The organism is Arthrobacter sp. S41, assembly GCF_004320535.1.
Taxonomy (GTDB): Bacteria; Actinomycetota; Actinomycetes; order Actinomycetales; family Micrococcaceae; genus Glutamicibacter.
The window spans coordinates 1,151,101-1,206,121 of sequence record NZ_SIHY01000001.1 but is presented as its reverse complement, the minus strand read 5'-3'; the positions used below and the strand labels follow the sequence as shown (position 1 = coordinate 1,206,121).

Annotated in this window: 62 protein-coding genes, 1 pseudogene and 1 riboswitch (1 of these 64 cut by a window edge); of the genes and pseudogenes, 41 read left to right on the top strand and 22 right to left on the bottom strand. The window is 54.9% G+C overall.

All coding sequences use genetic code 11. The features are described 5' to 3' along the window. Positions 1 to 136 precede the first annotated feature (136 nt). A complete protein-coding gene (locus EYR88_RS05575) occupies positions 137 to 997 on the top strand; it encodes a hypothetical protein (RefSeq protein ID WP_131088701.1) in 861 nt (286 codons plus the stop codon). Positions 998 to 1,085: 88 nt separating this feature from the next. Here EYR88_RS05575 and EYR88_RS05570 read toward each other — a convergent pair whose 3' ends face one another. Further along, entirely contained in the window at positions 1,086 to 1,592 is a 507-nt protein-coding gene (locus EYR88_RS05570) for an Lrp/AsnC family transcriptional regulator (protein WP_131088700.1), read from the bottom strand. A 112-nt stretch (positions 1,593 to 1,704) separates the two neighbouring features. Here EYR88_RS05570 and EYR88_RS05565 point away from each other — a divergent pair, with 112 nt between their 5' ends. The 4 genes from EYR88_RS05565 (at position 1,705) to EYR88_RS05550 (ending at position 5,459) form a co-directional block, all read left to right on the top strand. Beyond that, on the top strand, positions 1,705 to 2,175 hold the full coding sequence (locus EYR88_RS05565; RefSeq protein WP_131088699.1) for an NUDIX hydrolase: 471 nt from the start codon (positions 1,705 to 1,707) through the stop codon (positions 2,173 to 2,175). Between the two features lie 40 nt (positions 2,176 to 2,215). Then, the gene (locus tag EYR88_RS05560) at positions 2,216 to 3,121 is read left to right on the top strand and encodes a glycine betaine ABC transporter substrate-binding protein (RefSeq protein ID WP_131088698.1); all 906 of its coding nucleotides are present in this window, start codon (positions 2,216 to 2,218) and stop codon (positions 3,119 to 3,121) included. Between the two features lie 107 nt (positions 3,122 to 3,228). Beyond that, on the top strand, positions 3,229 to 4,449 hold the full coding sequence (locus EYR88_RS05555) for a pyridoxal phosphate-dependent aminotransferase (RefSeq protein ID WP_131088697.1): 1,221 nt from the start codon (positions 3,229 to 3,231) through the stop codon (positions 4,447 to 4,449). Between the two features lie 146 nt (positions 4,450 to 4,595). Next, positions 4,596 to 5,459 carry a PPK2 family polyphosphate kinase gene (locus tag EYR88_RS05550; protein ID WP_131088696.1) on the top strand — a complete coding sequence of 288 codons (864 nt, stop codon included), beginning with the start codon at positions 4,596 to 4,598 and terminating at the stop codon, positions 5,457 to 5,459. A gap of 6 nt (positions 5,460 to 5,465) precedes the next feature. On the opposite strand, the gene EYR88_RS05545 is transcribed toward EYR88_RS05550, so the two are convergent. Both EYR88_RS05545 and xseA read right to left on the bottom strand, forming a co-directional pair. Then, the gene (locus tag EYR88_RS05545) at positions 5,466 to 5,693 is read right to left on the bottom strand and encodes an exodeoxyribonuclease VII small subunit (RefSeq protein WP_131088695.1); all 228 of its coding nucleotides are present in this window, start codon (positions 5,691 to 5,693) and stop codon (positions 5,466 to 5,468) included. A gap of 22 nt (positions 5,694 to 5,715) precedes the next feature. Next, positions 5,716 to 6,978 (bottom strand): exodeoxyribonuclease VII large subunit, encoded by a 1,263-nt coding sequence (gene xseA, locus EYR88_RS05540; RefSeq protein WP_131088694.1) that lies wholly within the window; start codon positions 6,976 to 6,978, stop codon positions 5,716 to 5,718. A gap of 296 nt (positions 6,979 to 7,274) precedes the next feature. Here xseA and EYR88_RS05535 point away from each other — a divergent pair, with 296 nt between their 5' ends. From EYR88_RS05535 to EYR88_RS05470, 12 genes are all read left to right on the top strand, one after another. Then, the gene (locus EYR88_RS05535) at positions 7,275 to 8,465 is read left to right on the top strand and encodes an SH3 domain-containing protein (RefSeq protein WP_131088693.1); all 1,191 of its coding nucleotides are present in this window, start codon (positions 7,275 to 7,277) and stop codon (positions 8,463 to 8,465) included. Positions 8,466 to 8,565: 100 nt separating this feature from the next. After that, positions 8,566 to 9,663: a 4-hydroxy-3-methylbut-2-enyl diphosphate reductase gene (locus EYR88_RS05530; protein WP_131088692.1), complete on the top strand. Its 1,098-nt coding sequence runs from the start codon at positions 8,566 to 8,568 to the stop codon at positions 9,661 to 9,663. Between the two features lie 62 nt (positions 9,664 to 9,725). Beyond that, positions 9,726 to 10,811, top strand: a complete 1,086-nt coding sequence (gene ychF / locus EYR88_RS05525; RefSeq protein ID WP_131088691.1) for a redox-regulated ATPase YchF — start codon at positions 9,726 to 9,728, stop codon at positions 10,809 to 10,811. A gap of 527 nt (positions 10,812 to 11,338) precedes the next feature. Then, positions 11,339 to 11,581, top strand: a complete 243-nt coding sequence (locus EYR88_RS05515) for a type II toxin-antitoxin system Phd/YefM family antitoxin (RefSeq protein ID WP_131088690.1) — start codon at positions 11,339 to 11,341, stop codon at positions 11,579 to 11,581. Positions 11,582 to 11,593: 12 nt separating this feature from the next. Then, positions 11,594 to 11,851 (top strand): type II toxin-antitoxin system RelE/ParE family toxin, encoded by a 258-nt coding sequence (locus EYR88_RS05510; RefSeq protein ID WP_131088689.1) that lies wholly within the window; start codon positions 11,594 to 11,596, stop codon positions 11,849 to 11,851. Then, positions 11,848 to 12,435: a GNAT family N-acetyltransferase gene (locus EYR88_RS05505; protein WP_131088688.1), complete on the top strand. Its 588-nt coding sequence runs from the start codon at positions 11,848 to 11,850 to the stop codon at positions 12,433 to 12,435. Before EYR88_RS05510 ends, EYR88_RS05505 begins: the two co-directional genes overlap by 4 nt. A gap of 190 nt (positions 12,436 to 12,625) precedes the next feature. Beyond that, complete coding sequence (locus EYR88_RS05500) at positions 12,626 to 13,078, top strand: GNAT family N-acetyltransferase (RefSeq protein WP_242632461.1); 453 nt, start codon at positions 12,626 to 12,628, stop codon at positions 13,076 to 13,078. Positions 13,079 to 13,534: 456 nt separating this feature from the next. Further along, on the top strand, positions 13,535 to 14,785 hold the full coding sequence (locus tag EYR88_RS05490) for a hypothetical protein (protein ID WP_207306464.1): 1,251 nt from the start codon (positions 13,535 to 13,537) through the stop codon (positions 14,783 to 14,785). A gap of 82 nt (positions 14,786 to 14,867) precedes the next feature. Next, positions 14,868 to 15,545 (top strand): response regulator transcription factor, encoded by a 678-nt coding sequence (locus EYR88_RS05485; protein WP_131088686.1) that lies wholly within the window; start codon positions 14,868 to 14,870, stop codon positions 15,543 to 15,545. Further along, positions 15,542 to 16,828 (top strand): ATP-binding protein, encoded by a 1,287-nt coding sequence (locus tag EYR88_RS05480; RefSeq protein ID WP_131088685.1) that lies wholly within the window; start codon positions 15,542 to 15,544, stop codon positions 16,826 to 16,828. Before EYR88_RS05485 ends, EYR88_RS05480 begins: the two co-directional genes overlap by 4 nt. A gap of 212 nt (positions 16,829 to 17,040) precedes the next feature. Further along, a complete protein-coding gene (locus EYR88_RS05475) occupies positions 17,041 to 17,490 on the top strand; it encodes an SRPBCC domain-containing protein (protein WP_242632460.1) in 450 nt (149 codons plus the stop codon). 48 nt (positions 17,491 to 17,538) lie between these two features. Further along, positions 17,539 to 17,820, top strand: a complete 282-nt coding sequence (locus EYR88_RS05470; protein WP_131088684.1) for an antibiotic biosynthesis monooxygenase — start codon at positions 17,539 to 17,541, stop codon at positions 17,818 to 17,820. A 123-nt stretch (positions 17,821 to 17,943) separates the two neighbouring features. Here the strand turns inward: EYR88_RS05470 and EYR88_RS05465 are convergent, their stop codons facing one another. The 3 genes from EYR88_RS05465 to EYR88_RS05460 form a co-directional block, all read right to left on the bottom strand. Next, positions 17,944 to 18,621, bottom strand: a complete 678-nt coding sequence (locus EYR88_RS05465; RefSeq protein ID WP_242632459.1) for an alpha/beta hydrolase fold domain-containing protein — start codon at positions 18,619 to 18,621, stop codon at positions 17,944 to 17,946. Then, positions 18,591 to 18,905 carry a hypothetical protein gene (locus tag EYR88_RS16215; RefSeq protein WP_242632458.1) on the bottom strand — a complete coding sequence of 105 codons (315 nt, stop codon included), beginning with the start codon at positions 18,903 to 18,905 and terminating at the stop codon, positions 18,591 to 18,593. Before EYR88_RS16215 ends, EYR88_RS05465 begins: the two co-directional genes overlap by 31 nt. Positions 18,906 to 18,993: 88 nt before the next feature. Next, on the bottom strand, positions 18,994 to 19,290 hold the full coding sequence (locus EYR88_RS05460) for a DUF4287 domain-containing protein (protein ID WP_131089798.1): 297 nt from the start codon (positions 19,288 to 19,290) through the stop codon (positions 18,994 to 18,996). 160 nt (positions 19,291 to 19,450) lie between these two features. Here EYR88_RS05460 and EYR88_RS16210 point away from each other — a divergent pair, with 160 nt between their 5' ends. Next, the gene (locus EYR88_RS16210) at positions 19,451 to 20,494 is read left to right on the top strand and encodes a GNAT family N-acetyltransferase (RefSeq protein ID WP_242632457.1); all 1,044 of its coding nucleotides are present in this window, start codon (positions 19,451 to 19,453) and stop codon (positions 20,492 to 20,494) included. A 37-nt stretch (positions 20,495 to 20,531) separates the two neighbouring features. Here EYR88_RS16210 and EYR88_RS05445 read toward each other — a convergent pair whose 3' ends face one another. Beyond that, entirely contained in the window at positions 20,532 to 21,035 is a 504-nt protein-coding gene (locus EYR88_RS05445) for a DinB family protein (RefSeq protein WP_131088683.1), read from the bottom strand. A 137-nt stretch (positions 21,036 to 21,172) separates the two neighbouring features. Here EYR88_RS05445 and EYR88_RS05440 point away from each other — a divergent pair, with 137 nt between their 5' ends. Further along, positions 21,173 to 22,006 carry a hypothetical protein gene (locus EYR88_RS05440; protein ID WP_165477283.1) on the top strand — a complete coding sequence of 278 codons (834 nt, stop codon included), beginning with the start codon at positions 21,173 to 21,175 and terminating at the stop codon, positions 22,004 to 22,006. 85 nt (positions 22,007 to 22,091) lie between these two features. Here EYR88_RS05440 and EYR88_RS05435 read toward each other — a convergent pair whose 3' ends face one another. The 3 genes from EYR88_RS05435 to EYR88_RS05425 are packed head-to-tail and all read right to left on the bottom strand — an operon-like array spanning position 22,092 to position 24,077. After that, positions 22,092 to 22,859, bottom strand: coding sequence for an SCO1664 family protein (locus tag EYR88_RS05435; RefSeq protein WP_131088681.1), 768 nt, complete (start codon positions 22,857 to 22,859; stop codon positions 22,092 to 22,094). Then, entirely contained in the window at positions 22,856 to 23,383 is a 528-nt protein-coding gene (locus EYR88_RS05430) for a DUF3090 domain-containing protein (RefSeq protein WP_131088680.1), read from the bottom strand. Before EYR88_RS05430 ends, EYR88_RS05435 begins: the two co-directional genes overlap by 4 nt. 10 nt (positions 23,384 to 23,393) lie before the next feature. Next, positions 23,394 to 24,077 carry an MSMEG_4193 family putative phosphomutase gene (locus EYR88_RS05425; protein ID WP_131088679.1) on the bottom strand — a complete coding sequence of 228 codons (684 nt, stop codon included), beginning with the start codon at positions 24,075 to 24,077 and terminating at the stop codon, positions 23,394 to 23,396. 143 nt (positions 24,078 to 24,220) lie between these two features. Here EYR88_RS05425 and EYR88_RS05420 point away from each other — a divergent pair, with 143 nt between their 5' ends. After that, positions 24,221 to 25,054, top strand: a complete 834-nt coding sequence (locus tag EYR88_RS05420; RefSeq protein WP_131088678.1) for an MBL fold metallo-hydrolase — start codon at positions 24,221 to 24,223, stop codon at positions 25,052 to 25,054. Here the strand turns inward: EYR88_RS05420 and EYR88_RS05415 are convergent. From EYR88_RS05415 to EYR88_RS05395, 5 genes are all read right to left on the bottom strand, one after another. Then, positions 25,051 to 25,515 (bottom strand): phage tail protein, encoded by a 465-nt coding sequence (locus EYR88_RS05415; protein WP_131088677.1) that lies wholly within the window; start codon positions 25,513 to 25,515, stop codon positions 25,051 to 25,053. The two genes, EYR88_RS05420 and EYR88_RS05415, sit on opposite strands and share 4 nt — an antisense overlap. A 64-nt stretch (positions 25,516 to 25,579) precedes the next feature. Continuing rightward, positions 25,580 to 26,779, bottom strand: coding sequence for an acyl-CoA dehydrogenase family protein (locus EYR88_RS05410; RefSeq protein WP_131088676.1), 1,200 nt, complete (start codon positions 26,777 to 26,779; stop codon positions 25,580 to 25,582). Further along, complete coding sequence (locus EYR88_RS05405) at positions 26,769 to 28,367, bottom strand: fatty acyl-CoA synthetase (protein ID WP_131088675.1); 1,599 nt, start codon at positions 28,365 to 28,367, stop codon at positions 26,769 to 26,771. Before EYR88_RS05405 ends, EYR88_RS05410 begins: the two co-directional genes overlap by 11 nt. Positions 28,368 to 28,394: 27 nt before the next feature. Further along, positions 28,395 to 29,543, bottom strand: a complete 1,149-nt coding sequence (locus tag EYR88_RS05400) for an acetyl-CoA C-acetyltransferase (RefSeq protein ID WP_131088674.1) — start codon at positions 29,541 to 29,543, stop codon at positions 28,395 to 28,397. An 83-nt stretch (positions 29,544 to 29,626) separates the two neighbouring features. After that, positions 29,627 to 30,475 (bottom strand): alpha/beta hydrolase, encoded by an 849-nt coding sequence (locus EYR88_RS05395; RefSeq protein WP_131088673.1) that lies wholly within the window; start codon positions 30,473 to 30,475, stop codon positions 29,627 to 29,629. 187 nt (positions 30,476 to 30,662) lie between these two features. On the opposite strand from EYR88_RS05395, the gene EYR88_RS05390 reads away from it, so the two are divergent. Beyond that, positions 30,663 to 31,169: a 2'-5' RNA ligase gene (locus EYR88_RS05390; protein ID WP_131088672.1), complete on the top strand. Its 507-nt coding sequence runs from the start codon at positions 30,663 to 30,665 to the stop codon at positions 31,167 to 31,169. A 37-nt stretch (positions 31,170 to 31,206) separates the two neighbouring features. On the opposite strand, the gene EYR88_RS05385 is transcribed toward EYR88_RS05390, so the two are convergent. Beyond that, positions 31,207 to 32,328 (bottom strand): DNA alkylation repair protein, encoded by a 1,122-nt coding sequence (locus tag EYR88_RS05385; protein WP_131088671.1) that lies wholly within the window; start codon positions 32,326 to 32,328, stop codon positions 31,207 to 31,209. Between the two features lie 134 nt (positions 32,329 to 32,462). Beyond that, positions 32,463 to 32,759, bottom strand: a complete 297-nt coding sequence (locus EYR88_RS05380; RefSeq protein ID WP_131088670.1) for a Fe-S cluster assembly protein HesB — start codon at positions 32,757 to 32,759, stop codon at positions 32,463 to 32,465. Positions 32,760 to 32,948: 189 nt separating this feature from the next. On the opposite strand from EYR88_RS05380, the gene EYR88_RS05375 reads away from it, so the two are divergent. The 7 genes from EYR88_RS05375 to EYR88_RS05345 all read left to right on the top strand — a co-directional run bounded on the left by EYR88_RS05375 (position 32,949) and on the right by EYR88_RS05345 (position 38,596). Then, the gene (locus tag EYR88_RS05375; RefSeq protein ID WP_165477282.1) at positions 32,949 to 33,539 is read left to right on the top strand and encodes a GNAT family N-acetyltransferase; all 591 of its coding nucleotides are present in this window, start codon (positions 32,949 to 32,951) and stop codon (positions 33,537 to 33,539) included. An 88-nt stretch (positions 33,540 to 33,627) separates the two neighbouring features. Then, entirely contained in the window at positions 33,628 to 34,395 is a 768-nt protein-coding gene (locus tag EYR88_RS05370; protein WP_131088668.1) for an isocitrate lyase/phosphoenolpyruvate mutase family protein, read from the top strand. A 54-nt stretch (positions 34,396 to 34,449) separates the two neighbouring features. Beyond that, on the top strand, positions 34,450 to 35,130 hold the full coding sequence (locus tag EYR88_RS05365; RefSeq protein ID WP_131088667.1) for a VOC family protein: 681 nt from the start codon (positions 34,450 to 34,452) through the stop codon (positions 35,128 to 35,130). A 93-nt stretch (positions 35,131 to 35,223) separates the two neighbouring features. After that, entirely contained in the window at positions 35,224 to 36,018 is a 795-nt protein-coding gene (locus EYR88_RS05360; protein ID WP_131088666.1) for an alpha/beta hydrolase, read from the top strand. 126 nt (positions 36,019 to 36,144) lie between these two features. After that, positions 36,145 to 36,606 (top strand): GNAT family N-acetyltransferase, encoded by a 462-nt coding sequence (locus EYR88_RS05355; protein WP_131088665.1) that lies wholly within the window; start codon positions 36,145 to 36,147, stop codon positions 36,604 to 36,606. Between the two features lie 4 nt (positions 36,607 to 36,610). Beyond that, a complete protein-coding gene (locus EYR88_RS05350) occupies positions 36,611 to 37,042 on the top strand; it encodes an OsmC family protein (protein WP_131088664.1) in 432 nt (143 codons plus the stop codon). Positions 37,043 to 37,378: 336 nt separating this feature from the next. Continuing rightward, the gene (locus EYR88_RS05345) at positions 37,379 to 38,596 is read left to right on the top strand and encodes a mechanosensitive ion channel (protein WP_242632456.1); all 1,218 of its coding nucleotides are present in this window, start codon (positions 37,379 to 37,381) and stop codon (positions 38,594 to 38,596) included. Positions 38,597 to 38,679: 83 nt separating this feature from the next. Here EYR88_RS05345 and EYR88_RS05340 read toward each other — a convergent pair whose 3' ends face one another. Continuing rightward, positions 38,680 to 39,645 carry a GNAT family N-acetyltransferase gene (locus EYR88_RS05340; protein ID WP_165477281.1) on the bottom strand — a complete coding sequence of 322 codons (966 nt, stop codon included), beginning with the start codon at positions 39,643 to 39,645 and terminating at the stop codon, positions 38,680 to 38,682. An 80-nt stretch (positions 39,646 to 39,725) separates the two neighbouring features. Continuing rightward, positions 39,726 to 39,830: riboswitch (TPP riboswitch) on the top strand. On the opposite strand from EYR88_RS05340, the gene thiO reads away from it, so the two are divergent. From thiO to EYR88_RS05305, 7 genes are all read left to right on the top strand, one after another. Then, complete coding sequence (thiO, locus tag EYR88_RS05335) at positions 39,828 to 40,955, top strand: glycine oxidase ThiO (protein WP_131088661.1); 1,128 nt, start codon at positions 39,828 to 39,830, stop codon at positions 40,953 to 40,955. Its footprint overlaps the riboswitch before it by 3 nt. After that, on the top strand, positions 40,952 to 41,197 hold the full coding sequence (gene thiS, locus EYR88_RS05330) for a sulfur carrier protein ThiS (RefSeq protein ID WP_131088660.1): 246 nt from the start codon (positions 40,952 to 40,954) through the stop codon (positions 41,195 to 41,197). The genes thiO and thiS overlap by 4 nt, the downstream gene beginning before the upstream one ends. Before the next feature lie 2 nt (positions 41,198 to 41,199). Further along, entirely contained in the window at positions 41,200 to 42,018 is an 819-nt protein-coding gene (locus tag EYR88_RS05325; protein WP_131088659.1) for a thiazole synthase, read from the top strand. Next, positions 42,018 to 43,175, top strand: a complete 1,158-nt coding sequence (locus tag EYR88_RS05320) for a ThiF family adenylyltransferase (RefSeq protein ID WP_131088658.1) — start codon at positions 42,018 to 42,020, stop codon at positions 43,173 to 43,175. The genes EYR88_RS05325 and EYR88_RS05320 overlap by 1 nt, the downstream gene beginning before the upstream one ends. A 44-nt stretch (positions 43,176 to 43,219) precedes the next feature. Beyond that, positions 43,220 to 43,765 (top strand): GNAT family N-acetyltransferase, encoded by a 546-nt coding sequence (locus tag EYR88_RS05315; RefSeq protein WP_131088657.1) that lies wholly within the window; start codon positions 43,220 to 43,222, stop codon positions 43,763 to 43,765. A gap of 147 nt (positions 43,766 to 43,912) precedes the next feature. Next, entirely contained in the window at positions 43,913 to 45,820 is a 1,908-nt protein-coding gene (gene typA, locus EYR88_RS05310) for a translational GTPase TypA (RefSeq protein WP_131088656.1), read from the top strand. Further along, entirely contained in the window at positions 45,786 to 46,241 is a 456-nt protein-coding gene (locus tag EYR88_RS05305) for a hypothetical protein (protein ID WP_131088655.1), read from the top strand. Before typA ends, EYR88_RS05305 begins: the two co-directional genes overlap by 35 nt. Before the next feature lie 71 nt (positions 46,242 to 46,312). On the opposite strand, the gene EYR88_RS05300 is transcribed toward EYR88_RS05305, so the two are convergent. Next, a complete protein-coding gene (locus EYR88_RS05300; RefSeq protein ID WP_131088654.1) occupies positions 46,313 to 46,822 on the bottom strand; it encodes a helix-turn-helix domain-containing protein in 510 nt (169 codons plus the stop codon). 104 nt (positions 46,823 to 46,926) lie between these two features. Then, positions 46,927 to 47,157 (bottom strand): hypothetical protein, encoded by a 231-nt coding sequence (locus tag EYR88_RS05295; protein WP_131088653.1) that lies wholly within the window; start codon positions 47,155 to 47,157, stop codon positions 46,927 to 46,929. 214 nt (positions 47,158 to 47,371) lie between these two features. Here EYR88_RS05295 and fdxA point away from each other — a divergent pair, with 214 nt between their 5' ends. The 4 genes from fdxA to EYR88_RS05275 all read left to right on the top strand — a co-directional run bounded on the left by fdxA (position 47,372) and on the right by EYR88_RS05275 (position 50,956). Then, entirely contained in the window at positions 47,372 to 47,695 is a 324-nt protein-coding gene (fdxA, locus tag EYR88_RS05290) for a ferredoxin (protein WP_131088652.1), read from the top strand. A gap of 11 nt (positions 47,696 to 47,706) precedes the next feature. Next, a complete protein-coding gene (gene dapC, locus EYR88_RS05285; protein ID WP_131088651.1) occupies positions 47,707 to 48,822 on the top strand; it encodes a succinyldiaminopimelate transaminase in 1,116 nt (371 codons plus the stop codon). Positions 48,823 to 48,920: 98 nt separating this feature from the next. Further along, positions 48,921 to 50,210, top strand: a complete 1,290-nt coding sequence (locus EYR88_RS05280) for a citrate synthase (protein WP_131088650.1) — start codon at positions 48,921 to 48,923, stop codon at positions 50,208 to 50,210. Positions 50,211 to 50,347: 137 nt separating this feature from the next. Beyond that, a complete protein-coding gene (locus EYR88_RS05275; protein ID WP_131088649.1) occupies positions 50,348 to 50,956 on the top strand; it encodes a hypothetical protein in 609 nt (202 codons plus the stop codon). Between the two features lie 89 nt (positions 50,957 to 51,045). On the opposite strand, the gene dapD is transcribed toward EYR88_RS05275, so the two are convergent. After that, entirely contained in the window at positions 51,046 to 52,002 is a 957-nt protein-coding gene (gene dapD / locus EYR88_RS05270) for a 2,3,4,5-tetrahydropyridine-2,6-dicarboxylate N-succinyltransferase (RefSeq protein ID WP_131088648.1), read from the bottom strand. Between the two features lie 82 nt (positions 52,003 to 52,084). On the opposite strand from dapD, the gene dapE reads away from it, so the two are divergent. Beyond that, complete coding sequence (dapE, locus tag EYR88_RS05265; RefSeq protein ID WP_131088647.1) at positions 52,085 to 53,161, top strand: succinyl-diaminopimelate desuccinylase; 1,077 nt, start codon at positions 52,085 to 52,087, stop codon at positions 53,159 to 53,161. A 527-nt stretch (positions 53,162 to 53,688) separates the two neighbouring features. Then, positions 53,689 to 54,887, top strand: a pseudogene (locus tag EYR88_RS05260) (IS30 family transposase). Positions 54,888 to 54,954: 67 nt separating this feature from the next. On the opposite strand, the gene EYR88_RS05255 reads toward EYR88_RS05260, so the two are convergent. Next, positions 54,955 to 55,021 carry the 3' portion of an amino acid ABC transporter permease gene (locus EYR88_RS05255; RefSeq protein ID WP_131088646.1) on the bottom strand. 848 nt of this gene lie beyond the right edge of the window, so 67 of the gene's 915 nt are visible here — the last part of the coding sequence; its start codon lies beyond the right edge, outside the window; it ends in the stop codon at positions 54,955 to 54,957.

The window sequence follows — 55,021 nt, the reverse complement described above, 5'->3', positions numbered from 1 at the left end:
CGATTCGTGGTGAAAACTTATAGACACACCGACATATGTGCGTGTCACCGTAGGAAAGGTTGCATAGGGTTGAGATGAAAGAGTCATATTCGACTCTATGAGATTTGACCGACTCAATCGGTGATGGAGGACCCACATGGCTGGCACGTCCCAGAGCGCTTCGCAGAAAGATGCTGCGTCCCAACTCAAGATACGTGTGCGCTATGGCCGGTTGTCCGTTGCACTGATCGGTGTCTTGGCAATTTTGGCAACAGTTCTCGGAGTCATCTTGGCTCCGTTCACTTCTCTCTCCTTTGGCACTGTAGGAATTTTCGCGCTGCTCGCAGTCGCTTCCTTCGCTACCTTGCGAATGCTCGCTGTACGCGACCGCAACCGCAAGCTGCTTGATCACCTTGAAGCAACCCGCCAGAAGGCCCTGCAGACCCCGGCCTTTGAAGACGCTGCCAACAAGGTCATCGCACGCAAGCACGATGGTGAAGAAGTCTTTGACGCTCGTCCAGGCTCAGCACTTCGTGCACCGGCCATCACCGCTGATGAACTTCGCGCCGAAGCTTTACGCGTAGCTCACGGTCACGGTGGCGTGAAGCAGCCAGATACTTGGGTTCCAACCCGCGTGCCAAAGCCAACCTACGTTGAAGCAAGCGAACGCATCGCTCAGGCTGCGAAGACAGCTAATGAAGCACCTGCGGTACGTACTCAGAAGGCTCCACTTCCTGCCGAACAGCCATTACGCCCAAGCAAGCAGATCAGCCTCAAGGCTTCGGAAGATGCCAAGCGTTTGGCTACCGAGGTTTCCGCAGAAGACCGTGCGGCAGTTACTTCGGTAGCTACCAAGCGTGCTGAGACTACTAAGGAAGCTGCACCAAAGGAGCCTGAAGCTCCAGTAGCGGAAACCGTTGCTCCAGTGACCGGCACCTTGCCAGCCTCTGACCTTTCGGTTTCCAGCACCAAGCCTCGTCTGAACTTAGACGCAGTAATGCAGCGCCGCCGCGCATAAAACTTTTGAGCAAAAAACAAGCTGTGATCCTCACCGAATATCGGTGAGGATCACAGCTTTTTTTAATACGTTTTTGAGCTGGTCTTAACTAGTGCATCATGTCTTCTGTAGGCAGCGGACCCTGGTTGCCACGGTGATGCGCAAAGACCAAAGTGGTCTCGGTGTGCCCAACGGATTCATCGGTTGCCAAGTTATCTAGCACCCAGTCGCGCAATGCGTCCGTGGAACCTACAGCGATGTGTAGGAGATAGTCGGTGCCACCGGAAACGTGGAACATGGAGAGAACTTCTGGAAGGCGGGGGATCCGCTCCACAAAGGTATCGATTTTCTCGCGGTCATGGGCACGTAGTTTGACCGAGATCAATGCCTGAACGGTTCGGCCTACGGTCCCGAGTGCCACTTCGGCGTGATAGCCGGTGAGGATTCCACGTTCCACTAACGAACGGGTGCGCAGAAGCGCAGTCGACGGCGCGATGCCTGCGCGCTGGGCTAACGTGGCGTTGGAGATACGTGCGTTAGCGACCAGTTCGTCGATGATGATTCGATCAATTTCATCTAGATCGACGTTTGAAGAATGCTCTGAGTGCGGGGCCATAAGAATATTTCATCACATCCTCACGGCTTCAGTGGGATATTTGGCAAATAAACTGCCTTATGCCCTGAGCGGTAGGGCAAATAATCGCTGAACAAACCGATATATTGGGGATATGACACGTCGTTCTGAGCACACCGGTGAATCCTTCGATACCAGACTGGCAGCATACTGCTTGGTGGAAAACGAAGGAAAGATACTGCTGACACTCTGGGACATGCGCCACCGAGATCCAAAATTTACACCCCGCTGGTCACTGCCCGGTGGAGGCATTGATCTAGGCGAACCAATTATCGAAGGTGCCAAGCGCGAAGTTTATGAAGAGACCGGCTACGCGGTAGGGGAGCTGGAATTGCTGGATGTGACCACGGGTGTCATTCCAGGGGCAAAGCGTTACTCCGGTGAAGGTTACCCAATGCAAACTGTTGCAGTGGTCTATAAAGCCAAACTCACCGGTGGAGAGCTCCGCCATGAAGTTAACGGTTCCACCAGTCAGGCTGCTTGGTTTACCCGCGAAGAAATTCAGAAGTTGAATTGCATTGAGCGTGTAGAAAGCATCTTGCGACTGACCGCAACTGGTAAGTAACCGCTGATCTAAAAGTCTCTGCCATAGAATCTATAGGGATATGAACTTGCGAAAATCCTCTCGTCTCGGTGTCCTCTGCCTAGCCCTGCTATTGCCACTTGCCGCGTGCACTGCCAATGAGCAGACTTCCACCAACGAGTCCAGCAAGAACGTGACCTTGAAGATTGCTCGCGGTGATCGGCCAGTTGAGCAAGCACTGGCAGAGGTTTACAAAAACGCTCTGGAAGCTAAGGGTTATACCGCTCAGATCAACAAGTCCGGCGATGATCCCTTTAAACAGGTTCAAGACGGCCAAGCTGATGTGGCGATAGACCAAGCCACAACTGCGCTCTTCCTATCTAAAGATTCTGCTGGCGTCACTGGCGACGACGGCGTTCTGTCTGTTGACGATTTGAAGAAGCTGCGCTCAGAAATCAACGATGCTGATCATCAGATCACAGCACTAGATATGAGCCCGGCAGACGCGGGCAAAGAATTAGTCATGAGTGAGGCAGAAGCGGACACCCATGAGGTTGATTCGCTGTCCTCGCTGGCTAAAGCCTGCAGCAAGCTCACCGTGATCACCGATGCATCGGATACGAGCAACCTTGCCGCAGCACTGAAGACCGAGGGGTGCCAGGCGCCTAAGATCTCTGTCGTTGACTCCTCGGACATCGATACTCAGTTGCGCGCCTCGGTGGATCGAGCGGTCGCGGTCAGTGCCGGCAACGCCATCATTTCTGATGAAGGTTTTAAGAGCATTTCAGATAGCGCCAAGTTGTTTAACGCAGAGCCCTACCTGTTGCTTGCTGGCGCCAACGTGGATGACAAAGCGCAAGACGAACTGAACAAGGTAACCGCAGAAGTCTCACAGCAGACCCTGGTGGACCTGAACCGAATGGTCAACGAACCTGGGGCGATGGCGCCCAAGGAAGCGGCGACCCGCTGGGAATGGATTATCGAGTAGCAGGCTCACACTGCTCTTGGTATTCGACCCTTTAGGATTTCGGCCGCTTCCGACGGCGGTCGAGTAACAAGGTGTGTTTCACACACCTGACATGAGAAAGTGTAATCATGGCAGAATTCAAGCAATCGACGAAACTGCACAATGTCCTGTACGACATCCGTGGGCCGCTACTAGAGCATGCCCAGCGAATGGAGTCCGAGGGACACCGCATCCTGAAGCTGAACATCGGCAATCCCGCGCCGTTCGGCTTTGAAGCGCCTGACGCGGTGCTTGTCGACATGATTCGCAACTTGCCAAACGCCCAAGGTTATTCAGACTCTCGTGGCATCCTCTCGGCACGTACTGCCGTTTCGCAGTACTACCAGACCCGCGGCATCCAGACCATTGGTGTGGATGACATCTACCTGGGTAACGGTGTCTCCGAGCTGATCACGCTCTCGCTCAACGCGCTATTAAACAATGGCGACGAGATCCTGATTCCTGCTCCGGACTACCCACTGTGGACCGCTTCGGTTTCGCTGGCTGGTGGCACCCCGGTGCACTACCTGAATACCGAAGAGGAGGGCTGGCTTCCTGACCTAGAGGACATGGAAGCTAAGATCACCGATCGCACCAAGGGCATCGTGATCATCAACCCGAACAACCCCACCGGTGCCGTCTACCCGAAGGAAACCCTAGAGGGAATCTTGGAGCTGGCCCGTAAACACAACTTGATTGTGTTCTCGGACGAGATCTACGAAAAGATCCTTTACGATGACGCCGTGCACATCAACACTGCTGCGCTGGCTGATGACGTGCTGATCTTGACCTTCTCGGGTCTGTCCAAGGCGTACCGTGTGTGCGGTTTCCGCTCTGGCTGGATGGCCATCTCCGGTCCTAAGCATCAGGCCAAGGACTACGTTGAAGGCATTAATCTGCTGACCAACATGCGTCTGTGCGCTAACGTGCCCGGGCAACACGCAATCCAGACTGCACTGGGTGGCTATCAGTCCATTGATGACTTGATCCTGCCCGGAGGGCGTCTGCTGGAACAGCGCGATGCAGCCTACAACCTGCTGACCGCAATTCCGGGTGTGAGTGTTCAAAAGGCCAAGGGTTCGCTGTACATGTTCCCCAAGCTGGATCCAGAAGTGTACCCAATGCATGATGATGAAGTTTTTGCCCTTGAGCTGCTCAAGGCTCAGAAGATTCTGATCACGCAGGGCACCGCCTTCAACTGGGTCCGTCCGGATCACTTCCGTCTGGTGACCCTGCCTAACGTGCGAGACCTGACCGACGCTGTAGGACGTATTGGACAGTTCCTTGAAGACTGGCGCGCGCGAGCCTAGTCTCTGATCGCTAAGCACTGAGCTCTTACACCTTCACCGAACCATCAACCTGGTTCGGTGAAGGTGTTTTTGCGTCGAAACATCTATTTGTCAGCGCTGCTAAATTCATCCCACCGAGAAGCTGAACTGCGCGTTATGCTGGGGTCATGAGCAAATATCCGCAGAATCTGCTAGCTTCATTGCGCGTAGTAGGCCCGGTTGACTTGGCCGAGCGCGCCACCGGAGAACCTAAATGGTGGCCTAAGAAAGCTCCTCAAACTAAGGCGCAAGCAGCCAAGCGATTAGCTGAGATTGCCCTTGAACTCGCTGAACTTCAAGAACGCTTATTTGCTTCCGCATCCCACGGAGTGATCAACGATTCACTGCTTCTGGTGCTTCAAGGAATGGATACCTCCGGCAAGGGTGGAATCGTGCGCCACGTGATGGGTCTGTTTGATCCTCAGGGCGTAGACCACCACGCATTTAAGACGCCAACTGATGAAGAGAAAGAACACGACTTCCTCTGGCGCGTTGAGAAGCAGCTACCCAAGCCGGGACACATCGGCGTTTTTGACCGCTCACACTACGAGGATGTGCTGATCCACAAGGTGCAGAAACTGAGCACCGGACGACAGATTCAGGGCCGCTACCGTCGTATCCCCACCTTTGAACGCAAGCTAGGTGAGCGTGGCATCCACCTATTCAAGGTGATGCTGCATATCAGTGCCGACGAACAGTACGCGCGACTGCGCGAGCGCTTAGACCGTCCAGATAAGCACTGGAAGTACTCGCCAGGCGATGTAGATGATCGTTTGCTTTTTGCTGAGTATCAGCAGGCTTATGAGATCGCCATTGAACGTACCGCCACCGAAGATGCACCGTGGTACGTAATTCCGGCAGATCAGAAGTGGCGGGCTCGGCTCTGTGTAGCTGAGCTACTCTTAGCTTCGCTGCGTGACATTGATCCGCAGTGGCCGGAAGCTGACTTTGATGTCTCGGCCGAAAAGAAGCGTCTGGCTGAGACTAAGTAACGGGTCTTAGTCGTTAGTGTCTTCTACTCGGCTGCGTGCTTGCTCAAGACGTTGCGAGACACCGTTGAGCCAATTTTCGCAGTGTGCTGCGAGGGCTTCGCCGCGCTCCCACAGCGCGAGCGAAGCTTCCAGCGCGACGCCGCCGGTTTCCAATTGGCTGACCACGGTCAGCAGTTCTTCGCGAGCTTGCTCGTAGGAGAGGTTCTTGATGTCCTCAGGGATTGGTGTAGTCATGATGGCTCCAGAATTCTTCGAGTTAGTTCGCGGCATCGCCGGCGGGAATTGATTGTTTGGTCTGCGCGGTGAGCTGCCCTGAGGCCAACCGGATGAAGAGCTCAGAATCAACCGGGGCATCTGCGGCTTCACGCACGATACTGCCGTCAGCAAGTTGCGTGACCGAGTAGCCTCGGTCCAAGGTCTGCTGAGGAGACAGTGCGCGTACCTGAGATTTCAAATGGTTGATCTCATCCCGGGCTCGTTGCACGCGGTAGTGCAGCAGGTCCGTAGAGCGTTGCTTCCAACGCTCTAGATCTTCGGCTCGTGAAGTCACCATTACCTGCGGGTTGGCAAGCACCGGACGCTGACGTACGGAGGCGAGAAGTTGTGCTTCGCGTTCCAGCAAGTTGTTGATTGAGCGCTCAAGACGATTACGCGCCAACTGCAGTCCGGCGAATTCTTCATTAAGATCCGGAACAATACGCTTGGCCGCATCCGTGGGAGTTGAGGCACGCACATCCGCGACATCGTCAAGGATTGGCCGGTCTGCCTCGTGGCCAATGGCCGAGACGACCGGAGTCGCGGCAGCGAATACTGCACGAATCAACTCTTCGTTGGAGAACGGCAGCAGGTCTTCTAAGGCGCCGCCACCGCGGGCAATGACGATGACATCAATCTGCGGATCAGCATCAAGTTCCTTGAGCGCAGCGGTCACTTGGTTGGCAGCGTCCACACCCTGAACTGCCGTATTGATCACCCGGAATTGGGCGGATGGCCAGCGCAGTGTGGCGTTGCGCAGAACGTCCTTTTCAGCATCTGAATCACGTCCCGTGATCAAACCAATACGCCCAGGAAGAACTGGCAGTGGCAGTTTGTGCTCAGGGGCAAAGAGACCTTCAGCGCCCAAAGCTTGGCGCAATCTTTCGAGTCGCACCAATAGTTCGCCCAAGCCCACCGGGCGAAGATCTGTCGCATTCAAAGAAAGGCGACCGGTCTTCGCATAGAAGCTTGGCTTCACCTGCGCCACTACCCGAGAACCTACCTCAGGGGTGGCGTCGAGCTTGCGCATGGTGGAGGACCAAATCGTCACCGAGAACGAGAAATCCGAATCCACGTCACGCAGGGTGAGGTAGGCATGGCCATTGCGCACATTGGCTTCCAACAGTTGTCCCTCCACCCACACCACGGGGGAGTTCTCAATGTGGATTTTCAGCTTCTCTGAGAGCAGGCGCAGCGGCCACGGGTTATCCGCGGTGGTCTGCCCAGCAGTAGCCGGCAGGCTTGCTGGTGATTGGGGCTCCATCCAGGCCGCTCCTTGAAAAATCGATGTATGGCACCAGCTCTCACAATCGCTGTTGCACAAGTGAGACTACCGTATGGCACCGACGGTTCTAGGGATTACTGAGCCTTTCGGTGCTCCAATCTAGATGGAGCATTGGTATCACAATGGGTGAAGTTTAGCTGTGGTTCATCGTGACTAGCAGTCTTGGAATTGCTTTTCGAACAATTGGATTAAGCCTTCGTTTTTGTGTTGCCTCGCGCTTACACCAAGCGCACACTCTTGAGCATTGGAGAATCATTCGCGAAAGGCACAGCGTCATGCATGGGGAATCAAAGAATCATCACTTCCGGCGGAGTATAGGAGCAACGGCATTATCGGCAGGATTGCTGGTCGGCTCGGTTCCACTCTCGGCCTCAGCCCTTGGCGCGGGGTCACTGTCCGTGCCGGCAGTATCAACCGTTGCTGTGGCAACCGAACTGTCCATCGACTGGCCCGCACGGGTACGAACCACCGACAACCTGAACATGCGCACCGGGTCGTCCACTGCCTATTCGGTGCTGAAAACAATCCCTAAAGGCACCTCGGTTGCCGTGGTGGGGCGCGAGTCAAACGGCTGGTACAAAGTCAGCTACGACGGCAAGAGTGGATACGTGAGCAACAGTTATGTTGTCGCCGCTTCGGTACGAACGCTAGACAGCCTCAATATGCGAAGCGGTGCATCCACCAGCTACCGAATTCTGAAAACTATTCCCACCGGGACCACGGTCTCTGCCTACGCCAAAGCCTCCAACGGCTGGTACAAGGTCAGCTACGGCGGATCCACCGGCTGGGTCAGCGGAACCTACGTCACCACCTATCCCAAGCCACCGTCAGCACCAATGAGCAGCGGGCCAAACCGGACCTCACGAGTGGTGCTGACCTTTGATGACTGCCCGAGCACCCTGAGCGCATATAAGGACACCATCAACTATGCCGCCAGCGCCAACATCGGTTTGGTCATCGCACCGATCGGGGACTGCCTAGCTTCCTACAAATCACGCTACGGGGTGGATCTGGCCAGCCTGGCCCGCGCCAAAGGCCAATGGGTGATCAACCATTCGATCAGCCACCCGGATCTGCGCCCACTGAGCTGTCAGAAGGTTGGGGCGCAACTTGGTGGCACCGGTGTCCACACCAACTTCGGGCGTCCACCCTATGGGGCAATCGACGGTTCGGTTCGTTGTGGTTACAACAGCCGCGGCATGGCCCCATGGACCTGGACTCGGGATACCGAAGACTGGAAGGTGAAATCCAAGTCCATCACCATCGCCCGTGCTGCGGCGGCGGCCAAGGGGGATACCGTGCTCATGCACATGCAGTGGTACGGCTTCTCGCCCGATTCACTACGCCAGATCAAAGCCAAACTGGCCAATCGTGGCATCGGTGTCTGCCGGACATACAAGGGTAGCGATGGGACCGGAGCGGTAGTTCGCACCCCGGTGAAGTTCCCAAGTTCGCTGCCTTGTTAGCTGGTTTTCTGATGAGTGGAGGTGGAACTCACAGGGTGCAAAGGGTGGCGCGCATCATATGAGCATGGGCTAACTTGCATCCAGTTCGTAGACTAGAGGTATGGCTACTTCCACTTCCATTCCGGTATCGCTGCCAGTCCCACGGATTCCGCGCGTACGTCGCTCTCCAGCCGAGATTGCAGCTGCCTCTCCACAGGTGAACGAACGCAAGGTTTTGCTCGCAGCACCGCGTGGTTACTGCGCCGGTGTGGACCGTGCCGTGGTGGCCGTTGAAAAGGCTTTGGAGCACTACGGCCCACCGGTCTACGTGCGCAAGCAGATCGTGCACAACCTGCACGTGGTCTCCGAGCTGGAGTCCCGCGGAGCGATCTTCGTGGAAGAAAACGAAGAAGTTCCAGAAGGCGCACTGGTGGTTTTCTCCGCCCACGGTGTGTCCCCGGCAGTGGTTCAGTCCGCGGCCGACCGCAACTTGCAGACCATCGATGCCACCTGCCCGCTGGTCACCAAGGTGCACCGCGAAGCCGTGCGCTTTGCCAAAAACGATTACGAGATCCTGCTGATCGGTCACGAAGGCCACGAAGAAGTTGAAGGTACTTACGGTGAAGCACCGGAAGTCACCACCATCGTGAACAACCCGGAAGAAGCTGACACCGTACAGGTCAAGGACCCGGATAAGCTCATCTGGCTCTCGCAGACCACGCTGAGTGTGGATGAAACCATGGAGATCGTGCGCCGACTACGCGTGCGTTTCCCCAACCTGCAAGATCCACCCAGCGATGACATCTGCTACGCCACCACCAACCGTCAGGCTGCGATCAAGAACATCGCTCCACAGTCCGATTTGGTGATCGTTGTTGGTTCAGCGAACTCTTCCAACTCGGTGCGACTGGTTGAGGTGGCACTAGATCATGGCGCTAAGGCTTCCTACCGTGTGGACTTCGCCAATGAAGTAGACGAGTCCTGGTTTGAAGGTGTCTCCACCGTCGGCGTGACCTCCGGCGCCTCGGTGCCTGAGGTGCTGGTGCGCGAAGTGGTGGCCTTGCTGGCCGAGTACGGCTTCAACGACGTCGCCGAGGTAACCACCGCGGAAGAGGACATTATCTTCTCGCTGCCTAAGGAAATTCGCGGCAAGCTCAAGGAAGCCGGAGACGAGGAACGCGCCCTTGGCGGTCGTGGTTCCCGTCCGCAGTCCAACTAAAGAATTCACGCGCCAGTAGATCATTGCGCGCTCATCACTAGCAAAAGGTAGAATTTTCTCCCGTGGCTCTTACTATCGGAATCGTCGGACTGCCCAACGTCGGCAAGTCCACCATGTTCAACGCGCTGACCAACGCCCAGGTGCTGGCAGCCAACTACCCCTTCGCAACCATTGAACCCAACGTGGGTATCGTGCCGTTGCCTGACTCGCGTCTAAAGGTGCTCGCCGGAATCTTCGGATCCGAGCGCATCTTGCCAGCAACCGTGTCCTTCGTGGACATCGCCGGCATCGTTAAGGGCGCCTCGGAAGGTGAAGGTCTGGGCAACAAGTTCCTGGCCACCATCCGTGAAGCCGATGCAATCTGCCAGGTAACCCGTGCGTTTGTTAACGATGACGTCATCCACGTCAACGGCAAGGTGGATCCGGCCTCGGATATCGAGACCATCGCTACCGAGCTGATCCTTGCAGATCTACAGACCATCGAGAACCAGCTGCCACGCCTTGAAAAGGAACTGCGCAGCAAGAAGATCGAGAAGTCCTTCATGGACGCTGTGCTTAACGCGCAGAAGGTGCTTGAAGAAGGCATCACCCTGTTCGCAGCGGGCAAGACCAAGGGCATTGACCTTGAAGAGCTTGCTCCAATGCAGCTGATGACCACCAAACCATTCATCTACGTGTTCAACACCGATGAAGCTGGCCTGGCGGATGCTGAGATGCAGGCCAAGCTCTCCGAGTTGGTTGCTCCTGCTGAAGCGATCTTCCTCGATGCACAGTTCGAGTCTGAGCTGGCCGAGCTGGAAGAAGACGAAGCCGCCGAGATGATGGAAGATGCCGGCATCCAAGAGTCCGGTCTGGATAAGCTGGCTCGCGTTGGTTACGACACCTTGGGTCTGCAGTCGTACCTGACCGCTGGTCCAAAGGAAACCCGTGCCTGGACCATCCGTCGCGGCGCTACCGCTCCGGAAGCTGCCGGTGTGATCCACACTGACTTCCAGCGTGGCTTCATCAAGGCCGAGGTCGTTGGCTTTGACGATTTGGTTGCCGCTGGCTCAGTGGCCAACGCCAAGTCTGCGGGCAAGGCTCGCATCGAAGGCAAGGAATACATCATGAAGGACGGCGACGTCGTGGAGTTCCGCTTCAATGTCTAAGCTTTCTCACCACTAGCGAAGCGCTCCTTGGATTTTGAATCTTGGGAGCGCTTTGTTGTATTTACAGGGCACTCGAACAGTGCTCTCTGCACCTGTTGATTCATGCCCATTCCTGCACCAACGCAGAACTGCATGCTTGGCGCAGTAACGAGTAAGATGGACTCACTAAGACCGGTTCCGCCTACCTCGGTAGGTCCAGGGCCGGTCCTCATTTTTGTCAGGCGCGTTCATAGACGACGACGTCTTAGAGGCCTATACGAATTCAGTCGCAGTGACCGGCGAGCAGATCGTGGCGCACACAAATATGTACTTCTCAGGTCTGCGCTATCCCGGACAACTGTTCACTGTTGATACTCACTCAAACGTTGTGTTCTAGAAGTCAGTTGGCCAATACCGGTTAACGCTCGGCCATGGGTGCTTTGTGCTGGGAATCGGGGAGTCCGCCGCGACCTCTGAGATGATCGCTAAAGCCATCATGAGCATCTGCGAGCATTGCGTACAACTTGTACAAGTCGTACCATAGAATCATGACTTCAGCGACTCTTTCCCAATTCCGTAGCCAGCAGAGCGACTACATCGCCGCTGCACAGCGTGAGCCTGTCGAGATCACCTCCCGCGGTGCGGGTCGTCGCGCTGTCGTCGTTTCTCCCGAGTTCTTCGACCGTGCGATGCAGGCGTTGGAGGAGCAAGCGGACATTCGGGCCGCGGCGGAAGCGCGCAAGGAGCCGCATGTTCCTTTTGATGACTTGATGGCAGAGCTTGGGCTCTGAATCCGGGTTGACGTGAGCTATCGGATCCTCATCTCCCGGGGAGCCGCCAAGACCTTTCGGGGGCTCCATCCGCAGGCTGCTGCACGCCTGAAGGCGGCGATCTACGAACTCGCAGAAGATCCACGTCCGCCGGGAAGTCTGCAGCTGAGCGGCGGAGAAGGCGAACTTCGAATTCGCGTCGGCGATTACCGGGTCATCTACGACGTCCAGGAAGAAGAGCTGGTGGTCTTAGTACTACGCCTCGGCCACCGTCGAGAGGTCTATCGGTGACGCCACGAGGTGAGTTGGATGAAGACAACACGACCGAGATCGCGATCGATGTCATTGCGCACACCGATCTGACAACAAGCGACATTGGCAGACTCCGCCGACTATTCGATGCGGAGTACAACCAAGAATTCGGTGAATGGGATCCGGAACTACCGTACGGCTACGCGCCGCACGACTTCCATATTGTCGCCCGACAGCACGGTGAGGTTGTCGGTCACGTCGGTTGGGCACGGCGTAGCATCCACGTCGGCGATCATGAGATTGTCGTGGGGGGAGTCGGAGGTGTTTTGGTCTCCGACTGTGCACGAGGTCAACGGCTTGGGGGTCGCCTCATGATTCGTGCGGCAGAATCTATGTCGGCTGCGGGCAGTATCGCGTTCGGCTACCTCGGGTGTCGAGAAGATGTAGTTTCGTTCTACACGACATGCGGATGGAGTCGGATCTTCGCTGCGGAGAACTCAATAAGTCGCGCTGGGAAGCCCGTATTCGATGCGCCGGGGCAACCCTTGCTGATCTTACCCATCGAAGCACCGCTCAGTTCGTGGCCTGTCGGCGAGGTCGACCTATGCGGTCGCGCGTGGTGATCGCTGAAGGTTAGTATTCGCAGCAACGTGCTGTGGATCCGTCCCAAGTCCAAGTAGCCCGAGCAAGATGACCCGTAGCTTCGAGATGTCCGGTTAAGCGGACGTCTTTGAACCAGCCCGAACTACACAAGAGGTATAGATGGACATACGGCTGATCGATTCGAGACAGTCCAAGGCATTACAGCGACTCATGGAATCGAACGCACAGTATTCGCGTCTGGTTGAGGGAAGAGCTCCAGTTCCTACTGCCGCGAGTGACGCTCTGACTGCACAGCCGCCGAACGTAAGCTGCTTACAAAAGGTTGATCTCGGGCTGTGGGATGGGCAAGAGCTCGTTGCCTTTGCTGATGTGATCATCGGATGGCCCGCAAAGACGGTTGCTCACATTGGCTTGCTGATGACGGATGGTGCTCGTCAGGGAGAGGTCCTCGGCCGGATGAGGCACGACGCCGTCATTGATCTAGTTGCCCAGAGCTCGGACATCAAGTCGTTGCGACTGTCGGTCGTTGATACTAATGCTGATCTGGCGGAGCCGTTTTGGAAGAAGCTTGGCTACGTGCCCACCGGCGAATCGGAGCCATACGTGTCTGGGAGTGTGGAGTCGACCGCCCGTATCTGGTTGCGGCCGGGGGTGGTGGACTAAGCCTTTATAGCCAGGGTCCCAGTCAGTTAATCCTGTACGCGTTTGTTTGGAACACCGTACCAAACGCCAGGTGCAGCTCGCATTTCCTCATGCAATTTCGAGTAGGGCACAGGGGACTTTCCAGCGGCGATGATGGCGTTCTCAAGCGTGTCACGCTCAACCCAGACATCCCGAGGATCCGCGCTTGCTTCCAGTCGCAGCGCCGAACCGCTTCATCTTCGCTCAGCCCCTACAAAGCGAGATTATCAGCAAACTCTTGGATGGTGGCGCGACGTTCGCGTGCGTTCAGCGACATGGAAACCTCCGATGAGACGTTGACTCACAAGAACCTCTGTCTAAGCACCTTTGATCATGCTGAATTGAAACTCAACGCAACTAAACTGGTTTGCTCATTTTCGGCTCATTCTTCTGCTGGAAACTTCTCTTGAAAGCATCAGCAGCTATTTTGGAGGAAATATGAGCAGCTACGTTCCACAGGGCATGTCATCAGCGGATTCCTTGGGCATTCGCCGCCGAAAAAGCAACGAAATGATGATGAAAGTTCCGATCATCACCGCGACATTCTGGGCCGTTAAAATCCTTTCAACCACCGTCGGCGAAACATTTGCAGATTTCTTGGCCGTTAATGTGGGGTTGGGTCCATTGCCGACCACAGGCATGATGCTGGTTCTATTGGCCATCGCCCTGGTGATCCAGTTCCGCACTCGTCGTTACACGCCATGGATCTACTGGCTCACCGTCGTTCTGGTGAGCATTGTAGGAACACAAATCACCGACTTCTTTACCGACACTTTAGGCGTCAGTCTCTACGTATCCACCCTCGTATTCACCATCTTGCTTGCCGTGGTCTTCATCGTTTGGTACCTGCAGGAGCGAACACTGAAGATCACCTCCATCGATACGGTGAAGCGTGAAGCATTCTACTGGGCCGCTATTCTGACCGCCTTCGCCTTGGGCACGGCAGCTGGAGACCTGGCAACCGAAGCTTTGGGACTCGGATTCTTGTGGGGCACCATCATCTTTGGTGCACTGATCGTGGCTTGTGCCGTCGCAGCAAAGCTCGGCATGTCCACGGTGACAGCATTCTGGATTGCTTACGTGCTCACCCGACCATTGGGAGCTTCAATTGGCGACCTAATCACCCAGAACAAGGGCTATGGAGGCTTGGGACTGGGCGCTTCATTGACCAGTATCCTGTTCTTGGTCGTGATCGCAGCGTTGGTTATCCGCGAGCAGATCATCGTTCGCCGCCACGGGGTGCTCACCAAAGACCAGGCCTCCACTCGTGGACAGGGTCAGGACCTTGCCTGGGCCTTCGGAGCCAGTGCAGCACTGGTGATCGCAGCGACGCTTGTTGCCGGTAGCTCCTTGGCACCGCAGCAAGCATCAACCAGTGCAGCTGGAGGTCAACACGCGGCTCAAGGCCCATTGGGTGACTTGTCGCAGTTCTCCACGATCGTGAATGACGTGACGAACAAGGTCAAGGCTGGGAATCTGACCGGAGCAACAACTCGAGTCAAAGATCTGGAAACCTCATGGGATAGCTCCGAAGCTGGGCTCAAGCCAATGTCACCATCGGACTGGGGAACGATGGACAAGGCCCTCGACCGCGAGCTGACAGCGCTACGAGCTAGCCAGCCGGTACAAAGCGACTGCCTTCACGCCTCACAGGATCTGCAGAAAGTTATCGCAGGGCTTTCAGCCTAAACTCTAAATAACAGCATTGGTGGCCGTAGTATCTGTAGCTCAGGTACTGCGGCCGCCATTCCGTGTCAGTAAAGGAGCACGCATGCCACGCATACTTGTGGTGGAAGATGACCCCATGATCGGTAGCGTGCTCATCGCACGTTTGGCCGAAGACGGGCATGTCGTGCAGCTGATCACTGATGGTCCAAGCGCTAAACACTACAGCAAATTCGGTGACTTCGATATCGTCCTGCTTGATTTGGGACTTCCAGGACTGGACGGGTTGGACGTATTGCGAGCGCTACGGCAGCCATCGACTGAAGAGTTGGCACCGGCCGTCATTGTCATCACCGCCCGTGGTAGCGTCGAGCAACGCGTCGCGGGATTAGACATTGGTGCGGATGATTATCTGGTGAAGCCCTTCGCCTATGAAGAGTTACTGGCCCGTATTCGGGCGGTTACCCGGCGCGGCTCGGTTCATCAATCCTCGATTCTGCGGGCCTGGGGCATCAGTCTTGACGAAAGTGCTGCCACGGCGACTCGTGCCAACGGAAATCCGGTCGCACTGACCAAACGGGAACTAGCTCTTTTGCGTGCGCTGCTTCTGCATTCCGGACAAGTGCTCTCCCGAACGCAGCTGGAAGCACAGGTCTATGCAGATGAAGTTGACATCGAATCCAACGCGATCGATTTCCTCATCGGAAAACTCCGGGCGAAGTTGGGTGCCTCGACGATCAAAAACATACGTGGGCTTGGGTGGATGGTGGCCAAAGAATCATGAACTCCTCACCGCCGCTTTCGTTGCGCACCCGTCTCATCACAGCCTTGATGCTTGTCATCTTGGTCATCACAGGATTGGCCGCCGGTTGGGCCTTCCAACGAGCTCAACTTGAAGCCCGCGAGGCGCAAGACGGTCTGCTCACACGTGTCGCAGAAATCGTCAAGGCTCCCGGAGCAAACTTTGAACAAGGACAGCCTTCAGATCTACCGGATGAATCAAGTTTGGTGGTAGAAATTCTTGGCCACTCAAAGAGCAAACATCAGTTGCCAGCTGATCTTAGGACCGGTTTGCAAACGATTACGCTGGGGTCCGGGGAACAACGCGTCTTCGTCGAGGACCTGGCTAACGGCAGCAAACTTGCCGTAGCCCAATCCACCGCGGTGCGACAAGATGCCGTGAGCGAGACCTTGACCTCCACGCTGGCACCAATTCTGCTTAGTGCGCCACTCATGATGGTTCTAGTGTGGCTAGTGGTGAGCTGGGCGCTGCGTCCGGTAGAAAAGCTGAGGCGAGAATTGGCCACGCGCCACGATGGTTCTTTAGATCCGTTGCCGCCAGCACGAATGCCCACAGAACTTGCAGGGTTCATCCAGACCCTAGAAGAGCACCATTCAAGGGCTGCTACCGTGCTGGAAGAACAGCAACGATTCGCCGCTGAGGCAGCCCACGAACTACGAACGCCGGTGGCCGCGGTGTCTTTCCAAGTAGAGTATCTCGCGGCAGCCCGCAGCGAGGAGGAGCGGCATGAACGCAGTGCTGCGCTGAACTCCGGAATCGAGCGCCTACGCCGGCTGTGCGATCAGCTATTGACCATGGGTGAAGTAGAACATCGCGCTGACACCCCTGCTTCATTGGATGAAATTGCGCGGACGGTAGTCAACAACCTGATGGTGTTGCCAGAAGCTTCCGAAGCCCAGATGGAATGGCAGCTAGGCGATTGCGCAGCCCAAGAAGTTCCATCCATTGCGGTACGAACAATCATCCTAAATCTCGTTCACAATGCCATACGATACGCAGGTGCTGACGGGCCCATCACCATTAGCGCCCACGCCACCAAAAAGTCACTCATCATTGAAGTCCAAGATCACGGTCCAGGAATTAAGGACCCCAAGAAGGCTACTGCTGCTTTTCATAGGGAAGCCGGGCAACATATACAGGGCAGTGGGTTGGGATTAGCCATTACCAACGGGGCAGTGGAGAGATTGGGAGGAGAACTCACGCTGGGTCCGCGCCCCGACGCGCAAGCCGGTACCTGTGCACGGGTCACCCTGCCGATCGAATAGGACTCACCGAATAGAGCATGAGTTCGGAATTTGGGGCGAACGCCGGTCAAAGGGTTCTAAGAGTGTAAGACGAAAGTGCCGGGTCCCTGCGAACATGAAGCTACCTCGGACCAAAGATTCATTCGGGCATATACCGTGGGTGCCAGACTGGCGACACTTCGAAGTGCATCAGAACGAAGCGACTGGGAAAGAGAAACTCATGAATACTGACCTTGATCTTGTTATCGAGCGCGTCATTCGTGCTCCGCGCGGCCGTGTGGAATGCCTGGACTCAGCCGGATCTCTTTGCCCAGTGGTGGATCCCAAAGCCGTATCTCTGCCAGGTCGAGAGCTTTGACGCACAGGCAGGTGGAGGCTTTGTCACCCAGATGAGCGAAGACGGCAAGAGCTTTGTACCTCATATGGACGCCGCCTTCTTAGCTGTTGACGCTGAAGAGCGCATCGTCTTCACTAACGCGGTGGATAGTACGTTGCGTCCGGCCAACCCGGTGCCGGTTTCAGTAACAGGTGAAGTGACACTGACCGATCACGTCGAAGGCACCCTCTACCGTATTGTGGCCCGGCATGCCGATACTGCTGCCCGAGCACAACACGATGAGCTGGGGCTCCTTGAAGGGTGGAGTCTAGTTACTGCGCAGCTCGCTGAACTTATTGAGGACTAAGGAAAGCGGATCTGATCCTAAAGTTTCTGCGGTGCTACTCTTGGTGCCATGTATACGGTTGTGTCTATCCACACTCCACATCCCGAGCACCGAGATGCGCTAGTCGACTCCATGCACAGGTTTGGTGCCGCAATGCGCGGTAATGACGGACTTATCGGTGTCCATACACTTCAAGATGCCACAACAGGTCGACTTGTCGGCTTGGCAATGTTCGAATCAGAAGAAGCGGCACAACGACTTTTGCCACTTGCTCGCGCAGCGGTCGAGACAGACGCATTTGATGTCTGGGAGGCACAGGACATTGACGGACTAAAGCTTTTCGAAGTCTAACGGCCGAAGCTTCAGGGCCCACATTGCCAAACTGTATGCTTTGCTGCGCGGATAGGTGATGTCTTTGTCCCCATGTGGACGCGGCCCGTTTGAAGGATGAAATCTACATACCGCTATCTAGCTCTAGAAGAGCTGGGCAATCCATTGGCTCCGGGTGGAAATCATCTTCTTGCCCAGCACAGAATCCGGAGCGCTCATATCAAAGCCATGGAAGCCACCCGGCCACACATGTAGTTCCGCTTGGACGCAAGCCTGCCAAAGCGCAGTTGCGTAGGCGACATCTTCATCTCGGAAGACCTCAGCAGATCCGCAATCGATAAACGTCGGTGGAAGCCCCGACAAGTCCATAGCCCGGGCTGGAGCAGCATAGATCGACACGTCGTCGGTGCCCTTGCGCTCGCCGAGGAGAGCGGTCCAGCCCATCACATTGCTGCTGCGATCCCAAATACCTTCTCCGTCAATCTGAACGGTGGAGATGGTGTTGTCGCGGTCATCAAGCATCGGATAAATGAGTACTTGGCCGGCCAATGCCGGGCCCTTTCGATCCCCAGCCAGCAGCGCAATGCCTGCAGCCAATCCGCCGCCGGCACTGGCCCCGGCAACGATTAGTCGGTTGGGATCAATGCCGAGTTCCTCAGCATGATCGCTGCTCCACACCAACCCTGCGTAGCAATCCTCTACAGGGTAGGGATCAGGGAATTCTGGAGCAAGACGATACTCGACGGTGACTGCCACCGCGTCGTTTTCGATAACCCAAGGAAGGAACTGGCTCAGCCCAGCCCACCGGTCACCGATGACCATTCCGCCACCGTGGGTGTAGTAAATACCTGGACCGCTTCCTGTGCGCCGTCACGTTGCAAAACCGAGACCACGATTTCTGCACCCTCAAAGCCTTTGATGGTGACGTCGCGGCGGATGATCCCAGTGCCGGCAAGAACTTGCTCCGGAGGCACTTCGGCAGGGTTAGCTTCGCGCAGCAGCGGAATCATCTCGGCGGTCAAAGTTGGCGGGAGCTCGTCCGTGGCCGAAGTCAGTATGGCCTCTGGCTCCGGATCAAAAAGTGGACGCGGATGAGAATGGGGCATCGAGGCACTTTTTTCCTATGGTCGCTTCGCTGCGACGTTTTTGTCTGCTCCGAATGCGGTGATGAGAAAGCAGAATTGTTTATTGGTCTTATTTTGCCGAAGGTTTGCTAGCTATGCCGTCGAGCCACAACGTCTCTGACTCATCGCTGTGGACACCATCGGTCCCGACATGTTTGCTGCTGATCGTTGGTCCCTTTTGGATGACGTGAACCAGTGCCATGCCGTGACCGCGCCCCAGCTCGTAGTCTTCCTTCAACCAAGTCAAGATTTCACCAGCTTTGACTCCCGGTGCATCGAGGCCTTTTTGGTGGGCGATAGCCACAAGCTGGCGAGGTGTCAGATGTGTCTTTTTCTCGATGGTGTCTAGATACGCCTGGAAGGACATGGGCTGACCTGTCATTACTAGAGGAAGGGCCAAACGGCACCTAGTGGGTAGATTACCGTCCGTTTTTACTGCAGAGCAATACCTTGAGCCTGTTCAGACCTAGAAAAGTGCACCCTCGAATACCTCGTGAGCTCGCTGTATTCATGGCAGGATGCCTTGTATGACATCGCCTGCTCCAGCATTGCCCATACCAACCTTGCATACCGCGAGGCTGAAGCTGCGTGCCTTTACCGAAGCGGATGCCGCGGAGCTGTTTGCCCTACAGAGTAACGCCACTGTGCTGCGCTACTGGGACTCGCCACCCTGGGATGACCCAGCGGCAGCCCACCGGTTCATCGTCGCCTGCAATCTTATGGCAGAAGAAGGAACTGGCGTCCGTCTGGCAATTGAGCATAGTTCCGACGCCTCGTTCCTGGGCTGGTGCACCTTCAATTCGTGGAACCCAGAGTTCCGCAATGCTTCGTTGGGGTACTGCTTCAACGAAAATGCTTGGGGTCATGGTTATGCCACGGAAGCGGTAGCCGCCGTGCTGGACTGGGCTTACACAACCCTTGATCTCAACCGGGTTCAAGCTGAAGCGGACACGCGAAATATCGCTTCGGCCAAGGTCTTAGAGAAGCTAGGGTTTCAGCTTGAAGGCACCTTGCGTCAAGACTGCACGGTCAATGGCGATACTTCGGATTCGTGGGTCTACGGCTTGCTGCGCAAAGATTGGGAAGAGCATCAACAATGCAATAAAGCCGGCAAAAGCTGGACTGCGAAGCTTGATGAGCCAGTGCCAGAAGACGTTGTGCGTTTATTGGCTACGGTGCCCGAATGGTTTGGCCAGCCCGAGGCCAACGACGAATACATCCAAGCCGCGCACACCAAGGAAACGTGGACGGTCCGTGATCAGTCGGGTGCGGTCCTCGGAGTAACGCTTGTTGATCGGCACTTCGCGCATGCGGCTGAAATACATCTGACCCTAGTGGACCGTCAGGCCCACGGTACAGGCGTCGGCACCGCCATGATGAACGCCATCGAGGCTGATGCACGGGCCAGTGGGGTACGTCTTTTAGAAGTCAAAACTCTCGGAGCATCGCATCCGGACGTTGGTTATGCCCGGACGCGACACTTTTATGAGCGGTGCGGATTTCTCGCAGTAGAAGAAACTGACCTGTGGGGTCCTGGGACACCCTGCTTGATCATGGTGAAACCGTTGTAGCCGGTCTCAACGCACGAAGAGGCTTTCCACGAAACCGCTAGCTGTTGGCGGTGACTGCTCCGGCAGCGTAGGCGGCCTGGCCAATGTGTTGCGTGGCATCGTCAATGATGGAAACGAGGCGCACCCCGCGGGTTACTGGAGTCTCCCAACTCGTATCGATCACTTCAGCAAAGTCGGTTTCGGTCAACACGTTGATGTATTCGGCTAGAGCTTGAAGGCAGGCTTCGACATAGTCAACCAACAGCTGACGATCCGAGACCTGAATCTGACGAGCTTGCTCTTCGGTGTGCCCGTATCCAACTGAGTCACCGAGTTCACCCAGATCAAAACGGTCCCGGTAGGACTCCCATACTTCAGGTTTTCCGTACAAGTGCGAAAGCTGAACATCAATCTCGCGGCCGGTGTGCCAGAGCAGCCATGCCACGGAGTTCGGGTGATTTCCGGGATGAGCGTTCAATTGCTCAGCGTTCAGTTCTGGGATTCGATGGGCTGCGTCGATGGGACGTTGGATGAAATCGGCAAAAATAGCGTGAGCATTCATAGTTCCATTGTGCCTGTCCGCCTGGGCATTACCTACGATCCTGGGGTGGAAGATCCAAGTACGAGATCTAGGTGCGAGTACGCTGACGTAAAAGAGGATCAGGCCATCACCAGATGGGGACGACGAGGAGAACTGTGATGCGCGCAGACGGACTATTGGCCCTTCAAACTGGAGTGTTCCGTCTTCCTGACGGCCAGCCTGCAACATTTGAGACCTTCGAGTTCGGCAAGCTTCGTGTGTCCTCGGGTCAATTGGCTATCAGCGATCCGATACTGCTGCAGACCCCTAGTGTGCTGAGTATCCCGCCTGGTGATTACAAGGTTGTGGCAACCATTGCCCAAGTACCAGAAAGCTACGATCTAGCGTTGAGTCGACCAGCCTATCTGAGCCTGGTCCTCTCTGATCAGCCAACTGTCTCAGTTGCCCCTGCCACGTTCGAGCCAAGTCATGTCGAAGCGGGGACGCGGTTGGTAGACCAACGGGCGGGCATGCCAAATCTACGAGGTATCCCGAGCTCGGAGATGTCCAGTGTTGCGATGAGCGATGCCGAAGCTATCGTGCCCAATATGCCGTCTGATCCAGATACGTGGTTTGATACTGTCATTTCGCCCAGCGACGGTTCCGGGTGGTTCGACCGGATGGATACAGAAATTGACGGTCCACTCGGCTCCCTGATCACCACATTGCCTAAAGCTGTTGACGGCGAAAACATTGCCATTCTGATTGCTCGGCCAGAACGGGTATTCCCCGTAGTAGAGAGCAGAGACGAAACGGGAAAACTCAGCGGAATTCATATCGACTTGCTGGTTATCGGAGCGCTCAGTGAAGCACTTCATGCCTTTGACGGTCAGGATGAACTGGCGTTGGAATATGCCCACGAGGCTGAGCGGACGGCAAACCGTCAGGCTAATTCCGGCGCGCGTGAGTCTCGAGGAGTCTTGGGCCTGCTCAAGAAATTTCTCAATCTCTAGTTGGCAGGACGCCCCGCGTGTTCTGGCGCAGGTGAGACTTCATGAGATCCAGATTTTTCTAGCCTGACCGGTCAACAAGCTACTGCTAAAACAGTGGCCAAGGCACAGCCGGCATTTCACCGCTGGGGCCCGGAAAGACTGCATTCTTACGCAAACTGAGGCATCGGTCCTTGAACGCTGTTAGCTCAGCAATACTCAGTAACTGGGAAAGCTGCTCGCCGAGCTGCGCATCAAGTAAGGTGATAATCCGGTCGATGCCGTCGATTTCTTCCTCGGACAGCGGCTGCCCAATCCAACCCCAGAGAACCGTGCGCAATTTGTGTTCTTCATGGAAACTCAGCCCATGATCTACACCGAATCGATGGCCATCGGGCATAGCTAGAACGTGGTTGCCTTTGCGGTCTGCGTTGTTCACCAAGACGTCAAAGACTGCCATTCGACGCAGTTGAATACTATCTTCGTGCAGCAGGCTCACCTGCGCTCCACTCTCATCTTGCCCATGCAGAACCGTTTGCCAGCCGGTGGCCGGAAGCTTGTCGCTGGCCACTAGATCAACGGCGTGCTGTTCAGGGTCTACGTCTTGCCATAGCTGCACCATGCCGATACCCAATGGACCTTTACGCAACCAAGTACGTGGAACTACATTCCAGCCCAGCGCTTCAGAAACCAGGTACGCCGCAACCTCGCGGTTAGCTAGGGTGTGGTCTGGAAAATCCCACAAAGGTTTTTCACCATCAACAGGCTTGTAAACGACGCTCAGCTCACCGATGGTGCCCAAAAACGTGGCATTGGAAGCGGTGGTGATTCGACCGGTGAGTTCCAGTTCATCGGTGAGCAGATCAGATGGCGTCATGAAAGTTCTGGTCCCTGACAGGTATGACCATCTGGATCAATCGGGTAGCCACAAGTCGAACATACGGGGCGTCCGGCAGCCACAATTTCATGGGTTCGCATTGCGAAGGCACGAGCTGTGCCAACTGGCATCCGCACATGCATCACTGCCTCAGGTTCTGACTCAGGATTTTCTTCGTTCAGCGAGAAGGCTTCCAGCACAACTTGCGCCACGGTGGCGTCCCATCCAAGGTTCATTGATCCGGCGCGGAAGGCCTCTTCGACCTCTTCCAGAGGATCGTTATCTACTAGCTCCACCGGAGTGTGAGTGGGAACGCTGAAAGCATTACCGGAGATCGTAGAGACTTGATCAAGAATTTCGTCAATCATTTCAGCTACGACTGCAGCTTGCTGCTTTTCCAAGGCGATACTGGTCATTGTTGATCCAGCGCGTGCCTGCAAATAGAAGGTACGCGAGCCCGGCTCGCCGACGGTGCCAATGACAACTCGATCGGGCCAATTAAAATCGTGGACTATTTCCGCCATGTCTACTTCCTTAGTGTCCTGCTCCGCCGCCCACAGGGGCGTCGACTGTTTTTAGTCCCGGGGCCAACCAGGAAAGATCCCCATCTTCGGTATTGACCGAGTGCACCGTGGGGGAGCCAGAACCGTAATGCACAATCGATGCTGAAGCCGGTCCCACGTTGATACGTTGGAAAAGATCAAGATGCATGCCCAATGCGTCGGCCAATACTGATTTGATGATATCGCCATGGCTGACCGCCACCCATACCGCGTCAGGTCCGTGCTTAGCTTCGAAGTCCGCGTCTAGTCTGCGAATTTCTGCCACTGCACGGGCTTGCATTCCAGCCATGGATTCACCGTCAGGGAAGGTGACTGCCGAGGGGTTAGCTTGGACCTTCGACCAAAGGGCCTGAACGGAGAGTTCACTGAGCTTGCTGCCCTGCCAGCTGCCGTAATCACATTCGGTCAGATCTTCAGCCGACTCAAGGCTTGGTGGGTTCATCTGGTGCCGGATAATGAAGCCGGCGGTCTGCTGACAACGCTCTAACGGGCTTGAAACGATGCCGGCCAGTGGAATTGTTGCGAGTCTGGTGGCAGTGCGTTCTGCCTGTGCCTCACCGGTCTCGTCGAGGCTGACTCCAGGTGTTCGTCCGGCCAGCACGCCAGAAGCGTTGGCGGTGGTGCGGCCATGCCGCACAAGAATTACAGTGGCCATTTACCTAGCCTAGTCATCCAGTTGATTACAGGCGAGACTTTGACTGTAATCCGCCGCGTTGAGATCAAACACATCAGCGGATAATCGGAGGTAGCCGTTGCCGGTGTACGCGTCATGTGTAGAGCACACAACTAGGAGATAACTTGCCCAGTAATCAGTGGTTAGAAGTAGGCGACAAAGTCTTTCACCGGCGTTACAACCCTGCCGATGTTTCGGTAGGTGTGGTCCTTGGCCCCACCGGAGCTACGGTTATCGATACACGTAACAACCCCGAAGAAGCGCAAGAGATCATTCGTGACGTTGCAGAACTATCGGCGCTGCCGATCGTTGCCGTAGTCAACACTCACGCGCACTATGATCACACTTTTGGAAATCAGGTATTTCAGGATGCAGGGATACCTATTTACGGACATCATCTGATCCCGACACATTTCCAGGAATATGAACAACCGCTTCTGAAACAAGCTCAAAAGCAGCCACAGTCCGAAAGGGACCGGGGCTGGCATGACGTGATTCTCACGCCTCCTAGCAGGCCCATCAAGACAGCCAGCAAAGTAGTTCTCGGCAGCCGCATCCTAGAATTGTTGCCATTGGGACCTGGGCATACGGAAACGGACCTAGCCGTGTTGGTCCCCGATGCCGGAGTCTGGTTCCTTGGAGACATCATCGAAGAATCCGGTCCGCCCATGTTTGGGGAAGGGTCAAAACCACAAGGCTGGGCAGCAGTACTGGCTTCCTTATTAGAGCTAATCAAGCCCGGGCATACGGTAATCCCAGGCCACGGTGAACCAGTAGACAGCGACTTTGTTCTCCGGCAACAAGGACACCTTGAACAATTAGCGCAGGAAATCGGCCAAGCACACGCGGACAAAAAATCGCTAGAGAACTTCAGGTTCTCTAGCGATTTGAGGGCCTTGTGGCCAGAAGAATTCCTACGCGAAGCGGCGCAAGACGGCTACCGGCAACTGGGGGGTTAGTACTGGCCCTGAATCACAAAATAGGATCCGCGGATGGTTCCGGCGAGCTTTGACTTCTGGCGCGCGAACTTGAACTTATCTGCCAGCTCTTCGGGCACTTCCATTCCGTCGGAGAGTTTGAAGCCCACTGCGCGTTTTTCACCGTCGGCTAGGCCATAGAGGACATTGATGGACAATCCTGACTCATAAAAAACGTAGGCTCGCTTGGCGCCATCTGCCTCAAAGACGCAAGCCTGCAGGGGACGAGAAGCGATTTCTAATTCGCGTTCTTTCAGCAGAATATTGTGTACCCACTGGACCACTTCTGCGCTCTGAGCGGCATCCTCAAGCACTAGGTCATGATCAAATTTATTCTTCAGATATCGCGCCTCGTTGGCACGCAACCCAGCCAAGGCTTCGGCGACCGGAGAAGTCTCTAATCCCACGGTGGACATATCTTTAAAATCAACGAGATAAGCCATATTTAGTCCTTTGCAACGCAAGCTAGGCACGTAGTGCACATCATGAATATCTTAGCCATCCCACTTAGCCAAATGCACTGAAGCCGGTGAGGTCTCTACCGAGAATGAGCGCTTGAATAGTTTCGGTTCCCTCATAGGTATGTAGCGCTTCAATATCTCCAACATGGCGTATGACGTGATTTTCCAGCAGGATGCCGTTGCCGCCGAGCATATCTCTGGCCGTTGCTGCCACCCGGCGAGCTGCCCGGGTGTTGTGGTACTTCAGCAGCGAGGCTTGGGCTGGACGGAGGTTGCCCGCGGCTTGTTCGGCTGCGACCGCGACGCACTGTAATTGCATGTTCGTCAGTTCCGAGAGCATCTGTGCAAGGAGCGATTGCACAATTTGATGAGCACCAAGCCGCTTGCCAAATTGTTCACGTTCCTTGGCGTACTGCAACGCCGCCTCAAACAAGAATAGGGCGTGACCTAGGGCGGACCAGCCCACGTTCACTCGGGTTTCCACTAGGGCCTTTGATACATCCTTGAACGACGTGGCGTTGGCTAATAGGGCAGTGCCCGGAACACGCACCTCATGAAGTCTGATCTCGGCCTGCTCGATGGCCCGTAGTACGCCTTTGCCTTGAACGGGTGTTGCTTCGTAGCCGTGAGTTTGTTGGTCAACGATGAATCCCTTGATCTGACCGTCAGTCTCATCGCGAGCCCAGACGATAGTGATGCCGCCGACTGCACCATTTCCTATCCATTTTTTATTGCCGTTGAGCACCCATTCCTCACCATCTTTGCGGGCGGAAGTCTCAAGGCTGACAGAGTCGGAGCCGTGGTGCGGCTCGGTGAGGGCGAAGCCACCGAGCAGTTTTCCGGTGGCGACCGGTTCCAAATACTGCTCTTGTTGTTCAGGTGTTGCGAATAATTTCAGGCTGCGTAGAACCAGTCCACCTTGAACGGCAGCGGCAGCAGCCATAGAGCCATCGGCGCGGGAAATCTCCATGGTCACCAATCCGGCCGCCAGAGGTGAAAACTTCGCGTGTCCGGCGATATCCAGCCCGTCGGTGAGCAAATCAAGCTCGCCCATCCTCCGAACCAATTCAACGGGATAGTGTGCCTTGTCCCAGTGCTCGTTGATAACAGGGAAGACATCTTCAGCGAATTGACGGGCCCGTGTCCAGTGCTCGCGGTCCGCACTGGTCACTGAGCTAAAAGCCGATAAATAATCGGTATCTAGCGGTGTGCTCAGATCAAATTTCATCCAAGGATCAGTGGCCATTCTCGGGGCCTCCGGTAGCGGCCCGTTCAGCCCGAAGTTCACGTTTAAGTAGTTTGCCCGATTGGTTGCGGGGCAGCTGGGCGACAAAGTCAACGCGTTTGGGCACCTTGTAACCAGCCATGCGAGATTTCACATGGTCTCGCACCGTTTGGGCGGTCAGATGCGTGCCTTCTCTGAGCACCACTACAGCGGTGACCGCTTCTATCCATCGTTCGTCATCGATGCCAACAACAGCGACTTCCGCAACTTCTGGCAGTTCATAGATGCAGTCCTCAACCTCGCGGGGTGCCACCAAAACACCTCCGGTGTTGATGACATCCTTGATGCGATCCACTACTTGAATGTAGCCGGAACGATCTTTGACAACTTGGTCACCAGAGCGGAACCAACCATCAATAAACGCTTGCTCAGTTTCTTCAGGCTTGTTCCAATACCCGTTCATCACTTGAGGAGAACGATATTGAATTTCACCGGGTTCTCCGGGTTCGGCAAGCATGCCCTGCGCATTGACAACTCTTGCCTCAACGAAGAAGACCGGACGACCACAAGAGGCTGGCCTGGCTTCGTGTTCTTCTGGCCTCAATACCGAGCACAACGGCCCCAATTCAGACTGTCCAAAACAGTTGTAGAAGCCGATTTTTGGATAGCGTTCACGTAACCGGGACAACACAGTTACCGGCATAATCGATGCGCCATATTGAGCTTTCGCCAGCGAGCTGAGATCCCGTGTTGCCAAGTCCGGATGGTTGCTCAACGGAACCCAAACCGTTGGGGCCAGGAACAAGGAGCCAATATGTTCGGATTCAACGAGCTCTAAAATTTCAGCGATATCCGGTTTGGAAAGTAAACGGACGCTGGCGCCGAGAGCTAGATAAGGCAATAAGAACACGTGCATCGCTGCAGAATGATAAAGCGGCATTGCAATCAACGGGCGGTCTTCGGCATCCAGATCTAGGGCGATGATGGCCGATACGTATTGGGCAATTAGGGCACCGTGGGTCATCATCGCACCTTTCGGTGCCGAGGTTGTTCCAGAGGTGTAGAGCAACTGAACGAGGTCAGTACTGGTGATTTTCACGCCTGAGTATTCTTCGGAATTCTCCTTGCTCAAGGCCGTTGCCAAAACACTGTTCTCGTTTCCTTCGAGAGGCAGCAGAGACCAGATTTCACGCACCTCGGGCAATTCGTGGCGGTCTGCCAGTTCTTGGACCAGCTGTTGGCGAGGTTGGTCTGCGATCACCAGAGAAGCCCCAGAATCTTGTAGCAGGTAGCGCAGCTCATCACCCTTCAAAGCGAAATTCACCGGCACATGAACCAACCCTGTTGAGGCGCAGGCCAAGAACAAGATGGCGTAGGCATCACTGTTGGCGGAAAAGGCCGCGACTCGAGATCCTGTGGGTAGATCAAGCGCCTTCAGTCTGCCTGCAACTTGATTCACTGCTATCGCTAGAGCTTGATAGGTCCACGTGCGGTCCTCGAATTTCAGTGCTGTGGCCAGCGGATTGCGCAAGACACCACGTTGAAGCAATGCGGGGATAGTGTTCGAATCATCGCGGGCCGTTGCTGACTTTTCTGTCCATGAACTCATAGTGAGATCCCTTGTCGCCGGATAGTTTTAGAGTCGTTCAATGATGGTGACGTTGGCTTGTCCGCCACCTTCGCACATGGTTTGCAAGCCCCAACGCGTGTCACTACGTTCTAGCTCGTGTAGTAGCGAAGTCATTAAACGTGCGCCGGTGGCGCCGATGGGATGGCCCAGCGCAATGGCGCCGCCGTTAACATTGACCTTAGACATGTCGGCACCGGTTTCCTTCTGCCATGCCAGTACCACTGAAGCGAAGGCCTCATTGATTTCGATACGGTCCATGTCCGCCATGGCCATACCGGTGCGTTCCAACGCGTACTTGGTGGCACGAATCGGTGCGGAAAGCATCATTATTGGATCATCTGCACGCGCAGAGACGTGGTGGATGCGGGCCCGTGGTTTTAGACCGTAACGTTTTACTGCTGCTTCGGAAGCGATCAATAGCATGGCCGCACCGTCAGACATCTGGGATGCAGTGGCTGCGGTATGCCGTCCGTCGTGGACGATTGGCGCGAGACTTGCCATCTTGCCGCGGTCCACGGCCCTGGGACCTTCATCTGTCTGCAACTGATCCATGGCCAGGATTTCTCGGTCAAAATATCCTCGCGCTTGAGCAGCCAGGGCCCGTTCATGGGAGGTGACCGCGAAGTCCTCTAATTGTTCACGCGAAAATCCCCAGTGTTGAGCCATCATTTCGGCTCCGCGGAATTGCGAGATTTCTTGGTCTCCGTAGCGGGCTGCCCACAGCTTGGAGCCGGTGTAGGGATCCGGGAATCCAAAGTCGGTGGCTGCCGTGTTGGAATAGGACAACGGAATGCTAGACATTGACTGAACTCCGCCAGCGATGATCAGATCACTGCTGCCACTAGCGACCGCTTGGGCTGCATAGGACACCGCTTGCTGTCCTGAACCGCACTGTCGTTCAACGGTGGTTCCGGGGACTAACTCGGAGAGTCCAGCCGCTAGCCACGCATTACGGGCGATGTCCATTGCTTGAGGACCTACCTGGTCGATACAGCCAAGAATGATCTCGTCGTATTGGTCAGAATCAATGTTGTTTCTTTGCACCAGCTCAGCGAGCGGAAAAGCAGCAAGATCTAGGGGATGGACTTGGGAAAGCGCCTTTCCGCGCCGCCCCACTGGAGTTCGAAGTGCATCGATGATGTAAGCCTCGGCCATGAGGGTCCTCCAGTTTGTTCACGTCAAAGTCTGTGTTTGACCAACAATGCCCAAGTCCGTAGCCGTTGTCTAGGGTAATGAGCTCAAGACTTTTCCAGCCCTAACATCGCGTCAGAAATCTCTTGAACGCTGTGATCGGGGATAGCAGTAGAGGCCTGGTCTAAGACGAGCAATGTGGCCCCGGGGATCTCGCGGGCCAGGGCTTGGCCGTTTCCGAGCGGGAAGAACGGATCCTTGGCACCGTGGATCACTAAGGTAGGTATCTGAAGCGACCCCAAGCGTTCTCGCCAACGCGGAGTGCAATCAATTTTTGAGAAAACGATGCCCAGCTGATTGGCCATGTGTACTGGCACAGTGTTGGGAGAGGTCCGGTCCCAAATACGCGAGGCAGTGTGCCGTGCTTGAACTGGATCATCACCCAAGATGCCGGCGCCAATGGCCGAACTGTCCGCTACGGCTTCGCGATCCGTCCAATCGGGCATGGACGAAGAGAATAACTGGCCCATGATCTGCTGATCATGTTCCGGTAAATCTTCATCAACAGGGCCCGGTGCGACAGGTCGTGTTCCGTATAGCGTGAGAGCAGAGAAAGCATTTGGAGCATCCAGCGCCGCTACTTGAGCGACCATGCCGCCCACGCCAATGCCAGCTAGATGTGCAGGACGTGGATCTAAACTTTGTGCCAGAGCAACAGCATCCGCAGCGAGATCGCGCAGCGTGTATTTCGGGTTCATAGGATCTTCGGTATCGGATTCTCCACAGTCACGTAAGTCGTAACGCACTACATTTCGGCCAGCATGGGCGATTTTTTCACACAGCGCATCGGGCCACGAAAGCATGGTGGTTCCACCAATGAGCAGCATGAGCGGATCAGTATCATCGCCGAAACTTTCGATACCTAATTTCACGCCATTAACTTCACGCGTTGCCATGTTGTTTCACCCATCAACCGTCAGCGAACTTACACGCAGCCCGGTTGAGAGTAGCGCTGCGCATGTAAGGCTTTGACGCTCATACTGTCCCACACGCTGCAAAGCGTCAACCAGAGGATCGGCCGAATCGAGAACACTAAGCGTGAGAAACTACAACGAAGAGCAAGCTGAACGGGGAGTGATAAAGATGAGTAGGTCACCAGAAAACATCTTGTTGCACTTATCCGAGTCGGAGGAACAACAGGTTCGTGAAATCTTTGCAGCGTTAGCCCTGCAGGGATTTCCCCTACAGAATCAGACTCCACATATCAGCATTACTTTCGCGCCAAAACTAGCCGACGAAGTGATCCATTGCGCCACGGACCTGCTGCCGGCAGTGATCCCGGCACAACTCAAACGAGTGGGAACGGTGGTTTTCGGAACCAAACGCAAACAAACCGTTGCCTGGTTATTGGAAACTTCCCCTCAGTTAGAACACGCGGGCCGAACCATCAGTGAAGTGAACACTGTTGGACACGGGCCACGATGGATCCCGCATCTGACCATGGGGCTACGACTTCCACGCGAGATAGTCCCTGAATACCTCCGAGCGCTCGATGAGTTGGGAGCCGAGTGTTGCCGAGAATTCACTGCCATTCGGGCTGGGTACTGGAAGCCAGGTTTGCAAGAGCTAACGGTACTTGCCCAGGGGTGAACCTAGGTTGGCTTTGGTTCAGAAGCTCTTCCCGTAACTAGGAAGATTTATCGGTGAGTTCGGGCATGAGCTCAAACTCTGCAGTATCGGTAGGCACACCATTAACTTGCAGGGACACTGAATGCGTTCCGGAGTAGTAGCGACGAGTCGTAATGGCCTTGAAGGAATGCGAACGGGCAATATCAAGGGTTTCGCCTGAGGACAGGGTGCGAGTCGTTAGCTTAAAGACCTTGGCTGTGGTTGATCCATTGGCCTTTTGGTGGTGCAACACGTAGTCGATGGCAAGCTGTGTAGGCTCGGCACCGGTATTGCGGACAGTCGCAGTGAAGTTCACGGTTCCGCCCCAAGGAACCTGGGATTCGTGGATCAATGGCCCGTTGATCTCAACCGTCGGAGTGCCAAAACCAAGTAGCGCTAACGCCGCAGGATTACCTTTTTTGATCAGCGTGCGCAGTGCATGCTTGACGAGTTTTGGTGTTGTGGCCTCTGGCGCTTGCATCCAGCGCTGGGCTGTTGAGGTGACTAGTTCGGGATCGTGGCGACTGATGTCGTTCAGGTGGTTAGCCACCGAGCGTCTAACGTACTCACTTTCATCACGGTAAAGCGCATCAAGAATTGGAATAGTGCAGGCCGGGTCATTCACTATCTGTGGAACCCTGACCGCCCAAGGCAAATAAGGACGCGTGCCTTCGCTTGCTAGCCTGCGAACATGCTCATCGGATAAGTCGGTCCACTGTTGGACAAGATTCAGCGCTGCGGGGAGATCATGCTTGAGCAAAACCCTAATCGCAAATTCCGAGGACAATCGTGGGGTGAGCAAACCCAGCAGCGCCAGGGCATCGGTAAATGACGCTGTCGTATTTTCACTGGCGGCACTGGTTGCCACGGCGGAGGTCACCGGCCAGATCATCCACCCGCTAAAGGTCTGCGAAGTTTCAGCAGCCTTCTTCACCACATTCGCCAGCTGCGTATATGACTCGGGGTAGTCGGTAAGCAGGGCATCGCGCAGAGCATCCGAGCGTTCACGCAGACTCAGCGGATCCAGAATCTTTGTTGCGCTACGAAGATTTTCTAGAGAACACTGCGGGTCGACTGCGTGGATTTCGTGTACGAGGCGTTCGGCTACGTCTACACCGATAAGTTGATCAGCAAAAGGCATATAGCCATTCTTGACCGGATCGGCCCAACCTGCGAACCCGTTTGGTCCAACACCGGCTTAGGGCTTAAACACAGTGAGAGCCACCAAAGTAGGTGGCTCTCACTGGAAGTCTGTGGGGTAGTGCTCTAGAACTATTAGTTCTGTACTAGGATCTGGAAGCTGACCCCGCCCTGCTCGTCCACTGCTGCGTCCAGTACCTTGTCGTCCAGGTCATCGGCGATGAGCTCGTCCAGGTAGACAGGGCTACCTTCACCCGAAACAACAGTGTCGGTTTCTTCTGGTTCAGGAACAATCTGAATGGCAAACGCTGCTTCTTCAGGTGCGTTCGTAGCGTCAGCCTGGTGGATGCGCAGGCCTGCTTTTTCGGCCTCAGACTGGTTGGTGACGATTGCGGTCACGATGGATGATGCTTGATCGGTCAGTGCGAGCACGATGGCTCTCCTTCCGGTTGCGTACATACCAAGGTCAAGGCATGTTCGTGCCACGATTCCAAAAACTGCAGTGAATCTCAAACTCGCTTAATAGGCACGAAATATCCTCCCCACGCAGCAGTAAAATCAGATAAAGTCCGCCCATGAACGCCTAGACTGGCAGGAAAATCAGATTCAAGGGGAGTGGACGTGGAACAAGTACCGGGCCTTGACGTGGCACATTCGGTCGAGGGTTCGTCAGCTCAACCCACACGACGGATCTCTGCAACCTCGAAGTCTCTGGCGCTCGCCGAGTTCTTGGAAACTGACATTGATGCACTGCATTCCTTTGCCTCGGATCCGATGGTGTGCAGATATAGCCTGTGGGGTCCCAACAAGCTTGAGGAGTCTCAAGCCTTCCTGAGCGACGCACTGGTGACCAAGCCCGGCAGGTTAATGATGGCGGTCATGTTTGGTGGCGCGGTCATTGGGACAGCGTCGGTATGGACCACCAATGAAGAACAACGAATCGGCGAGCTTGGCTACACCCTGCATCAGGATTATTGGGGACAGGGCTTGGGGACCGAAGTAGCAGTCGCACTGGTAGACCTAGGATTCCGGCTCTTGCAGCTTCGCCAGATTGAAGCGACCTGCGATTCACGAAACGTCGGTTCCAGTAAGGTGCTCATCAAGGCCGGTCTGAGATTTGTAGGACGAAGGGCTGAAGATCCAGGCAGCACCGGTGGCAGGAATGAAACTCTGCTGTACATGGTTGAGTCTGAGACAAGAGCTCACAACTGATCAAACAGCTGAGAGTTTTCCATAGTCCCTTGGTACATGCTTACGGCTACGTAGACTGAGCACGAACCACTTTCTTCAGGAGGTCACCTTGTCAGTATTCAAAGAACGCGCCCAGAACCTAGCCCGCTTACACGAGTCGGGAGAGCTACTGGTCATGCCCACCGTATGGGATACATTCAGTGCCTCGCTGGCCCAAGAAGCTGGGTTTGAAAGCCTGACTATCGGCAGTCACCCGGTGGCAGACTCCATCGGCAGTGCCGATGGGGAGCAGATGGATTTTGCTGACTACCTTGCCGTAGTTCAGCGGATTACCGGTGCCGTGGAAATCCCGGTCAGTGCCGATGTTGAGTCGGGTTATGGACTAAAGCCTGAGGAATTGTTTGAACGCGTTTATGCTGCCGGTGCAGTGGGCGTGAACATTGAAGATGTTGTTCACGGCGAAGGTAAGCGCGTGCGAGACCGCCAAGAGCATGCCGACTACATTCACGGTGTTCGCTCAGCGGCAGATGCGGCTGGCGTTGATTTTGTGATCAACGGTCGAACCGATGCGGTGAAGCTGTCCGAGCAATTTTCTGATCCGCTAGGTGAAGCTATCGCCCGCATCAAGTTGCTTGAAGAGGCCGGGGCTCGCAGCGTATATCCCGTGGCTCTGTCCAGTGCGGATCAAGTGAAACAAGTTGTTGAAGCCGTATCCATTCCAGTGAACGTGACGGCTCACCCGGTGACCGCTCACGCTGCTGGTGATCTTGCCGCCTTGCGTGAACTGGGTGTTCGTCGCGTGAGCTTCGGCCCGCTGTGGCAGAAGTGGCTGGCTGAAGTTTCCTCGCAGCAGCTGAGCGCTTGGCGCCAGGGCTAAGAATTCAAAGTCAAGAAAAATCGGACTACGAGAAACTGATTATCGAGGGGCGAGATGTACTGGGAAAATCTGGTCTTTGACGCATCAAATCCGCATGAACAGGGCATCTTCTGGGAAGAGCTGTTCAGTGCGGAAACGTTGAGTGATAATTCCGGCGGCTACGAAACGAGACTTCAGTTTTCGGATAATAGCTTCCTGGATCTTTGCTTCCCGACAGTCAGTGACTCGGGTGTTTCAGCGCAGCGACTATTTCCTGTGGTGATCGAATCGAATGCCGATGATTATGCAACATCGGCTCATTACCTCGCGCCGCGCAGGAAGCTACAGGACCGTGCTGGGCGAGATTACCTTGTAGTTGAGCCCGGCGACGGTTCGGGTCGATTTAAGTTATTAGCAGTGGAAGTCTGGAGTGCCGATCCAGTTCGCGATATCAAATTTTGGTCAGCACTGACCGGTTGGAAACAGAGCGCAGAATCGCCCACGGTACTCCAGCACCCAAATAAGGTCGGGCCACTGTTAGGCATAGTGCCACAACAGCAGGACAAGGCCGATTCCAAGAGTTCAATTCATTTAGATCTACGCTTAGAACCAGACGATGATGTAGAACAGATCGTTGAACGAGTCGAGCAGCTTGGCGGAAGCGAATTCCACCATGAATGGGGAGAGATTCCCTGGCGTGTATTTTTGGACCCATCGGGAAACGAATTCTGTATCCTGCCTGCGCCGACCAATTGACCTTGGACCCTGCCTTCTTTCGTAGACTTAGTTGCGTTGCCGAACACACAGTTCAGGAACGCAATCGCTGAAAGTGAAGTCAATACCGCAGTTATGGACACAACGACCAAAGCGCCGATGCCGTTATTTATGATCCATGGCAATGGAGTTGATCATCGGATACTGAAGCCGTTTGAACAGACTCTCCTCTCCGGCGAGATTTTTGAACTCCACAACATTGATCTTCCAGGATTTGGTGAATGTCCTGCGCTGGACGGGGTAGCAGGCCTGCCAGAGCTAGCTGACTGGTTAGAAAGCACCATTGAATCCGTGACGGCAGGTGCTCCTTTTGCGTTGCTGGGTAATTCGATGGGAGGACTGTTGTGCCAAGAAATGGCGGATCGATTTGCGGACAACGTGCAAGGCATCTTCCTGTTGGCGACGGCAGTATTTCCCCAAGCAGAATCTCGGACGTTACCTGAGCAAGCAGTCGTGGTGCACAATCCGGCGCTGCTCGATTCACTCCCTGAAACGGATGCGCAGCTGTTCTCCGACATCGCGGTAGTTCAAACAGAACAAAGCTGGCACGACTTTTCCCAGTGGGTGCTTCCTGGTCTGAAGGCCGCAAACCTTAGGGCAATGGCCAAGCTATCCAGGCGCTATGTTCTTGATCCGTTGCCACTGGATCGGGACTTTCAACTCACAGTGCCAGTGCGGATAGTTTGTGGGCGCCAAGACCATGTCACCGGATATGAAGATCAGAGCTTATTGCTGAACCGTTACCCGAATGCACGAGTAAGCATCATTGATGCCGCTGGACACAACGTACACATTGACCAACCCGAAGCCGTGCAAAGCGCCCTGCGCTCGTGGGTCGACGAAGTCCATGATTACCAGAGAACTAAGTGATTCGCTCAAGAAGTCGTAAGATATTCAAATCATGGCCCGCTGAACCGACGAATCGTCTCGGCGAAAAATCTGTATTCAAAGTTAAACCATGAATCAGAGCCTTTGCGCGGAGATAGGAAGTAATACATGGACGAGCAGATTGTCCTACGCGAGTGGACGAGCATCGATGAAGTTCCAGACCTGCTAGACGTTTGGAAAAGTTCCGTCGAACGACGTAAAGATTTCATTTCTGCTGCGGATCTTGATGCAGTAGCTAAAGCTTTGGAATCCGTCTATTCACAATCTTTAGAAGTGATCATTGCTCAACAAGGTGAACGGATCTTAGGGTTCGCGGCTTGGAATGCTTTGGAAGTTGAGCTGCTGTGGGTGCGCCATTCGGACCGCCAACAAGGAATCGGCAAGCTCCTTTTGAACCACATTACAAACAAGAGCCCAAACGTTGAGGTGCATCTGGACGCCCAGCGTGTGCTGGCCATTGAATTTTTCAGCAACTCCGGATTCAGCTTCATTGCTGGGGGCGACGGGGCGGCTTCACCGAGGACCGTATTACGTCACGAATGCTCACCGGCAGATAACGTGGCACGATAGTTTCATGAGTGAAAATAGCCGCGCACTGCGCGAAGTAAACGTCCAGCGCACCGAGTCAGGCAAGTATGTTGCAACCAGTGCCGCCTCCGGTGCGAGCATTGAATTTGGTCAGGGTGAGGGTCTGCTCTCGCCGGTTGAATTGTTGCTGGCAGCCATTGCTGGTTGCTCTTCAATCGACGTGGACGTGGCAACAACTCGACGTAGTGAGCCAGAAAAATTTGATGTTCAGGCAAGTGGATACAAGATCACTGAAGACGGCGCAAGCCGTATGGATGACATTCACCTTGGCTTTGATCTGAAGTTCCCGGATACCGAAGAGGGGCGCAAAGCCGCCAGTATGGTGGAGCGAATCGTCAAGCTATCTCACGACAAATATTGCACTGTCTCTCGCACCGTCGAGCTCGGTGCCTCCGTGGTCAGCGAAGTGGTTGAGTAAGTCCCTTGGAGTCGATTTGGGACTTGCGGGATAACTCTTGATCTAAGAAACCGCAAGTCACTCAGGTGAATTCACTGATTTGAAGATTTGATAAGTTTCAAAAAATTTTGTGATTCAGTTGTGCCTCAGGTCACTATGTGTGAATTTCGCTGCAGACGCCCATTTTTGCTTCGAATACCGCACTAAGACCTGAATATATCCAATGAGCGTTGGCTGGGAGTTACAGTCTTTGCCCTAGTCAGCGTAGTTCCTTCATCGTAGGGTCGACTTGTCCCTACGTTGAAGGAGCGGAAAATGCAGTCTGGGAACGTCTTAGGCAACATAGACTGGGCGTCAATGCTACAGAAAGTAGCCATTGCGCTCGTCATTCTCATCATTACTTGGCTTGTAGCGCGAATAGTTCGTTGGGCTGCCGGCAAATTAGTGAGCAGAGTGAAGTTCTTGCAGAAGCAAGGAAATGACGGAACTCAAATAGGGCAATCCCTCGGCAAAGTTGCCGGGCTGATTGTCTGGCTCTTTGGCCTCGTCGCTATCCTCCAGGTCTTCTCGCTTTCAGAAGTTCTTTCACCGGTGCAGGGCCTGCTCGGTGGAGTCATGGCATTTATCCCGAATCTGATCGGTGCCGGCTTCATCTTCTTCATTGGCTATGTCATCGCAAATATCGTTCGACAGCTGCTGAATACCGGACTGGGAACGGTGGACTTTAGTGGTCTCGTTCGCAAGCTGACTCCAGCCAACGAACCCGTAGACGAAGTTCAGTCACGCGAAGCTCAGGCGAAGATCGTTGGAATCATCTCCAACATTGTGTTTGCACTGATCCTGCTTGTTGTTGCTATCTCGGCACTGCAGGTCTTGGGTATCGCGGCAATTTCGGATCCTGCCCAACAGATGTTGCAGCTGGTCTTCACCGCCATCCCGCAGGTCCTCATGGCCCTTGCGCTACTGGCAGTCGGCGTGCTGATCGCTAAGTTTGTGGGTCAGCTACTGGAAACCACCCTTCAGGGCGTGGGCACTGACCGTGTTGTTGCTGAATGGGGCGTAGTCCCAGACGGCAAGAGCGCATCGGGAATCATCGCTGGAATTGTCAAGATCGCCATTATTCTGTTCTTCGGCGTGATGGCAGCCCAGATGCTGAACTTCCCAGCAATAACCAACATCCTCAACGAGATTCTGAGCCTCGGTGGCAAGATCCTCTTCGGCGCAGCAATCATCGCAGCAGGTTTTGTCATTGCCAACGTGATCGGCAAGTTCTTGGGTGAAACCACGGCTTCGAAGATCATCCGCTACACCGCAATCGCATTGTTCGTAGCAATGGGTCTGAAGTACATGGGCATTGCTGACTCAATCATCAACATGGCCTTCGGCGCAATTGTCATCGGCGCAGCTCTTGCAGCAGCGCTGGCCTTCGGCCTCGGTGGACGTGACGCAGCGGCTCGTACGCTGAACAAGATTGATACCGACAAGGTCGTCTCCAACGAGCCAGGTTCGGCGCCGCCGGCACCGCCGGCTCCACCAGCACCACCGACGACTCCACCTACGACGCCTGGCATCTAACCAGCTAGATCAAAACATCAGGGACAAAATAAAAAGTCGTGGAATCCGCTATGGATTTCACGACTTTTTACGTGCCGTTGAACTTACTCAGTTAGGTTCAACGGCAATGGAACTACAGACGGGACTGGATCATCCCGAAGTCGTGCGTATGTAAAAACATCAATACGCTCACCGTCAATTAGGAATTTGCCTCGCTCAATACCCTCACGCAGAAAACCGTTCTTTTCAGCGACATGGCGGGAACCTGGGTTATTTGCGCGTAACCCTAACTCCACGCGGTAAATGTCCTGCTCTTCAAAGAGATAATTCGCCAGGGTGGCCACAGCCCGAGTAGTCAGTGACTGCCCTCTAAATGCCTGATGCATCCAATACCAAATCCAAGCATTCTTGTTACTTGAATCTAAGGTGGCGCAAACTAAACCAATCAATCGCCCGTTCTTCGTGATGGCCAACGGACATTGACGTCGCCAATCAGCTAGTAGGGCGCCAACATGTTTACGGGCGTTAGCGGGAGTGCTGGCCTCACCTTGACGATGCATTAGTGCATCAGAGGTAAAGGCTTCAAAAACCGCGTCGGCATCTGACGCCCTGAGCTTTCGAACGCTAATTTCATCACCGGTAGTTTCTACTTGCGCATTGGTGGTATCGCGTTCTTTGTCGGTTGCCGTTGCGCTCAGTGTTCCTTGGTGAAAGAGCATTTGCCAGCGGCCCTGATCGTGGAACCACAGGGAAGTGCGATGACTTGCCCTGTGACCGAAGGTGGACCACCGGAGCAACACAAGGTTTGTTGACAGTTGTGTACCAACAGGGTCATGAACCTGTCCTGCGCTGCCACCAGAATCCTCAGCGACCAACAATCTAAGAATCTGTTCTCGGTTGTAGGTACGTCCGCTGGCTCCAATCTCACCAAAGTTCTTGTGCAATAGAAGACTCAGCTGGTCAGGGTTGTTGCGAATCGTAGGAGACAGTAGCTGCTGCTCAAACTCAACGATGGTTTCCAACAACGTGGAACCAGCAACCAATTCAGCGGGATACTTCGGAAGCGACATGTTTGTAAGTACATCACAGAAGATGACGGAACAAAGTCCGCCGTAGTTCGCTTTTATGAGCTGGGTCATGCTTATAATCGCAACATCTCCGCGGGAGCCTGAATCGACCAGGCTGAGAGGGCACTGAGCCGACCGCTATACCTGATGCGGGTCATGCCGCCGTAGGAAGGAAGCGTGCGCCTATGCATGTCAACATCGTTGGTGCCGGAATCATCGGCCTAGCCACAGCGTTTGAGCTCAGCTCGCGCGGGCACACTGTCTGCATTATTGATCCTTCACCCGGCCAAGGCGCCAGCCATGCTGCCGCAGGAATGTTGGCGCCGGCAGCAGAAACCGTCTGGGGCCAAGGACCACTGCATCAGATGTTGGCCGCCTCCAACAAGAGCTATCCAGATTTTGTGAACAGGATTCAAGCGATCTCGGGCCAGCGTCCCGACTATCTGACAAGCTCAACCTTGGTGGTGGCGGCAGAACCCGCGGACCGTGAAGCCCTACACGAGCTGGTGGAATTACAAACTTCCTTAGGCCTGTCAGCTCAAAAGCTCTTGCCCAGCCAAGCGCGAAACCTAGAGCCTGCGCTGGCCAGAAACATTGCTGGTGCGGTGCTTTGCGAGGATGATCATCAAATTGACCCTCGCTCGGTGGTACGAATTCTTCTGGAGTATTTCCAGTCGGATCTCGTGCTTGAACAGTGTGTTGAAGTGATCAAGGATGACAAGAATCAAACCACGGCCGTGCTGACGTCTTCAGGTACAAGACTGGAAGCAGAGCAAACAATTCTCTGTACTGCCCTAGGAACGGTTAGGGGAGTTCAACCAGCTCCCGTACGCCCGGTTTATGGTGACATCCTGCGGATCCAAGGCCCACCCGGCCCTGCATTAGTGACCCGAATTATTCGAGGCATCGTGCACAGAGAAAATGTCTATCTGGTTCCGCGCAAAGACGGAAGTCTTGTTCTCGGAGCCAGCGTGCGCGAAGACGGGAATCCACAAGTCAACGTTGGCGCCATGTACAACTTGTTGGATAACGCTCGCAGACTTGTTCCCGGCATCTCTGATTGCTCACTGAACGAGGTCATTGCCCGAGCTCGTCCGGCAACTGCCGATGACCGCCCGCTAATCGGTCGAATAGATCCAGGGCTGGTGATCTCCACCGGCTATTCACGTCACGGAGTGCTACTTAGCCCGTTGGGATCAACGCTCACCGCTGACCTGACAGAGCACCTGCCGGCCAGTGCGATGCTCAAGGACGTTGACCCGTACCGTTTCCCTACCTACTCATCCGACACACTTTTGGAGCAAAGTTCATGACTTCAATCAGCATCACGGTTAATAACCAACCCGTTCAGGTGGACGCAGGATTGTCCCTGCGTGAATTCATCGCCAGACACATCGGCAAGGAACTAGACAAAGATTCCAAAGCCATTGACGGTAGCAAACTTGGACTGGCCGCCGCGGTCAACGGGGCAGTGGTGCCGCGTAGCTCGTGGAACGGATTTGCGGTGCAGAGCGGGCACACAATCGAACTCGTCACGGCAGCACAGGGAGGCTGAACATGGACGCGCACGAGCTTACAGAACTTAACGCAACCACGGACCCATTTGTTGTTGCTGGCCGAACTTTTTCCTCACGCCTGATCCTAGGTACCGGAGGTGCTACCTCGCTGTCCACGCTGGAAAGTGCACTTCAAATTTCCGGGACAGAACTCACCACGGTAGCCATCCGCCATTTTTCAGCATCCGGTTCAGGCAACGTTTATGAGTTGCTGCAACGCAATGATGTGATTGCTTTGCCCAATACCGCTGGATGCTTCACCGCACGCGACGCCGTGCTCACCGCACAGCTGGCCCGCGAAGCGTTAGAAACCAACTGGATCAAGCTGGAAGTCATCGCTGATGAGGACACGCTGCTACCTGATCCATTGGAACTCTATTGGGCCACCGAACAGTTAGTGGCTGATGGCTTTGAGGTTTTTGCCTATACCAATGATGATCCCGCCCTGGCCCAACGCTTGCAGGATGCGGGAGTTGCTGCAATCATGCCTGCTGGCGCACCCATTGGCTCAGGTTTGGGGATCCTGAATCCACACAATATTTCCACCATAGTTTCGCGTTCCAACGTTCCAGTCATTCTTGACGCAGGGGTGGGTACCGCCTCGGATGCGGCGCTTGCCATGGAACTTGGCTGCGATGCAGTACTGCTAGCTAGCGCAGTGACCCGGGCGCACAATGCTCCACTGATGGCCGCCGCAATGCGCGACGGAGTTAAAGCCGGTAGGGCGGCATACTTGGCCGGCCGAATCCCCAAGCGCGATACCGCACTGGCCTCCTCACCTGAAGAAGGCATGATGCAAACGCTGGTCGGTGAGTTCTAATGACTCGCCCTGCATTGTGTGAACCGGCAACAGATTTTGAAGCCGGTGCGCTTGCACGCTACTCGCGACACCTCACACTTCCTGGGGTAGGCGAAGAAGGCCAACGGCGAATCCTCAACGCCAAAGTACTGATCATTGGAGCCGGAGGATTAGGCAGTCCCATCGCCAGTTATCTCATCGCGGCCGGCATTGGACATATAGGGGTGCTAGATGACGACAGTGTTGAAATATCTAATCTTCAGCGTCAGATCATTCATCGTGAAACCGATATTGGTAATCCCAAGGTCCACTCGGTGGCCAGAATAGCTCTAGAACACAACAGTGATGTCAAGGTGGAAGCCATTGATCAAAAGCTGAGCAAAGACAACGCTATTGAACTCTTCACCGACTACGACTTAGTTATCGACGGTAGCGATAACTTCGCCACCAGGTACCTTGCCTCAGACGCAGCAGAAATTACCGGTACGCCATTGATCTGGGGAACGCTGTACCAATTTTCTGGTCAGGTTTCGGTTTTTGATCCGCGTACCGGTCCGATGCTGCGGGACCTCTTTCCCGAAATTCCGGATGCTGATTCGGTGCCCAGCTGCGCCGAAGGTGGAGTCTTCGGAGCGTTATGCGGAGTAGTCGGTTCAGTGATGAGCACCGAAGCGCTCAAACTCATTACCGGAGTTGGAGAAACGCTCTCCGGCAAGCTCTGGCTCTACGATGCGCTGTCGGCCAGTGTGCGAACCTTAGGATTTTCACTTGATCCGCAACGTACTAAAGTCACTGAGCTAGGGGACTATCAGCCAGTTGCTTGCACAGTAGAAAAAGCAGTAGAAAAACCAGTAGCCCAGTTAGAGGTCACAGCACTCCAATCAATGCTGCAAGAACAGGAAGTTCTCTTAGTAGACGTTCGCGAGGGGTGGGAGCGGGACATCGTAGCCATTCCGGGAAGTATTCACTTACCGCTGGCGAAGGTGCGCGATGAGGCTGTGCACACAATTCCTGCCGAGGCCCCGACCGTAGTCATGGTGTGCAAGACCGGAGTCCGCTCCCAGCAGGCAGTAGAAATTGCTGCCAAGGTACTTCCAGAATCTTGCCGCCTCTACAGTCTTGCCGGCGGAACCCTAGCCTGGCATTTGCAGGTAGAAGGCGAAAAAATTAGTTACTAGTAGTCAATGCCTAATAGGGAGTTGCTGGCTGGCATAATGGCCACATGATCACCAGTGAACCCTTGGAAATTCGTGAGCTAGCTAGTCAAGATGAGCAGCAGGCCGTTGACGCTCATAATTTGATGCTTGTTGAAGACTTCGAGTTCCTTCCAACGTGGTCCGCTGATGAACACTGGGAAGATTACATTTACCGCATGAAGGCCGGGCGCCGCGGGGAGCATGTCCCGCCGGGTTGGGTTCGTTCTGCACTATTTGTAGCTTTTGACCAAGCTGGTGAACTTGTTGGGCGTGTATCGGTCCGGTATGAGCTCAATGACTCACTGCTTCAATTTGGTGGACACATCGGTTACGGCGTCGTTCCAGAATTTCGTCGTCGCGGTATTGCCGCTGAACTGTGCCGGTTCGCTCTAAACGAAGTGCGTGTTGCCGGAGTGGACCAAGCGCTACTTACCTGCGACAGCACCAATGAAGGCTCCAAAGCCACAATTAAAAAATGTGGGGGAGTGCTGGACGCGGAACTTCCCGAAGTAGCGCACTCAGGTGGACCTAGCACGCTGCGTTTCTGGATTCCGACGGCAACGGAAAGCTGAATTTTTCACGATTTTCGCGGAAATTCTTGTATGTTCTGACACAGAGCACCGGAGTACTTGCTTCGAGAGCGTAAACTGGATTGTTGGGTCGACTTTGGCCCCGACCCCTTAGATCTAAAATCCTCGAGCGGAAGTGAGCCTTCACGCATGTCAGATAACACCATTAGTCGCGACGAACTTCGTAACGTAGCCATCGTTGCACACGTTGACCACGGAAAGACCACCCTGGTTAACGCCATGCTCCAGCAGACTGGCGCATTCGACAGCCATGGTGAAACCGAAGATCGCGTGATGGACTCTGGCGAGTTGGAGCGCGAGAAGGGCATTACCATTCTTGCCAAGAACACCACCGTGTTCTACAACGGCCCAGCCGCTGACGGCAAGGCAATGACCATCAACGTTATCGACACCCCGGGTCACGCTGACTTCGGTGGCGAGGTCGAGCGTGGCTTGTCCATGGTTGACGGCGTGGTTCTGCTCGTTGATGCTTCTGAAGGCCCATTGCCTCAGACTCGCTTCGTGCTGCGTAAGGCACTGAGCGCAAACCTCCCAGTAATCATCGTGGTTAACAAGACCGACCGCCCTGACTCCCGCATCGATGGCGTCATCTCTGACTCCATGGACCTGCTGTTGGGCTTGGCTTCGGACTTGGCTGATGAAGCTCCAGACTTGGATCTGGACGCCATCTTGAACGTTCCTGTTGTCTTCGCTTCGGGCAAGGCCGGTTACGCTTCGATGAACCAGCCAGCCGATGGAACCCTGCCAGACAATGAAGATCTTGAGCCACTGTTCGAGACCATCATCAAGCACGTTCCTGCTCCGACCTTCACCGAGGGTGAAGTTCTTCAGGCACACGTAACCAACCTTGACGCATCGCCATTCCTTGGCCGTCTGGCACTGTTGCGCATGATCAACGGCACCCTCCGTAAGGGCCAGCAGGTTAACTGGGCTCGCCAGGATGGCACCATGAAGCAGGTCAAGATCACTGAACTGCTTGCCACCAAGGGTCTGACCCGTGTTCCAGCTGAAGAAGCTGGTCCAGGTGAGATCGTTGCAGTTGCTGGTATCGAAGACATCATGATTGGTGAAACCCTCACCGACCTTGAGAACCCTAAGCCACTTCCACTGATCACCGTTGATCCACCTGCGATCTCGATGACCATCGGTATCAACACCTCGCCACTTGCTGGCAAGGTCAAAGGCGCTAAGGTTACCGCCCGCCAGGTGAAGGACCGCCTGGACAAGGAACTGATCGGTAACGTTTCGCTGAACATCCTGCCTACCGAGCGTCCAGACGCTTGGGAAGTACAGGGTCGTGGCGAATTGGCACTGGCTATTCTTGTTGAGCAGATGCGTCGTGAAGGCTTCGAGCTGACCGTTGGTAAGCCACAGGTTGTGACCAAGGTTGTTGACGGCAAGGTTCACGAGCCAATGGAACGCATGACCATTGACGTACCAGAAGAGTACTTGGGTGCTATCACTCAGCTGCTGGCATCGCGCAAGGGTCGCATGACCGACATGGCTAACCACGGCACCGGCTGGGTTCGCATGGAATTCATGGTTCCTGCACGTGGCCTGATCGGCTTCCGTACCCGCTTCCTGACCGACACCCGCGGCGCAGGTATCGCATCGTCCTTGGCTGAAGGCTACGAGCCATGGGCTGGTCCAATCGAATACCGCATCAACGGTTCGATCGTTGCTGACCGTGCTGGCGTTGTGACTCCATTCGCAATGATCAACCTGCAGGAACGCATGAACTTCTTCGTCAAGCCTACTGAAGAGGTTTACGAGGGCATGATTGTTGGCGAGAACTCCCGCGCTGATGACATGGACGTAAACATCACCAAGGAAAAGAAGCTCACCAACATGCGTGCAGCTTCCTCGGATAGCTTCGAGAACCTGACCCCACCACGCAACCTGACTCTGGAAGAGTCCCTCGAATTCGCTCGCGAAGACGAGTGCGTAGAGGTTACCCCGGATGCAGTTCGTATCCGCAAGGTTCTGCTGAACGCTAGCGATCGTGCCAAGGCTACCCGTGCACGCGCTCGCTCCTAATCAGCGCAACAATAACCAAGGCAGCAACCTCTCCGCGCTCTGGCGTGGTGCGGTTGCAGCCTTGGTAGCAGGATTATTCGGTACTGCAATTCACGCGTCCATCTCCTATGTCGGCAACGACATTCCGGTGGTGTGGGGCGTGGGTGTTGCATGGCTGTTGCTAGGCGTCTTGGTCTACTGGGCTGCGGTTTCTTCACAGAAGCTGTGGGCCGGGGCCTTGGCCTTCATCGGTTGCTACGTCTGTGTGGGCCTGATTTCCTATGTAGGAAATGATCAGCTCATCCTGAGCATGCAGTACTACAAATATCTGCCGGGCCCGGCCATTGCTTCGGCCTTGTGGATGTACGGAATGATTATTCCTGCAATTATTGGATTGGTGTTGGCGTTGCGAAATATTCGCAAACAGCACCGAGCCAACTAACACAGAAGGTGTTCTTCCCAGTGGGAAGAACACCTTCTGTGTTTAACGAAAAGTTTTTGTTGCTGCACCAATCAGCGATCTGCCGGAGCACTTCCGGTGACATCCAAGTGGTGAGCCAAGAAGAGGGAGGTGGCTACACCGTCTTCTTCTGGATCTCGCATTGCGTAGTCCTCAATGACCGTGCGTAACCGAGACATCATTTCTTTTTGGGATGCTTCGCTTAGCTTCAGACCGACGCGGATCACCTGAATTTCTTCGGGAGCCAGCCCATCAATCTCTTGCAGGAAGGTGTCCACGAGCATCGGAGCTGCATCGGGGATACGTGTGCCCCAGGACTGTTTGGTGCTGCGGTAGGGAACCTCTTTAGCCCCACGATTGCCGCGGCGCGCTTCTTCCGGCTCCAGATAACCATTGGTAACTAGGGTGCGCACATGGTGTAACGATGTGGCCGGATTGAGCTCAAGAATGTCCGCAATTTCCTTGTTGGTTCGTGACTCGTGGAGGCACAAACGAAGGATTCGAAGCCTCAGCGGGGAGCTGAGTGCCCGAGCTCGCGATTGGACATGTTTGTCGGATGGCATGGAATCAGCATACGCGAAATTCGATAAGTGATTGGCAGAGTCAAATCACATGTCGCAAAGAATCTGAACACAAACCACTGGCCAGTAGTTCAGTACAGAGCACTTTAGCTGCGAGGCCGGCGTCTAGCCGGTGGCGGAGGAACACGCTTTGCGTGAGTAATCGAGGAACGGTCAATACGCACCAGCTCCGAGCGTGTCTTCACGCTAATCGACTCTTCGGTAATCTCTTGCACTTCACCCAAAGCATCGCTAAATTTTTCTCCAGCCTGAGCATTGCTCAACCGGTATCGAACGACGATACGGTCACCAGTAGCCAGATCACCAAAACTAAGCATTTTTGCGCGTCATCTTTTCGTAAGAAGAATTCATCTAAAGCCCAAGAAGCCGAAATGTGAATCGTCGGTTACGTCACAGCAGGTACATGGGCGCAAAGATGTATTGATATCAGGACTAGACTGTAGTTCGAGCCGGTTAGAGATTCAAAGAGCATCACAGAATCCTGCTCGCTCGTGTTGAAACCATCAAGTGCAAGGAAAGGTCTCGGCCCTCGTGACTTACATCATCGCTCAGCCCTGCGTCGACGTGAAAGACAAGGCGTGTGTCGAAGAGTGCCCGGTAGATTGTATTTATGAAGGCGAACGCTCGCTATACATTCACCCGGATGAATGTGTTGACTGCGGCGCCTGCGAACCAGTCTGCCCCGTTGAAGCCATCTACTACGAAGATGATGTGCCCGACGAATGGGCTGACTATTACAAAGCTAACGTCGACTTTTTCGATGAACTTGGTTCCCCAGGTGGCGCCGCTAAAATTGGTAATACCGGTACTGATCACCCAATCATCAGTGCACTGCCACTTCAGAACCAAGGCTAGGTTTTACTTTTATGCTTAAGCTCCCCGATTACCCCTGGAACCAGCTCGCACCATATCGCGAGCAGGCTGCAAAGCATCCAGGAGGGGTCGTGGACCTTTCGATCGGCACGCCGGTCGATAACACCCCGCAGATCATTCAGGACGCGTTGGCTCAAGCGGCAAACTCTCACGGATACCCCACCACGCATGGAACCGTTGAAGTTCGCCAAGCCATTGTTGACTGGTTTGCGCGTCGCCGTAACGTTACGGGCTTGAGCATCGATGACGTCATGCCAACGGTTGGCTCCAAGGAGATGGTGGCCTGGTTGCCACTGCTTCTGGGAATCGGCGCCGGGGATATTGTTGTCCGACCAAAGATTGCCTACCCAACCTATGACATCGGTGCACAGCTGGTCTCGGCTATCCCTATCGCCACCGATGATCTTGATGAACTGAGCGCCGAGGAACTTTCTCGCGTTAAGCTCATCTGGGTCAACTCGCCAGGTAATCCCACCGGCAAGGTGCGAGCTAGTGCGCAACTGCGCCAGATCGTTGAGCAGGCTCGCGAAATTGGTGCTGTGGTCGCCTCCGACGAATGTTATGCGGAACTGGGTTGGGAAGAATATGAAGGCCAAGTGCCTAGCATTCTTGACCCAGAAGTGAGTGGGGGAAACCTCGATAACTTACTAGCGCTGTACTCGCTGTCTAAGCAGTCCAACTTGGCTGGCTACCGTGCCGCTTTTGTAGCTGGTGCACCAAACCTCATGCCAACGCTGGTCAACAGCCGCAAGCATGCTGGCATGATCGTTCCCGGTCCCATCCAGCACGCCATGGTGGTTGCGCTTGGCGATGACGAACATGTGGCACAGCAGCGCGAAATCTACCGTGCCCGCCGCGAAGCACTTCGCCCAGCACTAGAAAACTTCGGACTGCGGATCGAAGATTCGGTCGCTGGTTTGTACCTATGGTGCACCGCGGACCGTCCGAGCTTCGAAACAATTGAAGCCCTAGCCCAGCTAGGAATTGTTGCAGGCCCTGGCGCCTTTTACGGCGCTGCAGGAGAACGCCACGTACGCGTGGCATTGACCGCCTCCGACGAACGGATCGCGGCCGCCGTTGAACGGCTGAATTCTTCCGCCAACCGGTGAAGATGACAGTCTGATTAGCGAGATAGGGTCCAGTCGCGGTATGTTCTAAGGTGACGACTGACCTTTCGGAACTACACGCTTTCCGGTTAGGAGAAGCAATGACAGATACTACATCTGCGCAGCTACAATTTGGTGATACCAACCTTGAGCTACCGGTTATCCCGGCTGCTGAGGGCAACGACGGTTTCGCTGTAGCACCACTATTGAAGACCACCGGGAACGTGACCTACGATCCTGGCTTCATGAACACCGCGGCCACCAAGTCCGCGATCACCTACATCGACGGCGATGCAGGTATCCTGCGTTACCGTGGCTACCCAATCGAGCAGTTGGCTGAGAAGTCCAGCTTCATCGAGGTAACCTACCTGCTGATCTACGGCGAACTACCTACCGCTGATCAGCTGGCAGAGTTCGACAACTCACTGCGCCGCCACACCCTGCTGCACGAAGAGCTCAAGGGCTTCTTCGGTGGCTTCCCACGCGACGCACACCCAATGCCAGTGCTGTCCTCGGCCGTATCGGCATTGTCCACTTGGTACCAGGATTCTCTGGATCCAAAGGACTCAAAGCAGGTCGAAAGCTCGACCCTGCGCCTGTTGGCAAAGCTTCCAGTGTTGGCTGCTTACGCCCACAAGAAGTCCATCGGACAGGCACTGCTGTACCCAGATAACTCGATGAACATGGTCGAGAACTTCCTGCGCCTGTGCTTCGGCACCGCCGCAGAGCCTTACATCCAGGATCCAGACGTAGTCAAGGCACTTGACCTACTGCTGATCTTGCACGCGGACCACGAGCAGAACTGCTCGACCTCCACCGTGCGCCTGGTAGGTTCCTCGGAAGCCAACATGTTCGCTTCGGTTTCTGCCGGTATCCACGCACTTTCTGGCCCGGCCCACGGCGGCGCCAACGAAGCTGTGCTCAAGATGCTGCGCGAAATCCAGTCTTCGGGCATCTCTCCAGAAGAATTCATGGAGAAGGTCAAGAACAAGGAAGACGGCGTACGCCTGATGGGCTTCGGCCACCGCGTGTACAAGAACTACGATCCTCGCGCAAAGATCATCAAGAAGACCGCTCACGACCTGCTGGCAAAGCAGGGCAAGAACGAGTTGCTTGATATCGCGATGAAGCTGGAAGAAACTGCCCTGAACGATGAGTACTTCATCTCGCGCAAGCTCTACCCGAACGTAGACTTCTACACCGGCTTGATCTACACCGCTATGGGCTTCCCTGAAAAGATGTTCACCGTACTGTTCGCGATTGGACGCCTTCCAGGCTGGATCGCACAGTGGCGCGAAATGATCAAGGATCCAGAACTAAAGATCGGCCGCCCACGTCAGCTGTACATGGGTGAAACCGAACGCGACTACCCAGGCTACACCAAGCCATAAGGTAGCGTACGAACGCTCACAAGAGGCTTGCCATCCGTATAAAGGATGGCAAGCCTCTTGTCTGTTTTAAGCGTGCATACGGGAGTATTCTTTGACTTTAAGACCGCGAGGGTATGCCCAAAAGTCAGGTGGTACGCATGTACTTTCGTCGTGGAAACAACTGGTCATTGGCCATCAAGACCGATCAAACGATGCTCATGGCTTTGTACTTGAGGGAGTTGGGCGGTGTGGATCCGGCTGAGGCCGGACCGAACTCCCGACTGTCCTCAACGATCAAGAATCGCAACGGTGCTGATTCTTCGCACGGACAGTTTAAGCAAGAATGGAGCGCGTGGTGGGGGACTCTCACGGCCGCTGACATTGCTGAAGAACAGGCAGAAGAACAAAAACTGCACGAAAGACTGGACGCTGACGGGTTCCCTGCGCTGGCAAGACTAGCCCGCGCTCATTACGGTCAGGCAACTGTTTTTGCGCAAGCGCATGCTCAACACTTTGAGCAGCAAAGTCCCAGCTACGTTCCGCGCAGACTAGATGAGTTGGAACGGATTTTGATAGACCACGGAGTTGAACACGATACGAAAAATGCAACCCAAGAGATTCAACTCATTGATGTGCCGCTGGATGAGCCCCGAGCATGGCTGGCTGGACCGGGCACCATTGTTGCAAGTACATCCTTGATGAAAGATGCTGGTGCTTTCCGCGGTTTCATTCAGCCCATGGTCACCATCATTTTCCCTGGGGACTAAAAACAGCAGGTTACAGAAAACAGTGAGGGTAGGCGGAACGATGTTCCGCCTACCCTCACTGTTCAAAGCTCGCACAAAAGCGAGAAAATTTAGTTAGCGTGCAGTGCGCTGTTCAGCTCAACAGTCTGACCCGCGCGAGCCAATGCTTCGACCGCACCGGTAATCGAGTTGCGACGGAAGAGAAGGTTTGGAACGCCGGAGAGCTCCAAAGCCTTCACCTGCTTGTCGCCCAAGAGTACGCGGGTGCCCGCGGTGACGTAGAGGCCGGCTTCAACCACCGAGTCGTCACCGATGGAGATGCCCACACCAGCGTTGGCGCCGAGCAGTACTCGCTCCCCAATGACGATGCGTTCCTTGCCACCACCCGAAAGGGTGCCCATGATCGAGGCGCCGCCGCCTACGTCGGAGCCGTTGCCCACGATGACCGAGGCCGAGATGCGTCCCTCAACCATCGAGGTGCCCAAGGTGCCGGCGTTGAAGTTTACAAAGCCTTCGTGCATCACGGTGGTGCCATCAGCCAGGTGAGCGCCCAAGCGCACACGGTCAGCATCAGCAATACGGACGCCCGAAGGTACAACGTAGTCAACCATGCGTGGGAACTTGTCTACACCGTAAACGGTGACAGCACCACGGGAACGAAGCTTTAGACGGGTTACTTCGAAGCCTTCAACCTGGCATGGACCGAAGTTGGTCCAAACGACGTTAGCCAAATGACCAAAAATGCCGTCAAGGTTGATGGTGTTTGGCTGCGCCAAACGGTGGGATAGTACGTGCAGACGAAGCCACACATCTGCGGTATCGGCGGGAGCCACATCGAGGTCAATGGTCATCGAGACCACTTTCTGAGTGGTGCCACGAGCAGCGTCATCCTGAGCGGCAGAAGCCAACTCACGAGGCAGGGAATCAGCCTCTTCTAGTTCACCAAGCACAGGTGCTGGGTACCAGACGTCGAGGACGGATCCATCTGCTGCGATGGTGGCAAGCCCGTGGCCTGAAGCCAAGCGTACGGAGGAGTCACTGGAGGCAGTCACAGTTTCTGAAGTCATACACTGATCGTATCGTTGTTGCCCCGGGTAACGTTGATAGATGACAGGCTAGTGAAGCTAGAAACGTAGGACTGTGAATACCGTGAACGAATTGGACCTGCGACAGGACGTCGCAGTGCTGACCGAGCAGATCATGAACATTGAATCTGTCTCCGGAAACGAACAAGCCATCGCCGATCAGGTACATGAGGCGTTGTTGAAGCTGGAGCATTTGCAGGTTCACCGTGACCAAGACGCGATTGTTGCCCGCACCAACTTTGGGAGTGAGCGCCGGGTTGTGCTGGCCGGGCACTTGGACACCGTTCCCTTGCCTCGTACTGAAGGTGCACTAGGCACCGTTCCAGCACAGGTGATTAACGGTGTGATCTACGGACGTGGAGCCACCGACATGAAGGGAGGCGTTGCCGTTCAGCTGGCCCTTGCCGCCGAACTCACCGATGCTAAGTACGACGTGACCTATGTCTTTTATGATCATGAAGAAGTAGAAGCAGCCAAGTCTGGATTGGGCCGTCTGGTACGCAACAGTCCTGAACTTCTGGAAGCTGATTTTGCCATCCTGCTAGAACCAACCAACGGCACCGTTGAGGGCGGATGTAACGGAACTAGCCGTTTTGTCATCCGAACCCACGGTAAAGCTGCGCACTCGGGCCGCGCATGGATGGGGCACAACGCCATTCATGATGCTGCCCCAATCCTGCAACGCCTAGCCGAGTACCAGCCACAGACCATCACCGTTGAAGGATTGGACTACCGCGAAGGGATGAATGCGGTACGTATCAATGGTGGTATCGCAGGTAACGTCATTCCCGATTACTGCGAAGTCGAAATCAACTACCGCTTTGCTCCGGACAAGACTCTGGCCCAGGCCGAGGCATTGGTCTTTGAACTCTTTGAGGGCTTTGAGATTGAGCGCACCGATGGGGCCGAAGGTGCCAAGCCAGGGCTCAATCAGGAAATCGCCGCAGACCTAATCAAGATCCTTGGCCAGGAACCGAAGCCTAAATACGGTTGGACGGATGTGTCCCGCTTCTCTGCCCTCGGCGTTTCAGCGGTCAACTTTGGTCCGGGCGATGCGTTGCTGGCACACAGCGATGACGAGCACGTGGCGCAGGAAGATATCCGCACCTGTCTAAACTCCTTACGCGCCTGGCTAAGCTAACTAACGCTCTTGGCAACTAATGGCCACAAAAAATGCTCTCGCTGCTTGAAGGCGGGTTCTAACGGTCGTTGCAACACCCTGAATAATCAGGAGTTGCAACGACCGTGCCTCATTTAACCCAGAACCCGTCACCGGCCACGCCTCAACGAATTCCAAGGGCAAGGCTCACACCGGACGAGAAGCAACGTTTCAACGAAGTGCTCGATGAGACTCAGCGTGTCAAAGATGCTGCCCAAGCCATCGGCGTCTCACTTCCCGCGGCGTATCAACTCGCCAAAAAACACGGCTGGGCATCATCCCGATCGGCCCCTTCCGCCACTCGTGGCAAGCCCAAAACGAGATACACGCAAGAACAGAAAGACGCGTTCTTCACTGCCTTCGACAAGCTTCAAAACGTTAGCCAAGCGGCACGCGAAGTCAATATACCGATCCACACTTGCTACCAATGGGTGGTTAAGGCAAAGCTAAAAATTCCGACATCTCACGCGGGCAAACGTGAGGAGTTCCTACGCCTCCGCGCCCAAGGTATGAGCCTTCGGGATGCCGTCAAACAGGTGGGCGCCCATTTGGAAACCGGTCGAGAGTGGGACCACGGCATCCGCAGAAGCGGAAACAAACGGTTCTATCCCGACGGTCGGGTAGTGGAATATAACAGTGGAATGACTACCCACGCCACCGAGTCAGGCCGGCAGCACAATACCGCGAGTCCAAGTCTTCCCGCGCTGGAGAAGCAGATTGATCCGCGATATCTGTCCATGACTGAACGCGAAGAAATCTATGCGCTATGCATTGCTGGGCACTCGATACGTCAGATCGCCATCAAGCTTAACCGCTCACCGTCCACCATCAGTAGAGAACTGCGACGAAACCGCACTGCCCAGGATGATTACTATCCTCACGCGGCGCACCGGCAGGCTGTGGCCCGTAGGTCACGGCAGAAGGAAGCGAAACTTGCTTGTCCTGGTCCGTTACGTGATTACGTTGTTTATGGTTTGCGTCTAGGGTGGTCACCGGAACAAATCTGTTTCCGTTTGGTTGCTGATCACCCTGATGATTTGGAGATGCGAGTGACTCAAGAAACGGTGTATCAATCAATCTTTGTGCAAGCCCGTGGTGGTTTGAAGCGAGAAGTTGTTCATACCCTGCGTTCGGGCAGGGTGCGCCGTAAACCGCAGAAGAAGGTTGATGAGCGCCGGTCGCGTTTCCGTGATCCGATGATTAGTATCAGTGAACGTCATGCTGAGGTTGAGGACCGTGCGTGCCTGGTCATTGGGAAGGTGACTTGATCATGGGTGCGGGGAATCAGTCAGCCATTGGTACGCTGGTTGAGCGTAGCACCCGGTTTGTGATGCTGGTGCATTTGCCTGGTGACAATACGGCAGAGACGGTGCGTGACGGGCTGATTGCAACAATGGCGACGTTGCCTGAGGCGTTGCGTGGTTCTTTGACGTGGGATCAGGGTATTGAGATGGCGTTGCATAAGTCGTTTAGCGAGGCGACAGATATGGATGTGTATTTCTGTGATCCGCACAGTCCTTGGCAGCGTGGTTCTAATGAGAACACGAATGGGTTGTTGCGTCAGTATTTTCCAAAGGGTACTGATTTGAGCAAGTATGGTCCGGAGGATTTGGAGCAGGTGGCGGTGTTGCTTAATGGGCGTCCACGCAAAACGCTCGACTGGAAGACTCCAGCCGAGCGTATGCATGACTTATTGTTAGAGGCCTAGACCGTCGGTGTTGCGACGATCGCTAGAACCCGCCGAAGCAGCGAGAGCATTTTTTGTGCCTGATTATTTAGACGCCAGGATTATTTGGATCCTTCTCGGCGCTGTCCACCGAACCGGCAGCTAAGGCACCGGCA

Coding starts and splice junctions, on each gene's coding strand:
- EYR88_RS05575 (WP_131088701.1), top strand. CDS start 137: ATGGCTGGCACGTCCCAGAGCGCTTCGCAGAAAGATGCTGCGTCCCAA.
- EYR88_RS05570 (WP_131088700.1), bottom strand. CDS start 1,592: ATGGCCCCGCACTCAGAGCATTCTTCAAACGTCGATCTAGATGAAATT.
- EYR88_RS05565 (WP_131088699.1), top strand. CDS start 1,705: ATGACACGTCGTTCTGAGCACACCGGTGAATCCTTCGATACCAGACTG.
- EYR88_RS05560 (WP_131088698.1), top strand. CDS start 2,216: ATGAACTTGCGAAAATCCTCTCGTCTCGGTGTCCTCTGCCTAGCCCTG.
- EYR88_RS05555 (WP_131088697.1), top strand. CDS start 3,229: ATGGCAGAATTCAAGCAATCGACGAAACTGCACAATGTCCTGTACGAC.
- EYR88_RS05550 (WP_131088696.1), top strand. CDS start 4,596: ATGAGCAAATATCCGCAGAATCTGCTAGCTTCATTGCGCGTAGTAGGC.
- EYR88_RS05545 (WP_131088695.1), bottom strand. CDS start 5,693: ATGACTACACCAATCCCTGAGGACATCAAGAACCTCTCCTACGAGCAA.
- xseA (WP_131088694.1), bottom strand. CDS start 6,978: ATGGAGCCCCAATCACCAGCAAGCCTGCCGGCTACTGCTGGGCAGACC.
- EYR88_RS05535 (WP_131088693.1), top strand. CDS start 7,275: ATGCATGGGGAATCAAAGAATCATCACTTCCGGCGGAGTATAGGAGCA.
- EYR88_RS05530 (WP_131088692.1), top strand. CDS start 8,566: ATGGCTACTTCCACTTCCATTCCGGTATCGCTGCCAGTCCCACGGATT.
- EYR88_RS05515 (WP_131088690.1), top strand. CDS start 11,339: ATGACTTCAGCGACTCTTTCCCAATTCCGTAGCCAGCAGAGCGACTAC.
- EYR88_RS05500 (WP_242632461.1), top strand. CDS start 12,626: ATGGAATCGAACGCACAGTATTCGCGTCTGGTTGAGGGAAGAGCTCCA.
- EYR88_RS05490 (WP_207306464.1), top strand. CDS start 13,535: ATGAGCAGCTACGTTCCACAGGGCATGTCATCAGCGGATTCCTTGGGC.
- EYR88_RS05485 (WP_131088686.1), top strand. CDS start 14,868: ATGCCACGCATACTTGTGGTGGAAGATGACCCCATGATCGGTAGCGTG.
- EYR88_RS05480 (WP_131088685.1), top strand. CDS start 15,542: ATGAACTCCTCACCGCCGCTTTCGTTGCGCACCCGTCTCATCACAGCC.
- EYR88_RS05470 (WP_131088684.1), top strand. CDS start 17,539: ATGTATACGGTTGTGTCTATCCACACTCCACATCCCGAGCACCGAGAT.
- EYR88_RS05465 (WP_242632459.1), bottom strand. CDS start 18,621: ATGGTCATCGGTGACCGGTGGGCTGGGCTGAGCCAGTTCCTTCCTTGG.
- EYR88_RS16215 (WP_242632458.1), bottom strand. CDS start 18,905: ATGCCCCATTCTCATCCGCGTCCACTTTTTGATCCGGAGCCAGAGGCC.
- EYR88_RS05460 (WP_131089798.1), bottom strand. CDS start 19,290: ATGTCCTTCCAGGCGTATCTAGACACCATCGAGAAAAAGACACATCTG.
- EYR88_RS16210 (WP_242632457.1), top strand. CDS start 19,451: ATGACATCGCCTGCTCCAGCATTGCCCATACCAACCTTGCATACCGCG.
- EYR88_RS05445 (WP_131088683.1), bottom strand. CDS start 21,035: ATGAATGCTCACGCTATTTTTGCCGATTTCATCCAACGTCCCATCGAC.
- EYR88_RS05440 (WP_165477283.1), top strand. CDS start 21,173: ATGCGCGCAGACGGACTATTGGCCCTTCAAACTGGAGTGTTCCGTCTT.
- EYR88_RS05435 (WP_131088681.1), bottom strand. CDS start 22,859: ATGACGCCATCTGATCTGCTCACCGATGAACTGGAACTCACCGGTCGA.
- EYR88_RS05430 (WP_131088680.1), bottom strand. CDS start 23,383: ATGGCGGAAATAGTCCACGATTTTAATTGGCCCGATCGAGTTGTCATT.
- EYR88_RS05425 (WP_131088679.1), bottom strand. CDS start 24,077: ATGGCCACTGTAATTCTTGTGCGGCATGGCCGCACCACCGCCAACGCT.
- EYR88_RS05415 (WP_131088677.1), bottom strand. CDS start 25,515: ATGGCTTATCTCGTTGATTTTAAAGATATGTCCACCGTGGGATTAGAG.
- EYR88_RS05410 (WP_131088676.1), bottom strand. CDS start 26,779: ATGGCCACTGATCCTTGGATGAAATTTGATCTGAGCACACCGCTAGAT.
- EYR88_RS05405 (WP_131088675.1), bottom strand. CDS start 28,367: ATGAGTTCATGGACAGAAAAGTCAGCAACGGCCCGCGATGATTCGAAC.
- EYR88_RS05400 (WP_131088674.1), bottom strand. CDS start 29,543: ATGGCCGAGGCTTACATCATCGATGCACTTCGAACTCCAGTGGGGCGG.
- EYR88_RS05395 (WP_131088673.1), bottom strand. CDS start 30,475: ATGGCAACGCGTGAAGTTAATGGCGTGAAATTAGGTATCGAAAGTTTC.
- EYR88_RS05390 (WP_131088672.1), top strand. CDS start 30,663: ATGAGTAGGTCACCAGAAAACATCTTGTTGCACTTATCCGAGTCGGAG.
- EYR88_RS05385 (WP_131088671.1), bottom strand. CDS start 32,328: ATGCCTTTTGCTGATCAACTTATCGGTGTAGACGTAGCCGAACGCCTC.
- EYR88_RS05365 (WP_131088667.1), top strand. CDS start 34,450: ATGTACTGGGAAAATCTGGTCTTTGACGCATCAAATCCGCATGAACAG.
- EYR88_RS05360 (WP_131088666.1), top strand. CDS start 35,224: ATGGACACAACGACCAAAGCGCCGATGCCGTTATTTATGATCCATGGC.
- EYR88_RS05355 (WP_131088665.1), top strand. CDS start 36,145: ATGGACGAGCAGATTGTCCTACGCGAGTGGACGAGCATCGATGAAGTT.
- EYR88_RS05350 (WP_131088664.1), top strand. CDS start 36,611: ATGAGTGAAAATAGCCGCGCACTGCGCGAAGTAAACGTCCAGCGCACC.
- EYR88_RS05345 (WP_242632456.1), top strand. CDS start 37,379: ATGCTACAGAAAGTAGCCATTGCGCTCGTCATTCTCATCATTACTTGG.
- EYR88_RS05340 (WP_165477281.1), bottom strand. CDS start 39,645: ATGTCGCTTCCGAAGTATCCCGCTGAATTGGTTGCTGGTTCCACGTTG.
- thiO (WP_131088661.1), top strand. CDS start 39,828: ATGCATGTCAACATCGTTGGTGCCGGAATCATCGGCCTAGCCACAGCG.
- thiS (WP_131088660.1), top strand. CDS start 40,952: ATGACTTCAATCAGCATCACGGTTAATAACCAACCCGTTCAGGTGGAC.
- EYR88_RS05325 (WP_131088659.1), top strand. CDS start 41,200: ATGGACGCGCACGAGCTTACAGAACTTAACGCAACCACGGACCCATTT.
- EYR88_RS05320 (WP_131088658.1), top strand. CDS start 42,018: ATGACTCGCCCTGCATTGTGTGAACCGGCAACAGATTTTGAAGCCGGT.
- EYR88_RS05315 (WP_131088657.1), top strand. CDS start 43,220: ATGATCACCAGTGAACCCTTGGAAATTCGTGAGCTAGCTAGTCAAGAT.
- typA (WP_131088656.1), top strand. CDS start 43,913: ATGTCAGATAACACCATTAGTCGCGACGAACTTCGTAACGTAGCCATC.
- EYR88_RS05300 (WP_131088654.1), bottom strand. CDS start 46,822: ATGCCATCCGACAAACATGTCCAATCGCGAGCTCGGGCACTCAGCTCC.
- EYR88_RS05295 (WP_131088653.1), bottom strand. CDS start 47,157: ATGCTTAGTTTTGGTGATCTGGCTACTGGTGACCGTATCGTCGTTCGA.
- dapC (WP_131088651.1), top strand. CDS start 47,707: ATGCTTAAGCTCCCCGATTACCCCTGGAACCAGCTCGCACCATATCGC.
- EYR88_RS05280 (WP_131088650.1), top strand. CDS start 48,921: ATGACAGATACTACATCTGCGCAGCTACAATTTGGTGATACCAACCTT.
- EYR88_RS05275 (WP_131088649.1), top strand. CDS start 50,348: ATGTACTTTCGTCGTGGAAACAACTGGTCATTGGCCATCAAGACCGAT.
- dapD (WP_131088648.1), bottom strand. CDS start 52,002: ATGACTTCAGAAACTGTGACTGCCTCCAGTGACTCCTCCGTACGCTTG.